General features: G+C 65.4%; 54 protein-coding genes, 1 tRNA gene and 1 CRISPR repeat array. Of the genes, 17 read left to right on the top strand and 38 right to left on the bottom strand.

What is annotated here, in order from left to right; all coding sequences use genetic code 11:
- Positions 1–143: 143 nt before the first annotated feature.
- The 18 genes from DK874_RS09630 to DK874_RS09715 all read right to left on the bottom strand — a co-directional run bounded on the left by DK874_RS09630 (position 144) and on the right by DK874_RS09715 (position 16,882).
- Positions 144–527: a hypothetical protein gene (locus DK874_RS09630; protein WP_114313811.1), complete on the bottom strand. Its 384-nt coding sequence runs from the start codon at positions 525–527 to the stop codon at positions 144–146.
- An 82-nt stretch (positions 528–609) separates the two neighbouring features.
- Positions 610–1,890 (bottom strand): NADH-quinone oxidoreductase subunit N, encoded by a 1,281-nt coding sequence (locus DK874_RS09635; RefSeq protein WP_114313812.1) that lies wholly within the window; start codon positions 1,888–1,890, stop codon positions 610–612.
- Positions 1,887–3,296, bottom strand: a complete 1,410-nt coding sequence (locus DK874_RS09640; protein WP_114313813.1) for a complex I subunit 4 family protein — start codon at positions 3,294–3,296, stop codon at positions 1,887–1,889. The genes DK874_RS09635 and DK874_RS09640 overlap by 4 nt, the downstream gene beginning before the upstream one ends.
- Complete coding sequence (gene nuoL, locus DK874_RS09645; RefSeq protein ID WP_114313814.1) at positions 3,290–5,107, bottom strand: NADH-quinone oxidoreductase subunit L; 1,818 nt, start codon at positions 5,105–5,107, stop codon at positions 3,290–3,292. Before nuoL ends, DK874_RS09640 begins: the two co-directional genes overlap by 7 nt.
- Before the next feature lie 2 nt (positions 5,108–5,109).
- Positions 5,110–5,397: an NADH-quinone oxidoreductase subunit NuoK gene (nuoK, locus tag DK874_RS09650; protein WP_114313815.1), complete on the bottom strand. Its 288-nt coding sequence runs from the start codon at positions 5,395–5,397 to the stop codon at positions 5,110–5,112.
- Positions 5,394–5,933 carry an NADH-quinone oxidoreductase subunit J family protein gene (locus DK874_RS09655; protein WP_114313816.1) on the bottom strand — a complete coding sequence of 180 codons (540 nt, stop codon included), beginning with the start codon at positions 5,931–5,933 and terminating at the stop codon, positions 5,394–5,396. The genes nuoK and DK874_RS09655 overlap by 4 nt, the downstream gene beginning before the upstream one ends.
- The gene (gene nuoI, locus DK874_RS09660) at positions 5,930–6,478 is read right to left on the bottom strand and encodes an NADH-quinone oxidoreductase subunit NuoI (protein ID WP_114313817.1); all 549 of its coding nucleotides are present in this window, start codon (positions 6,476–6,478) and stop codon (positions 5,930–5,932) included. Before nuoI ends, DK874_RS09655 begins: the two co-directional genes overlap by 4 nt.
- A complete protein-coding gene (gene nuoH / locus DK874_RS09665; RefSeq protein ID WP_114313818.1) occupies positions 6,475–7,569 on the bottom strand; it encodes an NADH-quinone oxidoreductase subunit NuoH in 1,095 nt (364 codons plus the stop codon). The genes nuoI and nuoH overlap by 4 nt, the downstream gene beginning before the upstream one ends.
- Complete coding sequence (nuoG, locus tag DK874_RS09670) at positions 7,566–9,914, bottom strand: NADH-quinone oxidoreductase subunit NuoG (protein WP_114313861.1); 2,349 nt, start codon at positions 9,912–9,914, stop codon at positions 7,566–7,568. Before nuoG ends, nuoH begins: the two co-directional genes overlap by 4 nt.
- Positions 9,915–9,916: 2 nt before the next feature.
- A complete protein-coding gene (nuoF, locus tag DK874_RS09675) occupies positions 9,917–11,230 on the bottom strand; it encodes an NADH-quinone oxidoreductase subunit NuoF (RefSeq protein WP_114313819.1) in 1,314 nt (437 codons plus the stop codon).
- The gene (gene nuoE / locus DK874_RS09680; RefSeq protein ID WP_114313820.1) at positions 11,227–11,772 is read right to left on the bottom strand and encodes an NADH-quinone oxidoreductase subunit NuoE; all 546 of its coding nucleotides are present in this window, start codon (positions 11,770–11,772) and stop codon (positions 11,227–11,229) included. The genes nuoF and nuoE overlap by 4 nt, the downstream gene beginning before the upstream one ends.
- A gap of 13 nt (positions 11,773–11,785) precedes the next feature.
- A complete protein-coding gene (nuoD, locus tag DK874_RS09685) occupies positions 11,786–13,006 on the bottom strand; it encodes an NADH dehydrogenase (quinone) subunit D (RefSeq protein WP_114313821.1) in 1,221 nt (406 codons plus the stop codon).
- Complete coding sequence (locus DK874_RS09690) at positions 13,003–13,623, bottom strand: NADH-quinone oxidoreductase subunit C (RefSeq protein ID WP_114313822.1); 621 nt, start codon at positions 13,621–13,623, stop codon at positions 13,003–13,005. Before DK874_RS09690 ends, nuoD begins: the two co-directional genes overlap by 4 nt.
- Positions 13,624–13,626: 3 nt before the next feature.
- Positions 13,627–14,172 (bottom strand): NuoB/complex I 20 kDa subunit family protein, encoded by a 546-nt coding sequence (locus DK874_RS09695; RefSeq protein ID WP_114313823.1) that lies wholly within the window; start codon positions 14,170–14,172, stop codon positions 13,627–13,629.
- Positions 14,163–14,522: an NADH-quinone oxidoreductase subunit A gene (locus DK874_RS09700; RefSeq protein WP_114313824.1), complete on the bottom strand. Its 360-nt coding sequence runs from the start codon at positions 14,520–14,522 to the stop codon at positions 14,163–14,165. The genes DK874_RS09695 and DK874_RS09700 overlap by 10 nt, the downstream gene beginning before the upstream one ends.
- Before the next feature lie 167 nt (positions 14,523–14,689).
- Positions 14,690–15,508, bottom strand: a complete 819-nt coding sequence (gene rsmA / locus DK874_RS09705) for a 16S rRNA (adenine(1518)-N(6)/adenine(1519)-N(6))-dimethyltransferase RsmA (RefSeq protein ID WP_114313825.1) — start codon at positions 15,506–15,508, stop codon at positions 14,690–14,692.
- On the bottom strand, positions 15,501–16,247 hold the full coding sequence (locus tag DK874_RS09710) for a metallophosphoesterase (RefSeq protein WP_114313826.1): 747 nt from the start codon (positions 16,245–16,247) through the stop codon (positions 15,501–15,503). Before DK874_RS09710 ends, rsmA begins: the two co-directional genes overlap by 8 nt.
- Positions 16,244–16,882, bottom strand: coding sequence for a Rad52/Rad22 family DNA repair protein (locus DK874_RS09715; protein WP_114313827.1), 639 nt, complete (start codon positions 16,880–16,882; stop codon positions 16,244–16,246). The genes DK874_RS09710 and DK874_RS09715 overlap by 4 nt, the downstream gene beginning before the upstream one ends.
- Before the next feature lie 62 nt (positions 16,883–16,944).
- Here DK874_RS09715 and DK874_RS09720 point away from each other — a divergent pair, with 62 nt between their 5' ends.
- Positions 16,945–17,307 carry a hypothetical protein gene (locus DK874_RS09720; protein WP_114313828.1) on the top strand — a complete coding sequence of 121 codons (363 nt, stop codon included), beginning with the start codon at positions 16,945–16,947 and terminating at the stop codon, positions 17,305–17,307.
- Positions 17,308–17,344: 37 nt separating this feature from the next.
- Positions 17,345–17,420 (top strand) — tRNA-Ala (locus DK874_RS09725).
- Positions 17,421–17,462: 42 nt separating this feature from the next.
- Here DK874_RS09725 and DK874_RS11905 read toward each other — a convergent pair.
- Genes DK874_RS11905 through DK874_RS09745 form a run of 4 tightly spaced genes read right to left on the bottom strand, consistent with a single transcriptional unit; the run spans position 17,463 to position 21,211 of the window.
- Positions 17,463–17,843, bottom strand: coding sequence for a hypothetical protein (locus tag DK874_RS11905; RefSeq protein WP_240307656.1), 381 nt, complete (start codon positions 17,841–17,843; stop codon positions 17,463–17,465).
- Positions 17,844–17,897: 54 nt separating this feature from the next.
- Entirely contained in the window at positions 17,898–19,793 is a 1,896-nt protein-coding gene (locus DK874_RS09735; RefSeq protein WP_114313829.1) for a tetratricopeptide repeat protein, read from the bottom strand.
- A gap of 9 nt (positions 19,794–19,802) precedes the next feature.
- Positions 19,803–20,507: a WecB/TagA/CpsF family glycosyltransferase gene (locus DK874_RS09740; protein WP_114313830.1), complete on the bottom strand. Its 705-nt coding sequence runs from the start codon at positions 20,505–20,507 to the stop codon at positions 19,803–19,805.
- Complete coding sequence (locus DK874_RS09745) at positions 20,495–21,211, bottom strand: 2-phosphosulfolactate phosphatase (RefSeq protein ID WP_114313831.1); 717 nt, start codon at positions 21,209–21,211, stop codon at positions 20,495–20,497. Before DK874_RS09745 ends, DK874_RS09740 begins: the two co-directional genes overlap by 13 nt.
- Positions 21,212–21,238: 27 nt before the next feature.
- Between DK874_RS09745 and DK874_RS09750 the strand changes: the two genes are divergently transcribed.
- Genes DK874_RS09750 through hisH form a run of 4 tightly spaced genes read left to right on the top strand, consistent with a single transcriptional unit; the run spans position 21,239 to position 24,434 of the window.
- A complete protein-coding gene (locus DK874_RS09750) occupies positions 21,239–22,174 on the top strand; it encodes a thiamine-phosphate kinase (RefSeq protein WP_114313832.1) in 936 nt (311 codons plus the stop codon).
- A gap of 39 nt (positions 22,175–22,213) precedes the next feature.
- Positions 22,214–23,257 carry a pyridoxal phosphate-dependent aminotransferase gene (locus DK874_RS09755; RefSeq protein WP_114313833.1) on the top strand — a complete coding sequence of 348 codons (1,044 nt, stop codon included), beginning with the start codon at positions 22,214–22,216 and terminating at the stop codon, positions 23,255–23,257.
- Complete coding sequence (gene hisB / locus DK874_RS09760; protein ID WP_114313834.1) at positions 23,250–23,834, top strand: imidazoleglycerol-phosphate dehydratase HisB; 585 nt, start codon at positions 23,250–23,252, stop codon at positions 23,832–23,834. The genes DK874_RS09755 and hisB overlap by 8 nt, the downstream gene beginning before the upstream one ends.
- Before the next feature lie 3 nt (positions 23,835–23,837).
- Positions 23,838–24,434 carry an imidazole glycerol phosphate synthase subunit HisH gene (gene hisH, locus DK874_RS09765; RefSeq protein WP_114313835.1) on the top strand — a complete coding sequence of 199 codons (597 nt, stop codon included), beginning with the start codon at positions 23,838–23,840 and terminating at the stop codon, positions 24,432–24,434.
- Here the strand turns inward: hisH and DK874_RS09770 are convergent.
- The 4 genes from DK874_RS09770 to purE form a co-directional block, all read right to left on the bottom strand.
- A complete protein-coding gene (locus tag DK874_RS09770; protein ID WP_114313836.1) occupies positions 24,405–25,325 on the bottom strand; it encodes a carbohydrate kinase family protein in 921 nt (306 codons plus the stop codon). The genes hisH and DK874_RS09770 overlap by 30 nt on opposite strands.
- A 255-nt stretch (positions 25,326–25,580) precedes the next feature.
- Entirely contained in the window at positions 25,581–26,717 is a 1,137-nt protein-coding gene (locus DK874_RS09775; RefSeq protein ID WP_114313837.1) for a phenylacetate--CoA ligase family protein, read from the bottom strand.
- A 37-nt stretch (positions 26,718–26,754) separates the two neighbouring features.
- On the bottom strand, positions 26,755–27,858 hold the full coding sequence (locus DK874_RS09780; protein ID WP_114313838.1) for a 5-(carboxyamino)imidazole ribonucleotide synthase: 1,104 nt from the start codon (positions 27,856–27,858) through the stop codon (positions 26,755–26,757).
- Entirely contained in the window at positions 27,855–28,349 is a 495-nt protein-coding gene (gene purE / locus DK874_RS09785) for a 5-(carboxyamino)imidazole ribonucleotide mutase (RefSeq protein ID WP_114313839.1), read from the bottom strand. Before purE ends, DK874_RS09780 begins: the two co-directional genes overlap by 4 nt.
- Positions 28,350–28,396: 47 nt before the next feature.
- Here purE and DK874_RS09790 point away from each other — a divergent pair, with 47 nt between their 5' ends.
- Positions 28,397–29,353, top strand: a complete 957-nt coding sequence (locus tag DK874_RS09790; protein WP_114313840.1) for a sodium-dependent bicarbonate transport family permease — start codon at positions 28,397–28,399, stop codon at positions 29,351–29,353.
- Between the two features lie 3 nt (positions 29,354–29,356).
- Complete coding sequence (locus DK874_RS09795) at positions 29,357–29,659, top strand: P-II family nitrogen regulator (protein WP_114313841.1); 303 nt, start codon at positions 29,357–29,359, stop codon at positions 29,657–29,659.
- Here DK874_RS09795 and DK874_RS09800 read toward each other — a convergent pair.
- Both DK874_RS09800 and DK874_RS09805 read right to left on the bottom strand, forming a co-directional pair.
- Positions 29,656–30,186 carry a DedA family protein gene (locus tag DK874_RS09800; RefSeq protein WP_114313842.1) on the bottom strand — a complete coding sequence of 177 codons (531 nt, stop codon included), beginning with the start codon at positions 30,184–30,186 and terminating at the stop codon, positions 29,656–29,658. The two genes, DK874_RS09795 and DK874_RS09800, sit on opposite strands and share 4 nt — an antisense overlap.
- Before the next feature lies 1 nt (position 30,187).
- A complete protein-coding gene (locus tag DK874_RS09805; RefSeq protein WP_114313863.1) occupies positions 30,188–30,883 on the bottom strand; it encodes a TerC family protein in 696 nt (231 codons plus the stop codon).
- A 216-nt stretch (positions 30,884–31,099) separates the two neighbouring features.
- Here DK874_RS09805 and DK874_RS09810 point away from each other — a divergent pair, with 216 nt between their 5' ends.
- From DK874_RS09810 to DK874_RS09820, 3 genes are all read left to right on the top strand, one after another.
- Entirely contained in the window at positions 31,100–31,474 is a 375-nt protein-coding gene (locus DK874_RS09810) for a metal-sulfur cluster assembly factor (protein WP_114313843.1), read from the top strand.
- A gap of 180 nt (positions 31,475–31,654) precedes the next feature.
- Positions 31,655–31,990: direct repeats of the CRISPR family, unit length 29 nt; unit sequence GTAGTCCCCACGCACGTGGGGATGGCCCG.
- Positions 31,991–32,004: 14 nt separating this feature from the next.
- Positions 32,005–33,150, top strand: a complete 1,146-nt coding sequence (locus DK874_RS09815) for a class I SAM-dependent rRNA methyltransferase (RefSeq protein ID WP_114313844.1) — start codon at positions 32,005–32,007, stop codon at positions 33,148–33,150.
- Between the two features lie 74 nt (positions 33,151–33,224).
- Positions 33,225–34,358 carry a citrate synthase/methylcitrate synthase gene (locus DK874_RS09820; RefSeq protein WP_114313864.1) on the top strand — a complete coding sequence of 378 codons (1,134 nt, stop codon included), beginning with the start codon at positions 33,225–33,227 and terminating at the stop codon, positions 34,356–34,358.
- Between the two features lie 167 nt (positions 34,359–34,525).
- Here the strand turns inward: DK874_RS09820 and DK874_RS09825 are convergent, their stop codons facing one another.
- From DK874_RS09825 to era, 3 genes are read right to left on the bottom strand one after another with little or no spacing between them, the layout of a single operon-like run.
- Positions 34,526–35,335, bottom strand: a complete 810-nt coding sequence (locus DK874_RS09825; protein WP_114313845.1) for a HesA/MoeB/ThiF family protein — start codon at positions 35,333–35,335, stop codon at positions 34,526–34,528.
- Positions 35,336–35,337: 2 nt separating this feature from the next.
- The gene (locus tag DK874_RS09830) at positions 35,338–36,219 is read right to left on the bottom strand and encodes an acyltransferase (RefSeq protein WP_114313846.1); all 882 of its coding nucleotides are present in this window, start codon (positions 36,217–36,219) and stop codon (positions 35,338–35,340) included.
- Between the two features lie 43 nt (positions 36,220–36,262).
- A complete protein-coding gene (gene era, locus DK874_RS09835; RefSeq protein ID WP_114313847.1) occupies positions 36,263–37,168 on the bottom strand; it encodes a GTPase Era in 906 nt (301 codons plus the stop codon).
- A gap of 138 nt (positions 37,169–37,306) precedes the next feature.
- Between era and dprA the strand changes: the two genes are divergently transcribed.
- The gene (gene dprA, locus DK874_RS09840; RefSeq protein ID WP_114313848.1) at positions 37,307–38,308 is read left to right on the top strand and encodes a DNA-processing protein DprA; all 1,002 of its coding nucleotides are present in this window, start codon (positions 37,307–37,309) and stop codon (positions 38,306–38,308) included.
- Between the two features lie 39 nt (positions 38,309–38,347).
- Here dprA and DK874_RS09845 read toward each other — a convergent pair whose 3' ends face one another.
- On the bottom strand, positions 38,348–39,256 hold the full coding sequence (locus tag DK874_RS09845) for a manganese catalase family protein (protein WP_114313849.1): 909 nt from the start codon (positions 39,254–39,256) through the stop codon (positions 38,348–38,350).
- 100 nt (positions 39,257–39,356) lie between these two features.
- Between DK874_RS09845 and DK874_RS09850 the strand changes: the two genes are divergently transcribed.
- Together DK874_RS09850 and DK874_RS09855 are read left to right on the top strand one after the other, a co-directional pair.
- The gene (locus DK874_RS09850; protein ID WP_114313850.1) at positions 39,357–40,253 is read left to right on the top strand and encodes a hydrogen peroxide-inducible genes activator; all 897 of its coding nucleotides are present in this window, start codon (positions 39,357–39,359) and stop codon (positions 40,251–40,253) included.
- A gap of 37 nt (positions 40,254–40,290) precedes the next feature.
- Positions 40,291–41,244: a branched-chain amino acid transaminase gene (locus DK874_RS09855; RefSeq protein WP_114313851.1), complete on the top strand. Its 954-nt coding sequence runs from the start codon at positions 40,291–40,293 to the stop codon at positions 41,242–41,244.
- Here the strand turns inward: DK874_RS09855 and trmH are convergent.
- From trmH to dcd, 5 genes are read right to left on the bottom strand one after another with little or no spacing between them, the layout of a single operon-like run.
- Positions 41,234–41,809 carry a tRNA (guanosine(18)-2'-O)-methyltransferase TrmH gene (gene trmH / locus DK874_RS09860; RefSeq protein ID WP_114313852.1) on the bottom strand — a complete coding sequence of 192 codons (576 nt, stop codon included), beginning with the start codon at positions 41,807–41,809 and terminating at the stop codon, positions 41,234–41,236. The two genes, DK874_RS09855 and trmH, sit on opposite strands and share 11 nt — an antisense overlap.
- Complete coding sequence (gene hisG / locus DK874_RS09865; RefSeq protein ID WP_114313853.1) at positions 41,793–42,416, bottom strand: ATP phosphoribosyltransferase; 624 nt, start codon at positions 42,414–42,416, stop codon at positions 41,793–41,795. Before hisG ends, trmH begins: the two co-directional genes overlap by 17 nt.
- A complete protein-coding gene (locus tag DK874_RS09870) occupies positions 42,413–43,498 on the bottom strand; it encodes an ATP phosphoribosyltransferase regulatory subunit (protein WP_114313854.1) in 1,086 nt (361 codons plus the stop codon). The genes hisG and DK874_RS09870 overlap by 4 nt, the downstream gene beginning before the upstream one ends.
- Positions 43,495–44,097: a peptidylprolyl isomerase gene (locus DK874_RS09875; protein WP_114313855.1), complete on the bottom strand. Its 603-nt coding sequence runs from the start codon at positions 44,095–44,097 to the stop codon at positions 43,495–43,497. The genes DK874_RS09870 and DK874_RS09875 overlap by 4 nt, the downstream gene beginning before the upstream one ends.
- Positions 44,098–44,100: 3 nt before the next feature.
- On the bottom strand, positions 44,101–44,646 hold the full coding sequence (dcd, locus tag DK874_RS09880; RefSeq protein ID WP_114313856.1) for a dCTP deaminase: 546 nt from the start codon (positions 44,644–44,646) through the stop codon (positions 44,101–44,103).
- A 30-nt stretch (positions 44,647–44,676) separates the two neighbouring features.
- On the opposite strand from dcd, the gene DK874_RS09885 reads away from it, so the two are divergent.
- Positions 44,677–45,579, top strand: coding sequence for a putative Ig domain-containing protein (locus tag DK874_RS09885; protein WP_114313857.1), 903 nt, complete (start codon positions 44,677–44,679; stop codon positions 45,577–45,579).
- 43 nt (positions 45,580–45,622) lie between these two features.
- Here the strand turns inward: DK874_RS09885 and DK874_RS09890 are convergent, their stop codons facing one another.
- The gene (locus DK874_RS09890; RefSeq protein WP_114313858.1) at positions 45,623–46,102 is read right to left on the bottom strand and encodes a macro domain-containing protein; all 480 of its coding nucleotides are present in this window, start codon (positions 46,100–46,102) and stop codon (positions 45,623–45,625) included.
- 28 nt (positions 46,103–46,130) lie between these two features.
- On the opposite strand from DK874_RS09890, the gene DK874_RS09895 reads away from it, so the two are divergent.
- Both DK874_RS09895 and nrdR read left to right on the top strand, forming a co-directional pair.
- On the top strand, positions 46,131–46,838 hold the full coding sequence (locus tag DK874_RS09895; protein ID WP_114313859.1) for an SDR family NAD(P)-dependent oxidoreductase: 708 nt from the start codon (positions 46,131–46,133) through the stop codon (positions 46,836–46,838).
- A complete protein-coding gene (nrdR, locus tag DK874_RS09900) occupies positions 46,835–47,296 on the top strand; it encodes a transcriptional regulator NrdR (RefSeq protein ID WP_114313860.1) in 462 nt (153 codons plus the stop codon). The genes DK874_RS09895 and nrdR overlap by 4 nt, the downstream gene beginning before the upstream one ends.
- The last annotated feature ends 155 nt before the right edge of the window (positions 47,297–47,451 follow it).

Genomic DNA, 47,451 nt, shown 5'->3' on the forward strand with positions numbered 1-47,451 from the left:
CTCATCCGCAGCTATGTCCTGCTGCAAATGGCTGGGGTGGAGCTTTAAGGTAGCAAACGAAGGTATTTATCACAGGAATGACCCGCAAACCGGTCTGGTCATGGAGCGCCAGGGGTTAGGGTGGCGGGTGGTGCGGCTGGTAGTTAACCCTTAACCCGGTTCCGCAGATACCGCCCCAGCCTCTGCCCGCCGTGGAAGGCCAGGGTGAGGCTTTCCCAGGGAGGTTCCTTTTTGCGGTGGAGGAGGGGGTCCAGGGCCTCCTTGGCCCACTGGCTCACCAGCACCGGGAAGTCCAGCCCCGTTTCCAGGAAGTACGCCTCCGCCTCCCGCCAGGCCCCCTCGCTCCGGCGGAAAAAGGCGGAAAGGTCCTTGGGTGGCGGGGCCTCCGGCCAGAGGAAGCCGCTTACCACCCCAAGGAGCCATGCCCCCCGGAGGTGCTTGGGCAAGGCCTGGGCCCCCCGGGCCACGTACCCCAGGGGATCCTTCTGCAAAAGCTCCCGCGGTAGATGGGCCAGGGGGTCCTCCATGCCTTGAGTGTAAACCGGGTGTGGGGAAAAATCCCGGGCCCCGGGATACCTCTACCCCAGGGCCCGAAAGAAGGCCACGGGCTTAGCCTGCGGCAAGGGCGGGGAGAACGGCTCCGGGGATGAGGCCTAGCAGGATGAGGATAAGCGCCACCCCCAGGGCCACGCTCCGGGCCAAGGGACGGGGGTGGGCCTCGGCCGCACCCTTCTGAAACACGGCCAAGCCCAAGGCCAGATAGTAGTAGGCGCTCACCGCGCTGGTGAGGAGGGCCAGCACCAATAGCCCCCACTGGCCTGCCTTGGCCGCTTCGCTGAAGACCAGGTACTTGCCCCAAAAGCCCGCCAGGGGGGGCAGGCCTAGGAGGGAGAGGGAGGACACAAAAAGGGCCAGGCCCAGGAGAGGGTCCTGGTGGAAGAGGCCCTTGATCCTCTCCAGGGGCACCCGGTCGGGGGAGACCTCCGAGAGCACGGCGAAGGCCAGCCCCGAGGCCAGCACATAGGTGAGGAGGTAAAAGCCCAGGGCTTGGGCGTTCCCCGTGTAAAGCGCCAAGGCCATGTACCCCGCATGGGCGATGGAACTGTAGGCCAAAAGCCGCTTGGCCTCCTTCTGGCCCAGGGCGGCCAGGTTCCCCAGGATCACGGAAAGGACGATGAGGAGGGTCAGGGCGTCGGGGACGCCCGGCGCGGCCACCCTCAGCAGGGCGGCAAAGGCGGCCGCCTTCACCCCCGTGGCCATGAAGAGCACCACCGGGGTGGGGCTACCCTGGTAGACGTCGGGGGTCCAGAAGTGGAAGGGAGCCAAGGCCACCTTGAAGCCCAGCCCCACCAGGAGGAGGCCCAGGGCCAGGGCGTAAAGGGGACCCTCCCCTGGGGTTCCCGCCAGGAGGCTTCCCGTGGCCCCGTAGTGGAGGGCGGTGCCGTAGAGGAAGAAGGCGGCCGCCAAGGCCCCCAGGAGGAAGTATTTCAGGGCCGCCTCGAGGCCCTCCCCCCGCCGCCAGGTGGCCAGGGCGTAGAGGGGGAGGGAGAGGGCCTCGAGGGCCACCAGCATCAGGATGAGGTTTTTGGTGGAGGCGAGAAGGTGCATCCCCAAGGCGGCGTAGAGGACCAGGAGGTAGAACTCAAACCGCCGGGTGCGCACCAGCCCCACGGTCCAGAGGGCTCCCAAAAGGGCGAGCAGGGTGAAGACCTGGGCGATGCCGTCCACCTGGTAGGGGCCAAGGGCGAAGGGCCTTCCCCAGGTGAGAAGGAGGGAAAGAAGGGCCAAGGAGAGCCCCAGGATGGTGAGGCGCTTGAAAAGGGGTACGGAAACGAAGAAGCCCAAAAGGGTAAGGGCCACGGAGAAGAGGGTGAGCACCAAAAGGGTCATGCGCCACCTCCAAGGATCTTGGCGAAGGCCTCCGCCAGAGGCTCAAGGCTCTTTACGAAGAACCCGGGGAAGACGCCCATGAGGACCAAGGCGGCCACCGCCAGGAAGGCGAAGGGCCATTCCGCTCCCTTAAGGTCCTCCGCTCCCCTTTGACCCTCCTCCCAGAAGACCTTCTGGAAGGCGGTGAGGGCGTAGGCGGCCCCGGCGATCACCGAGAGGAAGGCAAGGGCGGTGAGCCAGGGGCTGGCCTTGTAGGCCCCAAGGAGGGTCATAAGCTCTCCCGGAAAGCCGGAAAGCCCGGGAAGCCCCACCATGGCCAGGAAGAGGAAGAGGGCCAGGGCGCTCAGGCCGGGGGCGCTTTCCGCCAGGCCCCGGAAGCGCCCCAGCTCCAAGGTGTGAAGCCTTTCGTAAAGCCTGCCCGCCAGGAGGAAAAGCCCCCCCGTGTAGACGCCGCTCGCCGCCAGCAGGTAAAGCCCCCCCATGGCCCCTTCCGGGGTGCCGGAGAAGACCCCCAAGGCCGCTACCCCCATGTGGGAAACCCCGGCGTAGGCTAAAAGGGTCTTGAAGTCCTTGGCGGAGAAGGCCACCCAGGCCCCGTAGAGAGCGGAGATGGCCGCCAGGAAGAGGAGAAGCCCCTGAAGCTCCGCAAAGCCTTCCGGGGCTAAGGGGATGGCGAAGCGGAAGAAGGCGAAGACCCCCACCTTGTAGAGGGTGCCCAGGGCGTCGGCCAGCCCCGAGGGATGGTTTTCCTGGTGGAAGAGGGGAAGCCAGGCGTGCAGGGGGAAAAGGGGCGTCTTGATGGCAAAGGCCAGGGCGAAGCCCAAAAACACCCAGAAGGCGGCGCTTCCCCCCACCGGGTGGGCCAGGAGGTCCTCGAGGAGGAAGCTTTGGCTTTCCCCCAGGGCCTTCACCGCCAGGATGGCGGCCAGCATGGGCAAGGAGCCCGCCAGGGTGAAGAGGAGGAAGGTGTAGAGGGCCCTAAGCCGCCCCTCACCGCCATAGAAGAGGAGCATGAGGAGGGCGGGGATCAGGGCCGCTTCAAAGAACAGGTAGAAGACCAAAAGGTCCCGGGCGGCGAAAAGCCCCAGGAGAAGGCCGGACATGAGAAGGGCCAGGCCCAAAAACCGGCCTTCCACCTGGGCCACCAAAGCCCCCAGGAAAACGGTAAGGCCTATGGTGAGGAAGAATAGGGCGCTAAGCCCATCCAGCCCAAAGGCCCAGTAGACCCCGGCCCCGGGAAGAAGGGGAAGGGTTACCTCGTGGGCCATCCCGCCTGGGTGGGTGAGGAAGAGGTAGAGGTTCAGGAGGAAGCCCAATCCCGCTCCCCAAACCCCCAGGGTGCGGGGAAGGCCCAAAAGGAGGAGGCCGCCCAAGAGAATGGGTAAAAGAATCGCCAGGATTACCACCGCATCACCCCCAGTAGCACCAAAGCGCCCAGCACGAGAAGAAGGGCATAGACCCTTAGGTAGCCGGTCTGCAAGCGGGCGATCCCTTGGCCCAGGTTCCGCACCGCCCCGCCCAGGCCGAAGTAGCCGCGAAGGAGGCCGGTGTCCCCGTAGAAGAGGGCCTCCGCCAGGGCCTTCAAGGGGTTCACCAAAAGGGCGTTGTACACCCGGTCCGCATAGAAGCTTTCCCGGCTCCAGGCCTCAAAGGTGAGGTACCAGGCGGGGAAGGTTTTCCGTTGGAAGAAGGTGTAGCCCAGCCAGAGCCCCGCGAGGGCCACCACCCCCGAGAGGGCAATGAGGCCCCACTCCGCTCCCAAGGAGAGGTGGTGGGCCTCCAGCTCCGCCAGGGTGGGCTTCAAGAAGGGCTCGAGGAGGTTGGGTAAGGGATGGGGCAGGGCCAGGTACCCGGCCAGCACCGAGCCCAGGGCCAAAAGGTGGTTGGGCCAGAGCATCACCGGAGGGGCCTCGTGGGGGTGGTGGTGCCCCCGCTCCTCTCCCAGGAAGACCAGGACGAACCAACGCATGGCGTACATGGCGGTGAGGACCGCCACCGAAAGCGCTCCCAGGTAGAAGCCCAGGCCGCCGAAGGGGTAGGTGAGGGTGGCGGTGAGGATGGCGTCCTTGGACCAGAAGCCCGAGAGGAGGGGCAGGCCCCCTAAGGCTAGGGCCCCGATGAGCCCGTGCCAGCGGGTTAGGGGCAGGTGCTTCCAAAGGCCGCCCATCTTGCGCACATCCTGTTCCCCACCCAAGGCGTGGATCACGCTCCCCGAGGCCAGGAAGAGGAGGGCCTTAAAGAAGGCGTGGGTGAAGACGTGGAAGAGGGCCACCCAGTAGGCCCCTACCCCGGCGGCCAGGAACATGTACCCCAGCTGGCTGATGGTGGAGTAGGCCACGATCTTCTTGATATCGGTCTGGCCAAAGGCGGAAAGGGCCCCGTAAAGGGCGGTGATGAGGCCGATGACGGCGATGGTGTAGGAAACGTCGGGGAGGTTGGCGTAGAGGAAGGAGCTACGGGCGATGAGGTAGACCCCGGCGGTCACCATGGTGGCCGCGTGGATCAGGGCGGAAACCGGGGTGGGGCCGGCCATGGCGTCGGGAAGCCAGACCATGAGGGGCACCTGGGCGCTTTTCCCCACCGCCCCCAGGAAGAGAAGAAGGCCTGCCAGGGCCAGCAGGCTGGGGTTTTTCAGGGGGCCTTCCAGGGCTTCTTTGAGTTCGCTGATGGAAAGGGTGCCGTAAAGGGCCCACAGGATGGCCATGCCCAGCATGAAGCCCAGGTCGCCGATGCGGTTCACGATGAAGGCCTTGCGGGCGGAGTCCGCATACTGGGCGTTTTTATACCAGAAGCCGATGAGGAGGAAGCTGGCCAATCCCACCCCCTCCCAGCCGATGAACATCACCGGGTAGCTGTCGGCCAGGACCAGGGTGAGCATCATGGCGATGAAGAGGTTGAAGTAGGCGAAGAAGCGGCTGTAGCCGGGGTCCCCCCCCATGTAGCCGATGGCGTAGACGTGGATGAGAAACCCCACCCCGGTCACGATGAGGAGCATGAAGCCCGAGAGGTTGTCCAAAAGGAGGCTAAAGGGGATTCCCGGGAGCCACTCCGCCTCATACCGGGCCCCGCCCGAAAGGAGAAGGCCCACCCCCACCAGGAAGGAGGCCAGGACCAATAGGGAGGCCACCACCCCGGGTAGGGGTTCTTTCATCCGCTTGCCGAAAAGTCCCAAAAGGGCAAAGCCCAAGAGGGGAAGGAGGATGGTCAGGAGAAGCATCTTCACCCCCTAAGCTCCGAAAGGTCGTCCACCGCGGTGCTCTCCCGCTGGCGGAAGATGGCCACGATGAGGCCAAGGCCCACCGCCACCTCGGCGGCGGCGATGGCGATCACCATGAGGGCCGCCACCTGGCCCTCCAGGCCGTAGGCCCGGGCGAAGCCCACCAGGGAGAGGTTGGCGGCGTTCAGCATGAGCTCGATGGAGAGGAAGACCAGGATGGCGGTCCTACGGGTCAAGACCCCATAGACCCCCAAGGCGAAAAGGAGGGCGGAGGCCAATAGGTAACTCACCGCACCACCTCCTTTTCCTCTTTGCGCTCCTCAGGGCTTAGGGCATCCAAGGGCCTTTGCGGTTGCACCAGGGCCACCGCCACCACCGTGGCCGCCATGAGGAGGAAGCCCACCGCCAAAAGCACCAAGAGCCAGTCCCCGTAAAGGAGGGGCCCTAGGGCCTGGGGCAGGCCACCTTGGAGGTCCTTGGTGAAGGCCAGGTTCAGCCCCCAAAGCCCCGAAAGGAGGATCAGGGCCACCCCCAAGGAGAGGAGCAGGGCCAAGGGACGGCTTCGCACCAAGGGGTCAAACCCCACCTCCCCCTGGGCGGCGTAGAGGAGCATGATGACAAAGAGGAAGAGGACCACGATGGCCCCCGCGTAGACGATGATCTGGATGAAGCCCAGGAAGCGGGCCTCGAGGGCCACGTAAAGCCCAGCCAATAGGAGGAAGTTCCCGATGAGGGCCAAGGCGGCGTGGATGGCGTTTTTCAAGGTAACCACCAAGACCCCAAAGAAGAGGAGCAGGAGAAGGGCCAAGGCTTCCCAGGGGCTCATTTTCCGCCTCCTTTCGTGGGGGCCTTAAACCCCTCCAACTCGGGGCGGACATAGGGAACCACGTAGCCGGGTTTCACCGGCTTGCCGGTGATCTTGGCCTCCCGGCGCTGGGGCTTGGTGCCCACCACGTCCACCAGCATGTCCTCCTTGCCGTAGATGAGGTCCGAGTACTCGTAGTCGGCCATTTCAAAGTCGTAGCCCAGCACGATGGCCCCGGTGGGGCAGGCCTCCTCGCAAAGCCCGCAGAAGATGCACCTTAGCATGTTGATCTCGTAGACCTTGGCATAGCGCTCCCCTGCTGAGACCGGGTTTTCCGGATCGTTTTCCGCGGGCTCCACGTAGATGGCGTAGGCGGGGCAGGCCGCGGCGCACAAGGAGCAACCGATGCACTTTTCCAGGCCATTGGGGTGGCGGGTGAGCACGTGGCGGCCGTGGAAGCGGGGCTTGAGGGCCACGGGGGCGTCGGGATAGGGAACGGTCACCGGCTTGGAGAACAGGTACTTAAGGGTGATGCCGAGGCTCTGGGCCAGGGCCTTTAGGGTCATGCGCCACCTCCTTTGCGGGCGGGTTTGGGGCTATACATCACCGCTCCCAGAAGGACCAAGAAGGCGGCCAAGGAGAGGTAGAGGAGGTAGGAGCGGGGAAGGTCCAGGGCCACCACCAAAGCGGTCACCAGGAACCAGACCAGGGCCACCGGGAAGAGGAAGCCCCAGCCAAAGCGCAGAAGCTGATCGTAGCGCAACCGGAACCAGGTGGCCCGGATCCAGATGAAGAGGAAGAGGAAGAAGGCGATCTTGAGGAACATCCAGAGGTAGGGCACTTCCAGGAAGGGCATGGTCCAGCCCCCCAGGAAAAGGGTGGGGATAAGGGCGCTGGCGGTGATGAAGTGGATGTACTCGGTCATCTGGAAAAGGGCCCACTTGATGGAGCTGTACTCCGTGTGGTACCCCCCCACCAGCTCCTGCTCCGCCTCGGGCAGGTCAAAGGGGGTGCGGGCGGCTTCCGCCAAGGCGGCGATGCCGTAGATAAGGAAGGCGGGGAAGGCGTAAAGGGCCAGCCAACCGTGTTCCTTTTGCCAGTTCACGATGTCGTTGAGGTTGAGGCTTCCCACCAGGAGCACGGGGGAGAGGAGGGCGATACCCAGGCCCAGCTCGTAGGAGATCAGGCTGGCCGAGGAGCGCAAGGAGCCCAGGAGGCTATACTTGCTCCCTGAGGCCCAACCCGCCAGGAAGATGCCGTAGATGGCCATCTCGCTCACGGCGAAGAGGTAGAGGAGGCCCAGGTCCAGGTTCAAGACCCAGGGCTGGTAGCCGAAGAAGCTCCCAGGAGGGCCGAAGGGGATGGCCCCGAAGGCCAAGAGGGCAAAGACCACCCCGATCAAAGGAGCCAGGACAAACAGCACCTTGTCCGCCCGCTCCACCACCAGGTCTTCCTTGAAGATGCTCTTGATGGCATCGGCGATGGGCTGAAAGAGCCCCAAGGGCCCCACCCGGTTGGGGCCCAGGCGGATCTGGAAGCGGGCCAGGAGGCGGCGTTCGATCAGGGTCATGAAGGCGAAGGCGGTGAGAAGGCCCACCACCACCAAAAAGGCCTTTAGGGCCACCATCCAGTAGGGATCCAGGGGGTACGGGTTCATGCCTCACCTCCCGTGGGAACCAGTACCTTGGCCTCCACCCTGCGCCCCGCAAAGGGACCCATGGCGGAGAGATAAAGGAAGCCCTTAGCCAGGTCCTCCCGGTGGACCACCTGGGCCCGCACGCTTCCCAGCGGGGTTTCCACCTCCACCCAGGCCCCTTCCAAAAGGGCCTCGGCCTTGGCGGTTTCCGGGTGGACCCAAAGCTCGGGGCGCACGGCCTCCTTTACCTTGCCCACCAGCTGCCAGACCTTCCACATGGTGGGCCTGAGGTAAAGCCTTCCCTCCTGGGCCTTGGGCCGGAGTTCCCTGGTGCGGTGGGCAAGGAGGCCCAAAGGAGGGGGCACCTTGCCCTTAAGGGCCTTTTCCGCCTCGAGGCCAAGCCTGAAGGGGGGCCGCACCCCCAGGGCCTCGGAAAGAAGGGCCAGGGCCTGCAAGGCCCCTTCCGCCTCGCCGTTTTGGATGGGGGCGGGGTTTAAGGAAAGGACCCGGCCCTCCAGGTTCACCACCTGGCCCCGCTTCTCAAAGAAGGTGGGGGCGGGGAGGACCACGTCCGCATACCGCTCCGCCAGGGGGTGGAGGTGGCTTAGGTGCATCAGGAGGAAGCGCTTACCCCTTAGGGCCTCTTCCGGGGGCACATAGCCGTAGTAGGCGTAGGGGCTTCCGGGCTCGTCCCAGGCGGCCCCTCTTTCCCCAGGCCAGACCCCCAGGGCCTCCAGGCCCCGGGCATTCGCCGCCGGGGCCATGGCCAGCACCTTAGCCCCCTTGCGCTCGGAAAGGAGCCTGGCCCTTTCCGCCGCCACCGTATCCTGCAAGACCCCGGCCCCCAGGATGAGAACGGGGTTTTGGGCCTTCTCCCAGGCCTCCCTGGCCCGGGCCACGGCCTCCCCTCCCTCCTTATCCCCGAGCAGGGCCAGGAGGATTTCCCGCTCCTCCCCCGGGGCGTGGACCTGGGCGATGCCGGCCCACTTCATGAGGGGCACCCGGTAGGGGGCGAAGAGGGCCAGCTTGTCGGTGCGGCGGGGCATCCTCTCCTTGATGGCGAGGTCGGCGAAGGGGGTGCCGTGGGCCAACCTGGGGGCGGGCTTGAGGTCCCGCAGGAACTCGCTCAGGCGGAGGTGGAGGATGGGGGCTTCCTCCGTGGGGTCCCCCAGGACGAGGGCAAAGTCGGCCCTTAGGAGGTCCTCGAGGGTGGCGGGTACAAAGAGGCTTGCTGGGGCGGCGGTGCGGCCCTGGAAGTCCAGGTGGGGGGTGCCTAGCACCCGGGCCAGCTCCGCCGCCATGAGGCCCTCCTCGAGGGTGGCGTCGTGGGGCAGGTAAAGGCCCACCTCCTCCTTCCTGGCCCCCCTAAGGCCCTCCCGCATGGCGGCGAAGGCCTCCTCCCAGCTGGCCTCCACCAGCCTTCCCCCTTTGCGCACCAGCGGGTAGGGGATCCGGTTTTCGTCCGCCCACTCGTGCCCAAACCGGCCGGCATCGCAAAGCCAGATCTCGTTCACCTCGGGCACTTCCCGGGCCCGGACCCTGAGAAGTTCACCGCTTCGGGTGTCCGTGGTGATGCCACACCCCACGCTACACAGGGCGCAGTGGCTTTGGGTTTCCTCCATCTCCCAGTTGCGGGCCCGGAAGCGGGCGGTAAGGTCCAGAAGGGCCCCCACGGGGCAGATGTCGGTGATGTTCCCGGAAAACCCCGATGGAAGCCCAAAGTCCATGGTGCCGATGAAGGTGTGCATCCCCCGCTCGATGAAGTCCAGGACCTCATCCCCGGGAATCTCCTCAAAGTAGCGCACGCAGCGCTTGCAGTGGATGCACCGCTCCCGGTCCAGCACCACAAAGGGGGAGAGGGGGTGGTGTTTGTCCACGTGGCGGCGGGTGAACTCAAAGCGGGTATAGGTGGGTGGCGCCAGCGGGTCCTTTTGGTAATACTTCTCGTAAAGCCCGTACTCCACCGTGCGGTCCTGGAGCTCACAGGCCCCGCCCTTGTCGCAGGTGGGGCAGTCTAAGGGGTGGTTGAGGAGGGTGAACTCCACCATCCCCGCCTGGGCCTCCCGCACCACCTCCGAGAGGGTGTCCACCACCATCCCGTCCGCCACCGCGGTAACGCAGCTGGCCGCCAGTTTGGGCTGCCAGGCGATCTCGGGCTCGCCTTTGTCGTTCAGCACCGGCTTGCCATCCGGGCCCCTCTTGGGCAGGCCGATGCGCACCAGGCACATGCGGCAAGCCCCAATGGGGGAGAGGTGCTTTTCCGAGCAGAAGAGGGGCACGTCGTACCCCGCATGGAAGACCGCATCCATGACGCTGGTCCCCGGGGGCACCTCCACCATGCGGTCGTTGACCTTGACCTTAACCACCTTCACCTCCAGAGGTTCACCCTGGGCACAGGCCTCTTTTCCCGCACCAGGGCCAGGTACTGGTCCTTAAAGTGCTTCAGGGAGCCTTTCACCGGCCACACCGCCGCATCCGCCAGGGGGCAGAAGCTCCGGCCCTCGATGAGGGGCAGGAGGGCCTCCAGGTTTTCCACGTCCTTCTCCTCCCCTTCCCCGGAGCCGATCTTGGCGAAAAGGTTCACCATGAACCCCGCCACCCCTTCCCGGCAGGGGGTGCACTTGCCGCAGGACTCGTGGGCGTAAAAGCGGGTCACGTTCCACATGGCGTCCACCATGCTGACCCTTTCCGGTATGAGGATCACGCCCCCGGTGCCCAGCATGGAGCCCTTGGCCTGCAGGTGCTCGTAGCTCATGGGGGTGTCCAGCACCTCCTCGCTGAAGGGTAAAGGCGGGGTGGAGGACCCCCCGGGGATGAGGGCCTGGATGGGCTCCAAGGGCCCTCCCGCCCAATCGTAGATGAGCTCCCGGAAGGTGGTGCCCATGGGGAGTTCGTAAACCCCAGGCCGCCTCACGGGCCCGGAGATCTGGTAGAGCTTCACCCCCTTAGACCCCTCCGTGCCCATGCTGGCGAACCAGTCGGCGCCCCGCTCCAGGATGGGCACCACCGCGGCCAGGGTTTCCACGTTGTTGATGGTGGTGGGCTTGCCCCAAAGCCCCGACTGGGCGGGGAAGGGGGGCTTAAGGCGGGGGTTGGCCCTCAGGCCCTCCAGGGAGTTCATGAGGGCGGTTTCCTCCCCGCAGATGTAGGCCCCGGCTCCCCGGTGCACGTGCACGTTAAAGGAAAAATCCGTGCCGAAGAGGTTATCCCCCAGGTAGCCCCGGGCGCGGGCCTCCCGGATGGCGGCCTCCAGCCGGTCCGCCGCCTTGCGGTACTCTCCCCGCACGTAGATGTACCCCACCGTGGCCCTTATGGCGTAGCCCGCCAGGATCATGCCCTCGAGGAGCAGGTGGGGGACATCCTCCATGATGTACCGGTCCTTAAAGCTTCCCGGCTCGGACTCGTCGGCGTTGCAGATCAGGTAATGCTGCCTCCCATCCTTGGGCATGAAGCTCCACTTCACCCCCGTGGGGAAGCCTGCCCCGCCCCGGCCCCTAAGCCCAGAGCGCTTCACCTCCTCAATAACCTCCTCGGGTGTCTTCTCCTTAAGCACCCGCTTGGCGGTTTCGTACCCCCCGTGCTTCAGGTAGTAGTCCAGGGTCCAGCTTCCCTCCCGGCCCACGTGGGCGTAGAGGGTCCGTTCAAAGCGGGGGTCGCGTCCGGAAAGGATGGGCCCGGTCATACCTCCACCTCGTGCACGTGGTGCCCGCACCTGCCGGGAAGCGGGATTTCATCCAGGGGCTTGCCCGCTTTGAGCCCCTCGAGGAGGGCCTCGAGGCGGGCCCGGGTCACGCATTCCACGTAGGGCTCGTCGTTCACCTGCACCACAGGAGCCGTGTGGCAGCTTCCCAGGCACTCCACCTTCTGCACGCTAAAAAGGCCATCCGGGGTTACCTCCCCTGGTCCGATGCCTAAGGTTTCCGTGAGGTAGTCCCAAAGCTCGTCGGCCCCGGCCAGCTTGCAGCTCAAGGTGGCGCAGACCTGGAGGTGGTAGCGCCCCGTGGGCACAAACTGGTAGTAGGAGTAGAAGCTGGCCACCCCCATGACCTCCGTGGCCGTGGTGCCCACCAACTGAGCGATCTCCTCTATGCGCTCGGGACGGATCCAGCCCTCCTCCTGTTGCACCCGCCGTAAAAGGGGCATGATGGCGGAGCGGCGCCCTTCCGGCGGGTACTTGGCAAAGGTTTCCTCCAGGAAGTCCTGCTTGTCGTCAAAGAACCCCATCTTCCCTTCCCTCCTATCGGTCCACGTCGCCCATCACCGGGTCCAGGCTGGCGATGATGGCCACCATGTCGGGCACCTGCTCCCCTTTGCAGGCGTAGGGGAGGGCTTGCAGGTTCACGAAGCTGGGGGCCCGCACCTTGACCCGGTAGGGCATGCTGCCTCCGTCGGAAACGATGTAATACCCCAGCTCCCCCCGGGCGGACTCCGTGGGCACATACACCTCCCCCTTGGGGGGGTGGAAGCCCTCGGTGTAGTGCTTGAAGTGGTAGATGACCGCCTCCATGGAGGTTTCCAAAAGGTGCCTGGGGGGCGGGGTGATCTGGGGGTTCGGGTCCCGCACCGGCCCCGGCTCCAGCCTTTCCAGGGCTTGCTGGATGATCTTCACCGACTCCCGCATCTCCCGGATGCGGATGAGCATGCGGTCAAAGACGTCCCCGTGTTCCCCTAGGGGCACCTGGAACTGGTAGGTGTCGTAACCCCCATACGGGTAAGCCTTGCGCACATCGTAGTTGACCCCGCTGGCCCGTAGGGAGCCCCCGGTGAGGCCCAGGTTGATGGCCACCTCGGGGGGAATCACCCCCACCCCCCGGGCCCGTTCGTAAAAGATGGGGCTTTCTGCGAAAAGGGCCTCGTACTCGTCGATACGGTGGGGAAGGACCTGCAAAAGCTTTTTAAGCTCGGGCACGAACTCCTCGGGCAGGTCCTCCTTGACCCCGCCAATGCGGATGTAGTTGTGGTGGAAGCGCTGGCCCGTGACCCACTCAAAGAGGTCTAAGATGGTTTCCCGTTCGCGGAAGGCGTAGAAGAAGGGGGTAAGGGCTCCGAGGTCCAGCAGGCCCGTCCCCAGGAAGACCAGGTGGCTGGCCAGGCGGGAGAGCTCGTTCAGGATGATGCGGATGGTCTCGGCCCTTGGGGGCACCACCGCTCCCACCAGCTTCTCCACCGCCAGGGCGTAGGCCAGGTCGTGGGCGAAGGAGTGGAGGTAGTCCATCCGGGGCGTATACGTGATCACCTGCGTATACGTCCGGTTCTCCATGTTCTTCTCAAACCCGGTGTGGAGGTAACCGATGTGGGGAACCAGGTCCAGCACCTCTTCGCCCGAGAGGGTCACCACCACCCGCAAGACCCCGTGGGTGGAGGGGTGCTGGGGGCCCACGTTGAGGGTCATCACCTCGGTGCGGAGTTCTTTGGGCTCCTCCGTCACCCTTGGGTCCAGGTCCAGGTAGTCCTTCATTTGACCTCCTTGGCCTTGGTGAGATCGGCCCAAAGGGCCCGGTATCCCTTGCGGCTACCCCCCCGGTATAGGGTGAGGCCGGGGTTTTTCCCGGTGAGGGCGGCCCGGAACTCGCTGGGCACGATAAACCTCCCCTCGCGGAAGAGGGTGGGGGTTTCCCCCAGGGGGAAGTCCTTGCGCAGGGGGTGGCCCTCGAGGTCCTCCGGGGTCAGGATCTTGCGCAGGTCTGGGTGCCCCTCAAAGACGATGCCAAAGAGGTCATAAACCTCCCTTTCCAAAAAGTTTGCGCTTCCCCAAAGGTGGGTGACGGTGGGGAGGCGGGGGTCCTTTTCCGGCACGTAGACCCGGACGAAGAACCGGCTCCCATCCCCATCCTGCCACCCCGGCAGGGAAACCAGCTCGTAGACCACAGCAAAGCGCTCCGGGCGAGGGTCCGGGTATTCCAGGTAGTCCAGGCCCACGATGTCCGCCAGGTAGTTGAAGCCCAGGGCCTTGTAGTGGGCCATCTCCTCCTTGAAGGCCTCCCGGGGCACCACCACCCAGAGGTTGCCGAGGCCGTTGTCCTCCAGGGCATAGCCCTTGGCCCGGGCTTCTTCCAGCACCCTATCCAGCCTCATGCCTCACCCCCTGGTGCGCTTCCAGGCGGCCACAGGGGGCAGTTTCTCGCCCCTTTCGTTCACCGCCTGGCCGCGTACCCTTTTTTGGAGCTGCATCACCGCATAGATGAGGGCCTCGGGGCGCGGGGGGCAACCGGGTACGTAGACGTCCACCGGCACCACCGAGTCCACGTTTTGCACGATGGCGTAGTTGTTGAACATGCCCCCCGAGCTGGCGCAGGCCCCCATGGAGATCACCCACTTGGGGTCGGGCATCTGCTCCCAGACCCGGCGCATCACCGGGGCCATCTTCTTGGAAAGCCGGCCCGCCACGATCATCACGTCCGCCTGGCGGGGGCTTGCCCGGAAAACCTCGCTTCCGAAGCGGGCCAAGTCGTTCCTGGCATCGGTGGAGGCCATCATCTCGATGGCGCAGCAGGCCAGACCAAAGGTGGCGGGCCAAAGGGAGTTGGAGCGCCCCCAGGCCACCAGCTTCTCCAGGGTGGTGAAGAGGATGCCCTCCCGCTCCAGCTCCTGCACGTCCCGCTCAAAGAGGTCCTTCAGTGCCACCGCATCACCCCCTTCCACCACTCGTAGAGGAAGCCCACGAAGAGGAGCAGGCTAAAGCCCGCCACGCCCAAGAAGCCGTAAAGGCCAAGCCCCCCTGCGCTCACCGCATAGGGCCACAGGAAGGCCACCTCCACGTCAAAGAGGATGAAGAGCATGGCCACCACGTAGAAGTGCACGGGGAAGCGCTTGACCTCCCCCGCGGGGTCATTCCCTGACTCGTAGGGCATCAGCTTGGCCCGGCCTGGCTTCTTGGGACCGAGGAGAGCCCCCACCACCAGGGCCGCCACCCCGATGAAAAGGGCCACCCCCAGATAGATCAGGATGTTCACATACTCCGTTATTGGCGCCAAGGTCCCCTCCTTTCGTGCCTCTTGTCACGAGGAGGAAGCCCAAGACTCCCGGGCCCCCTCCTCATTTCCCGCCCATCTTATCACCCCCATCCCGGGACAAATGGGCCAGGCTACACCGCAGAAGGGGCTAATCGGTGTAGGACCTCTGGTTATCGGTCGGGAGCACCCTACACCCGTGTGTAAAGAGCCTCCCTAAGCCGCTGAAACTGGCCTAGGTCTAAGGCCTCGGCCCGTACCTCTGGGGGTAGGCCCAGGCTCCTGAGGGCCTCCTCTACCTTTTCCTTGGGGTAGCCTGCGGCAGAAAGGGCGTTTTTCAGGGTCTTGCGCCGTTTGGCGAAGGCGGCTTCCAGGAGCCGGAAGAGCTTTGGGTCATTGGGCACCTTTTTGGGCGTGAGGCGGACCAGGCTGCTTTGCACCTTGGGGGGCGGGAAGAAGGCCCCTGGGGGGAGGTCAAAGAGCTTTTCCGCCTGGGCATGGTAGGCCACCCGTAGGGAGAGGAGGCCATAGGCAGGGGTGTTGGGCCGGGCCACCATGCGCTCGGCCACCTCTTTTTGCACCAGGAAGACCAGGCGGGCGAAGCGCCCGCTTTGCAAGAGCCGGGTGATGAGGGGGGTGGCGATGTTGTAGGGGAGATTGGCCACCAGGAGGCTTCCTTCCGGTACCCCTTCCCAGGGGAACTCGAGGGCATCGGCGAAAACCAAGGTCACAGGTAGGCCCTTTAGGGTTTCCTCCAGCAGGGGCCTTAGCCGCAGGTCCTTCTCTATCGCCGTGACCTGGGCCCCCGCCTCCGCCAGGGCGCGGGTGAGGACCCCAAGGCCAGGCCCCACCTCGTAGACGGGCCCGGTGAAGGGCTTGGCCGCCTCCACGATGCGCCTTAGGTGGGCCTCCGAAACCAGGAAGTTTTGCCCCAGGCGCTTATCGGCGAAAAGCCCATGGCGCTGCAGCAACTCCCGCACCCCTTTGGGGGAAAGCAAGTCTTTAAGCATGGTTTAGGCGTTTCACCCGGGAGCGCAAGGGGTCTTCCTCTGGGAAGAGCTCCAGGTACTCCCCCAGGTCCAGGGCGTCAATGAGGGCGAAGCGTTCCTTGAGGAGGATGCCTTGCTTCATGGGCACGTGGCCGTACACGCCAAAGCGGTAGCCCATGCGCTCCACGTAGTCCGGGGTGCGGAACCACCAGGTCTTGGGCTCGCTTTGGGCATAGAAAAGCTCATCGTATTCCTGGAGCCAGGGCACGGGGCCCACGTGGGCGAAGTGCACCCCGTGGAAGACCACTTCCCGGGGGAAGCCCGCCATCCAGGCCCTTAGGGCCTCGGGGAGGGGGCGCCCCCCGTGCTCGGGGTGGAACTCCAGGTGCTTGAGGTGCCGGTTTCCCAGGATGGGCTCTCCCTTAAGCACCGCCTCGTCGTGGTTGCCTAGAAGGATGGTCACCTGGCCCTGGGCTGCCTCCTGAAAGGCCTTGATCCGGTAGAGTTCCCGGATCTGGGCCCCCGCTGCCAGGCGCAGGTGGCTGGGGTCTTGGGGGTCAAAGGGGCTAAGCCCCGTGAGGCGCTCGTAGCCCCTGGGGGTCTTGGGGTGGACCAGGTCCCCCAGGAGGACCAGGTGGGTTCTTCCCGAAACCAGTTCCTCCGTGGGCCTAAGGCCGGGGTCAGCTAACCCCTCCGCCTTCAGGATGCGCCAGAGGGCGGGGAAGTCGGCGTGAAGGTCCCCGACGGCGATGATCCTCATCCCTTAAGCAGGGCCCTAAGCTCCCCGTAGAGGCGCTTGGTTTCCTCGGGGGTTTTGCCGTAGCCCCCGTATTTGGTGACGATCTTGGCCGCCTCCTTGCCCAGCCCCTTTTCCTTAAGCCTTTCCAGAAGTTGATCTATGAGCCGGTAGGCTTCGGGCTTTCCTTCTTCTGGGGCTTCCTCGCCCGGGGGTTCGGGGAGCCGGGGCGGAGTAAAGCGTCCTTTTTCCGGGTCGTAGTCCACCCACTGCTTTTCCAGGCGGTAGAGGTACCGCCCCACCCCGAACTTCACCGCAGCCCGCTTTAGGGCATCGGAGAAGGCCGCCTTTAAGGAATCCCCCTCCCCCACGTCCTCCTTGGTCACCCCCAGGACCGTGAGGCGGCACTTCACCTCCACCAGGCGTTCGCGCCGCTCCCCCCGTTCGTCCTTTACCGTGCGCTCGGCATCGGCCAGGACCTCGTAGGCATCCTGCCACCCTTCAGGGCCCACCACCCGGTCCAGCCGGTCTAAGACGGTGCGGGCGTCCACGTAGGGAACCACCAGGGCCCTCTTTTTGTCCCGGGAGAGGGCTTCTATGCGCCACTGCACCTCGCCGGGGGGGAAGGGTTCGGAGAGTCTCTGCCAAACTTCGTCCATAGTTAAAGTGTACTTTAGGCTACCCTCAGGGGTTGGGGGGAAAGATGGGCTAGGCTAGGGGCATGCGCAGGATCCTGGGAATGCTACCCTTACTGCTTCTGGCCTGGGCCCTCGAGGTCGGCCCCACCCCCTCCTTGGAGCTTCGCATCGGCGCCAGCCTCTCCTTCAACCTCTTCCCTCAGGCGGTGGTGGTGGAGCGCCTTCCGGAGCCCCAAGGGATTGTGGTGGTCTACCGCTATTCCCAGGCGGAGGCCATCTTCCGCTACCACGATGAGGACCTTCGCCGCCGGGGCTGGGTGCGGGTGAAGTACGAGGTGAAGAAGGACGAGTGGAAGGCGGAGTACAAAAAGGGCAAGGCCAAGGCCAAGCTTTCCGTGAAGGACAAGAAGGGCCGGGTGGAGGTGCGGCTCAAGGAAGGGGACTAGACAAGGCCAAGGCCCCCGGCTACCATATAGGGCGCGTGGGGCCGTGGCGCAGCTGGGAGCGCGCCTGAATCGCACTCAGGAGGTCACGGGTTCGAGTCCCGTCGGCTCCACCAAAAAACCTCCCGCCTAGGCGGGAGGCTTGCCTTTTGCACCTTCTAGTAACCGGTGGCCGAGCCAGGGTTCAAGAGGGGGTGCAGGCTCTGGGGGGACACCGTGACCCGGGCGGGCTGGACCATGCCCAAGGGCAAGGGGGTGGCGTCAATGGTGGCCACGGCGGAGAGCACCATGGTGTTGGTGGAGTCGTAGTAGAGGGGGTAGTCGTTGGGCCCTGGCACCAGCACCGAGGAGCAGGCGATGGTCACATCGGTCATGCCCTGGGTGATCTGGTGGGGGCGCAAGGAGGCCTGGGGCAGGGTGTTGTAGCCGCAGTCCACCGCCTGGCCGGTGTTGGTCATGACGGCCCCCATCTTGCCCAGGAAGTCGTTTTCCAGGGTGATGGCGTCGTAGTAGCCCTGCCATTCCCCGATGAAGACCACCCGGCCGCCTTCGGAAGCGAAAACCCCAGGAGGCGTTACCGGAGCGTTAACGCGTCACTGGCCCTGGAGAAGCCAGGACACCAAGGCATTCACCACGTCGTTTTCCGCCAGGAGTTCGGGAGCCTCCAAGACGGCCTGGAAAAAGGCCTGCACCATCTCCGCTGGGGGGTTTTTCAAAAGGTCCTGCACGCTCTTCCCGGCGTAAGGTCCCTGGGCGAGGGGGGTGGTGAAGCGCTCTCCCGTGGCCAGGGGGGCGGCTTGCCTTAGGGCCTCCAGGGTCCTTTCCAAAAGGAAGCGGTCCCCTTCAGGTCCCAGGGCCTCCTTGGGGGTAAGGAGGAGGGCGCCATCCAGGTCCCGCACCTCCAGGCCCAGGGCGTAGAGCCTACGGGCTAGGCTTTCTGGCCCCACCTCCAAGGGGATCACCACCCGGGCTTCCCCATAGCGCACCTCCAGGGCATACCGCCCCGGCTCGGGCAGGGTGACGGCGGGGGCCACCTCTTCCAGCGCGGCGGTGAAGGGTGGGAAGCCCAAAGGCTTTTTCTCCTGGGCAAGGAGGGTTCCTTCCTGGTAGAGGAGGGTTTCCAGCTCCCCGCGCGGCAGGTAAGGGTGGGCGCTGAGCCGTACCTCGGGGAAAACGGCTTCCCCGGCGCGGAAGGGCCGGGCTTCCAGGTCCCCGGGGATCAGGGAAAGCTTCTTCACCTCCAAAACCAGCCCCCCTTCTTCCTGGTCCAAGGCCCTCTTTGCCGCCTGGGCCAGGGGATGCCGGGGGTGGGTTTCCACGAAGGCTTGGTACAGGGCTTTGGCCGGAAGCCCTGCCCGTTCCGACACGTAGGCCCGGAAGAAGAGGGCCAGGGGTTCCTGGCGCCCCTCCAGGTCCTTTAAGGCCTCGGGGAAGTCCTCCCCCTCGTCTAGCCGCAGGGCCCGGCCGTAGGCGGCCTTGGCCCCCAGGTAGTCCCCGTAGAGGGCCTTAAAGAGCCCCAGGTTGTAGTAGGCGGTGGCGTTGGGCCTTAAGGCCACCGCCCGCTTTGAGGCCAGGATAGCCCGGGGGAGGTCCCCGGTGAGGTAGTAGGCCCAGCCCAGGTTGGTCCAGTAAAGCCAGTAATCCGGCCTGAGCCTGAGGGCCTTCAGCAGGGCATCCCGGGCCTCCTCCCCCTTGCCCTCGGCGAAGGCGGCGAAGCTCACCTCCTCCCAGGCCAGGGGAAGCTCGGGGAAGGCCTGGGCTAGGCTGCGGGCCGACTCCTTCCAGCGCGGGTCCTCGAGGGCCCTAAGGACCAGGTGGGCGGCGGTCCGTTCCAGGACATCCCCCTGAAGCAGGGCCTCGGCCTGCTTCAGGGCCTCTTCCCGCTTCCCTTGGGAAAGGAGGAAAAAGGCCTGGTACGCTGGCGGCAGTTTCCCCTGCCAAAGGAGAAGGAGCCTTTCCGGCAAAAGCCCCTGCAAAAGCCCAGCCCCCCGCCCCTCCTTCAGGTCCAAGGCGGACTGGTGCAAGGGGTCTGGGTTCTGCCCTTGGGCTAGGGCCCTAAGGGCTTCCTCCGAAAGGGCAGGGCGGGGTAAGGAGCTAAACTTCTGGGCCAGGCCCTCCCTTTGGAGCCAGACCCAGGCGAGGCTCGGGGTGGCAAAAAGCCCCTCCTTGACCCCATCCTTGCGGGCTAGGAAAACCCGGAGGCCCCTTTCCTCCTCCTTGCCCAGGAGAACCCAGTCCGCCCCGGTGGCCGCCTGGGCCAATCGGGCCCCCGCCTTGGTGTAAAGCCCTCCGGCCAGGTGGTAGCTGCCTTGCCAGGGCAGGTCAGGAAGGAGGTGGGAGAGGAGGGTGGGGGGAGGAGCCCTAAGGCCCTCCGCAAAGGCCTGGGCCAGGCGGAGGCCCTCGGGAGCTTCAAAGGGCAGGACCAGTCCCTGGGCCAGGCTGAGCCCCAGGAGAAGGAAGAGGGCCAGGAAGCGCCTTGGGATCACCATGGGCGCATTTTAGCGCTTTTCCCTAAGAACCAGGTAAGCGAACCGGAGGAGCCTGGGGGCCCTTTTCCAGCGCTTCGGGTCCAGCCCCACCCGGAGGAGCCACTCCAGACCCAGCCTCTGGGCCCAGGCGGGGGGGCGCTTCGCCTCGCCGGCCAGGACGTCCAGGGTGCCCCCTACCCCCATGGCCACCTTGGCCCCCAGGTGGGGTTTGTGCCGGTGGATAAAGACCTCCTGCCTTTCCCCCATGCCCACCAGGAGGAGGTCGGGGGCCTTTTGCCGTATCTCCTCCACCACCCCTTCTTCCTCCTGGAAGTAGCCGTGGTGGAAACCCACCACCTCGGCCCCCAGCCGCCTGGCCTCGGCCGCGGCCCGCTCGGCTACCCCGGGTTTCCCCCCAAGGAGGTAGACGCGGATCCCAGGAAAGCGCCGCAAGAGGGCCAGGGTGAGGTCCACCCCAGTGACCCGCTCCTTAAGCTCCAGGCCCAAAAGCCTTTTGGCGGCCCAGAGAATGCCTATCCCGTCCGGGGTTACCAACTCCGCCTCGAGGATGGCCTGCCTGAGGGCAGGGTCCTCCTGGGCCCGCACGGAGATCTCCGGGTTCAAGGTGACCACCTGATGGGTGCCCTCCTCCCCCAGGAAGCCCCGGATCCGGGCCAAGGCTTCCTCCATCCCCACAGGGTCCAGGGGAAGGCCTAGGAGCTCTACCCGTTCCATGCCACAAACCTCTGGGCGTAGCGGTCTTGGGTCAGGCCGAACTCCCACTTGGGGAAGAAGCGCACCCCGGCCAGCCGGGGCACCACCGGGTCCACCCCGATGAGGCTGGCCCGGGCCAGTTCCTCCGTGCGCCCCTCCTTGTGGAGGGCCTGGCCCTCAGGGCTTTGGAAAAGGGCCTCCTGGGGGTCGGGGAAGGCCTTGAGCAGGGCGGAGGCCAGACCCAAAGGGGCATGGGGGGCCAGCTTTTTCTGCAGAAAACCCGCCGCCACCATCGCAGAAAGCAGGGGCTCGGGGGCTCCGGCAGGCCGGAGCACGAGGCCCTTTAGCGGGCGGAGGAGTTCCAAGGCGGCCTTGGCGTTACGGAAGCCCACCAGGTAAACCTCCTCTTCTCCCGGAAGAAGGCTGGCGTTCAGCATCGGGGCCACCAGGATGGCCCGTTTTCCCGTAAGGTCCAAGCCCTCCAGCTCCACCAGGGAAAGGCGGCCATGAAACCCTTCCAGGGGAAAGCCTTCCGCTTCCCCCAGCAAGAGGGTGTCGCTGCCCAGCTCCTCAGCGAGAAGGCGGGCCACCTTGGGCCCAGGAGCCACCCAGGCTTCCAAGGCCCCCTGGGCCAGGAGCTGGCTGAGGAGGCTTCCTGCGGGAAGGACCTCCACCAGCACCAAGGGTCCAGGGGCGGGCCTTAGGCAAAGGTCAACCCGGCACACCCCGCCATGATACCGTAGCCTGGGCCTATGCGGCTTAGGGACTTGGGAGAGCGGGCGCTTCTTGGGAAACTGGCCCCCATCGGTTATCCCCCGGGTGCCCCCCTGCCCCCAGGGGATGACGCCGGGGGGGTCTGGGTGGAGGGGGTGGCCTGGCTTTTGAAGACGGATGGCTTTCTCTACCGGGAAGTGGCCCTCCAGGGGATGGGGCCCTTTGCGGTGGGCTTTAGGGGGGTGGCGGCCACGGCCTCGGACCTGATCGCCAAGATGGGCAGGCCCTTGGGGTTTACCCTGGGCCTCTTCTTGCCGGAGGACCTCGAGGAGGCCTTCGCCCTGGAGCTGGTGGAAGGGGCCGCGGAGGCGGCGAGGCGGCTTGGGGCTTGCCTTCTGGGGGGGGATACCAATAGGGGCCAAGAGGTGGCCCTCACCGTTTCCGGCTTCGCCTACGCCGAGGCTCCCTTGCCCCGCCGGGCCTTGCCCGGGGACCGGGTCTATTTGGCCGGGGACCGCTGGGGTAGGACGGGGGCGGCCATTGCCGCCCACTACCAGGGCAGGGACCTCAAGGGTTTCCCCCTCATCCAAGAGGCCGCCTTTTACCCCCTGCCCCGGCTGGAGCTTTTAAGCCTTCAGGGCCTCCTGCGGGGAAGCCTGGACTCCTCCGATGGCCTGGCGGAAACCCTTTGGCAGCTTGCCGATCTGGGGGTGCGGGTGGACCTCGAGGCCCTGCCCCTATACCCCGACGTCTTGGCCTTTGCCGGAGGGGAGGAGGAGGCGTATGAGCTGGTCCTCTACGGGGGGGAGGAGTTTGAGGCGGTCCTGGTGGTGCCCAGGGAGAGGGAAGAGGAGGTCCTGCTCCGGGCGCAAGGGGCGGGGCTTCCCCTCTTCTTTGCCGGCCGTATAGGGGAAGGGAAGGGGGTGTACTTTGGGGCAAGGCCCGTGCCCCGGAAAGGGTACACCCACTTTTAGCCCGGATAGGGCTCCCTGACCTTTGGCTATACTTGACCCATGCGGGCCTTTAAGGCGCACCTCCTGGGCCTGGCCCCGTACCCCTACAAAAAGGTGGAGGCCCCGGTGAAGCTGGACCAGAACGAAAGCCCCTTTGACCTGCCCCTTCCTTTGAAGGAGGAGGCCCTAAGGCGCCTGGCCCGGCTTCCCTGGAACCGGTACCCAGAGATCCACGCCGAGGGCGTGCGCAAAAAGCTGGCCGCCCTCCTGGACTGGCCTGAGGAGGGCCTCGTCTTAGCCCCTGGCTCCAACCTCCTCATCCTGGCCCTGGCGGTGGCGGCGGAGGAGGTGCTGGACTTAAGCCCTTCCTTTCCCCACTATGCCCATGCGGCCCGGATGGCAGGGACGCCTTACCGGGCCGTGACCCTGGGGGAAGGGTTTTCCCTTCCCCTCGAGGCGGCCTTGGCCTCCTTCCAAGGCGGGGTCTTCTTCTTGCCCAACCCCCACGCCCCCACCGGGACCTTGTTTGCTGAGGAGGACCTAAGGGCCTTGGCGGAAAGGGCCAAAGAGGTGGGGGGGCTTTTGGTGGTGGACGAGGCCTACCGGGAGTTCGCCGGTACCGACTTCCGCCGCCTGGGCTGGGGAAACCCCCATGTGGCCCTCCTGCGCACCTTCTCCAAGGCCTTTTCCCTGGGAGGCATCCGGGCTGGGTACCTGCTTGCGGCTCCGGAGGTGGCCCAGGTGGTGCGGGAGGTGCTTCCTCCCTTCGTCCTACCCGCCCATACCGGGGCGATCCTAGAGGTGGTTCTGGAGAATCCGGGGTATGTTCAGGAAGTGGCGGAAAGGGTGCGCTCTGAGCGGGAGAGGGTGTATGGGAGGCTTCTTTCCCATCCCACCTGGCGGCCCTATAGGAGCCACACCAACTTCCTCCTGGTGCGCACCCCGGATGCCGCGGAGGCCTTTCGCCACCTGCTGGCCCAGGGGATCCTGGTGCGCCGGCAGGACCACTACCCCGGTCTTTCGGGGTGCATCCGGGTCACGGTGGGCCTCAAAGAGGAGATGGATGCCTTTTTGAAGGCGGCCTTTGAGGTGGCGTATGCGTGAGGCTACGGTGGAGCGGGCCACGGCGGAAACCTGGGTGCGGGTGCGCCTGGGCTTGGATGGGCCCCCAGGGGGCGAGATCGTCACGGGCCTTCCCTTCCTGGACCACATGCTTCTCCAGCTTCAGCGGCATGGCCGCTTCCTCCTGGAGGTGGAGGCCAAGGGGGACCTGGAGGTGGACGTGCACCACCTGGTGGAGGATGTGGGCATCACCTTGGGCCAGGCCCTGAAGGAGGCCCTGGGGGAGGGGGTGGGCCTGGAGCGCTACGCGGAGGCCTTCGCCCCCATGGACGAAACCCTGGTGCTTTGCGTCTTGGACCTATCGGGGAGGCCTCACCTGGAATACCGTCCCGAGGCCTGGCCTTTGGTGGGGGAGGCGGGGGGGGTGAACCATTACCACCTCCGGGAGTTTCTCCGGGGGCTTGTGAACCATGGCCGCCTTACCCTGCACCTGAGGCTCCTTTCCGGCAGGGAGGTGCACCACGTGCTGGAGGCCAGTTTCAAGGCCCTGGCCCGGGCCCTTCACCGGGCCACCCGGATCACGGGGGAGGGGCTTCCCAGCACCAAGGGGGTCCTTTAGGGCATGAAGGCGCTCCTCATTGACTACGGCTCGGGGAATCTCAGGAGTGCGGCCAAGGCCCTGGAGGTTGCCGGCTTCCAGGTGGCCGTTTCCTCGGACCCCCGGGCGCACCTCGAGGCCAGCCTCCTGGTCCTTCCCGGCCAGGGGCATTTCGGCCAGGTGATGCAGGCCTTCCGAAATAGCGGCTTCGTGGACCGGGTCTTGGCCCACCTGGAAAGGGGCCTTCCCTTTCTGGGCATCTGCGTGGGCATGCAGGTCCTGTACGGGGAAAGCGAGGAGGCCCCCGGGGTTAGGGGCCTGGGCCTGGTGGAAGGGGTGGTGAGGCGCTTTCCCCGGGGCCGGGTACCCCAGATGGGGTGGAACCGGGTGCGCTTTGCCGGGGCCTTCCAGGAGCTCTCGGGACGCCACTTCTACTTCGCCAACTCCTACTATGGCTCCCTGACCCCCTATTCCCTGGGCCAGGGGGAGTACGAGGGCACACCCTTCACCGCCCTTCTGGCCAAGGAAAACCTTCTGGCCCCCCAGTTCCACCCGGAGAAAAGCGGCAGGGCGGGCCTGGCCTTCTTGGCCCTAGCCCACCGCTACTTCCAGGTCCTCTAGGCGGATAAGCCGGCCCTGGGCGCCGATGGCGGTGGCGGCCAGGGCCCCGGCCAGGTTGGCCAGCCTGCCCGCCTCCAAGGGGCTTTTCCCGCTCAGGATGGCGTGGGCGAAGGCGGCGGTGTAGGCATCCCCGGCCCCCGTGGAGTCCACGATGTCCTCCACGGGAAAGGGCTCAATGAGCTCCTCCCCTTCCGGGGTGACCACGATGGACCCCATGGCCCCCACCTTGATGGCCAGGCGGTGGAAACCCTCTTCCCGGAGGCGGGCTACCCCCTCGGAAAGGGAGGAAGCCTGGGTCAGGGCCAGAAGCTCCGTCTGGTTCATGAGGAGCCAGCTTACCCCCCGGAGGTAACGCAAAAGCTCCTTACCCGCTACCCGCACCGCCCCCGTCCCCAAATCGGCGAAGATGGGCATCTCCCGCTTGCGGGCGGCCTCGAGGACCTCCACCGCGTAGCTGCGGCTGGGCCCTCCCACCAGGGCGTAGGCGGAGAGGACCACGGCGTCCGCCTGGTCTAGGAAGCGGGGCTTGAAGAGGGCCGGGTCCAGGTACCGGCTTGCCCCCTCGGCGCTCACCATGGCCCTTTCCCCCCCGGGCACCAGGAGGATCAGCACGGAGCTGGTGGTGTGGTCGGGATCCTCCTGAAGGTGCCTGAGGTCCACCCCCACCTCCCGCACCCGGGAAAGGGCCAGCTCCGCAAAGGGGTCCTGTCCCACCCGGCCCGCCAGGTAGACCCGATGGCCCAGGCTGGAAAGCTGCACCGCCAAGGTGGCCCCAGCGCCTCCCGGTTTCATCAGGGCACGGCGGGAAGGAACCTCCTCCCCCGGCTCCGGTATGCGCTCCACGAAGAAGAGCAGGTCCACGGAAACGTCGCCCACCACGAAAAACCGCATCTTGCCTCCTTCCCACAAGGCACAGGGTTTGCCCCTACTATAGCGCAAGGGCCCCGTTGCTTTGGGGGGAGTATACCCCGGGGTTATGAGAAGAATGTAACAAGTGGCCCCAAAAGGGCGCTTGGCACTACCGGGGCCCCCACCTTGGCGAAAGCCAAGGTGGGGTGGGATTGCCGGGGCCCCCACCTTGGCGAAAGCCAAGGTGGGGTGGGATTGCCGGGGCCCCACCTTGGCGAAAGCCGAGGTGGGGTAGCATTAGAAGCGCCGATCCACCACCAGGCCGCCTTCCAGCTCCCCCGAAAGCTCCACCTCGTCCACCCTTAGGCCCGTGGCCTTGGCGATGGCCTCCAATAGCCCTGGCGGTACCTTCTCCGCCTTAAGGCGCAGGACCAGCTTGTCGGTGCCCTCCAGCTTTCTCTCCACCACCACCTGGTAGCCCCTGGGGTCCAGGCCAAACCCGCCCAGGATGGGGGCGAGCTCCGTGGGGTAGAACTTTACCCCTTTCACCTTCACCATCTGGTCGGTGCGGCCGAAGACCCCCCGGGGTAGGACGGTAAGCCCTTCCCGTCTCTCGGCGATGGCCAAGTCCCCGGTGCGGAAGCGCACCATGGGCATGAGGGTGCGGCTTAGGGCGGTGACCACCAGCTCCCCCTTTTCCCCGTCGGGAACGGGTTTCAGGGTCTCTGGGTCTAGGACCTCCAGCACCGCCATCTCGGGGATCTCCCAAAGGCCATCCTTGGCGAGCCGCTCCCCGGCCACGATCCCCAGCTCGCTGGTGCCATAGGCATCCAGGGCGGTGCACCCCAAAAGGGCCTCCACCTTTTCCCGGAAACCGGGGACGGAGGTGAAGGGCTCGCCCCCTGCCAGAAGGAGGGCGAACCGCCCCCCCGCCTGGCCCACCTTCAGGGCGAAGGAGGGGTTGGTGACCAGCACGTCAAAGCCGTAGGCCTGGCCGATCTCGGCGATGCGGCTGGCCTCCCCGGGCCCATGGGGGAAGACCAGGTTTCCGGCACGCCAAAGGGCCTGGTGGAAGAGCCATCCCCCGGCGTACACGTGGTAGCTGAAGGCCACCAGCACCTTTTTCCCCGTAAGGCCAAGCCGGCGGTAGTGCTCCGCCAGGGCCTCGGTCTGGTAACGGAGGTCCTCCTGGGAGAGGTACTCGGGCATCCAGCCCATGAGGGGGCTTGGGGTCAGGTGCATGAGGCTTGCCCCTGTGGGCGGCCTGGGGTTTTCCTTAAGGTAGGCCACCCATTCCTCCCGGGTGGTGAGGGGAAGCTCCCCGAGGTTTTCCAGGGTGACCTCCTCCGGGTGGATTCCCTTAAGCTTCTCCCGGTAGACGGGGTGTTCCTTGGCCGCGCGCACCACCTCTTTGAGCCGAGCGTTCCGGTCCATAGATCGCCTCCTACCGCTCCCGCAGGGAACACGGGGATTATACCGGCTCGGGAGCCTGGGCCAGGGTGAGGAGATGGGGAAGGTCCTGGGCTAGGCTTTCCCAGGTGTCCCGCCGCAAGGTGATGTGCCCCACCTTCCGCCCTGGGCGCACCGCTTTGCCGTACCAGTGGAGGTGGGCCCCAGGAAGGGCGAGGACCTGGGCGAAGTCGGGCCTCACCCCAATAAGGTTGGCCATGGCGCTATGGCCCCTCGAGGCCGTGCTCCCCAAGGGAAGGCCCAAGAGGGCCCGCAGGTGGTTTTCAAACTGGCCCGTTTCCGCCCCCTCTATGGTCCAGTGGCCGGAGTTGTGGACCCGGGGGGCCACCTCGTTGAAGAGGAGCTCCTCCCCCACCTGGAAGAGTTCCAGGGCCAGCACCCCCACGTATCCCAAAGCCTCCATGGCCTTCCTGGCGTGGGCCTCGGCCTTTTCCTGGAGGGCCTGGGAGGTCCCGGGAGCGGGGGCCAGGGAGAGGCGCAGGATGCCCCCCTGGTGGCGGTTTTCCACCAGGGGGTAGAAGGCCACCTCCCCGGTTCGGCTCCGCACCCCCAGGAGGGAGAGCTCCCGGTCAAAGGGGATATGCCCCTCGAGGATCAGCCCCCTTCCCCCCAGGGCCTGGAAGGCCTTGGGCGCCTCCTCCCAAGAGCCGATCCGCACCTGTCCTTTGCCGTCGTACCCGCCCCGGCGGGTCTTGAGGAGGGCGGGAAAGCCCAGGGCCCTCAGGCCTTCCTCCAGCTCCTTAAGGCTATCCACCGGGTGGAAGGGAGGGGTGGGTACCCCCAGGCCTTGCATAAAGGCCTTTTCCGCCAGGCGGTCCTGGGCCACCTCCAGGGCCTTGGGGGGAGGGAATACGGGAAGCCTCTTGGCCAAGAAGCGGGCCGCCTCCACGGGGACGTTCTCAAACTCGTAGGTGACCAGATCAAGCCCCTCGGCAAACCGCCCGAGAACCCTTTCGTCCAGAAAATCCCCCACCAAGAGCTCCCCCACTTGCCCGGCGCAGGCCTCGGGGGAGGGGTCCAGGAAGCGGAAGGAAAGGCCTAAGGGATAGCCCGCCAGGGCCAGCATCCTCCCCAGCTGCCCCCCGCCCAGGATGCCCAGCCTCATCCTTCCTCCCGGGGGTCGGGGTGGGCCAAGACGGCTTCGGTCTGGGCCCTCCGGTAGGCCTCGAGGCGCTCCATCACCTCAGGGTGGGAAAGCCCCACGATGCTGGCGGCGAGAAGGGCGGCGTTCACCGCTCCCGCCCTTCCGATGGCCAGGGTGCCCACGGGGATGCCTGCAGGCATCTGCACCATGGAAAGGAGGGAATCCAGGCCCTTTAAGGCCTGGCTTTCCACCGGCACCCCCAGCACGGGCAAGGGGGTGTGGGCGGCGGTCATCCCCGGGAGGTGGGCGGCTCCTCCAGCCCCAGCGATGATCACCAAAAGACCACGCTCCCTGGCGGTTTTGGCGTACTCCGCCATGAGGTCCGGGGTGCGGTGGGCGGAGACCACCCGCACCTCATAGGGGACGCCCAGGGCCTCCAGGGTCTCCGCCGCATGGCGCAGGGTTTCCCAGTCAGACTTAGAACCCATGATCACGCCCACCAAAGGCCGCATCGTACCGGATTGTACCAAGCCTTCCCCCTCGTGGTAAAAGGCAGGCCATGGATGCCTTGGAACTCCTTCGCCTCAACCTCCTTTCCCCCATGGTGCTGGCCTTCGCCCTGGGGGTGGCGGCCCGGCTTCTCAAAAGCGACCTGGCCTTCCCCGAGGCCCTGTACACGGCCTTATCCATTTACCTGCTCTTCGCCATCGGCTTCAAAGGGGGGGTGGAGCTTTCCAAAACGCCCCTGGCCACGGTGCTTCTTCCCGCCCTCGCCACCTTGGGCCTGGGGCTTTTCCGACCCCTTTCCAGTTACGCTCTGGCCCGCCGTCTTCTGGCCCTGGGCCGGGTGGATGCGGGCGCTTTAGCCGCCCACTACGGCTCCGTTTCCGCGGTGACCTTTCTGGCGGCCCTCACCTTTGCCCAAGGGGTGGGCCACAGGCCCGAGGGGTTCTTGCCCACCTTGGTGGCCCTTTTGGAGGTGCCGGGTATCGTGGTGGCCCTGCTCTTGGCCAAGCGGGGGGGTGGGAACCTGTGTGAAGCCCTTCGGGAGGTCCTCACCGGGAGGAGCGTGGTCCTCCTGGTGGGGGGGCTTCTCATCGGGGCCCTTTCCGGGGAGGGGGGGATGGACCGGGTAAAACCCTTCTTTGTGGATCCCTTCTATGGGGTCCTCACCCTTTTCCTGCTGGATCTGGGGATGGTGGCGGCCTCGAGGTTCGCCACCTTAAGGCAGGTGGGCTTCCGCCTGGTGCTCTACGGAACCCTCCTTCCCCTCTTCCATGGGGCCATAGGGGTCTATCTGGGCCACCTGGTGGGATTTTCTGCGGGCGGGGCTACCGTCTTGGGGGCTATGGCGGCCAGCAGCAGCTACATCGCCGCCCCCGCCGCCGTGCGCATCGCCTTGCCGGAGGCCAACCCCAGCCTGTATCTGGCGGCAAGCCTGGCGGTGACCTTTCCCTTTAACCTGGTCTTGGGCATTCCCATCTACCATGCCTTGGCCCAATGGATGGGAGGGTGAAGCATGGACCTGGTGCCTTTGAAGCTGGTGACCATCGTGGCGGAAAGCATCCTGGAGAAGAAGCTGGTGGAGGAGGTGAAGCGCCTGGGGGCCAAGGGGTACACCATCGTGCCCGCCAGGGGAGAGGGTTCCCGGGGCATGCGCAGCCTGGATTGGGAAGGGCAGAACATCCGCCTGGAAACCATCGTCCCCGAGGAGGTGGCTCTGAGAATCCTGGCCCGTTTGCAGGAGGCTTACTTTCCCCATTACGCCGTGATTGCCTACGTGGAGAACGTCTGGGTGGTACGGGGGGAGAAGTACATCTAGGCTTTGGGTCCTCGGCGCAGAAGGGGAAGAAGGGCGAGGAGGAGCAGTACGGACCAGAGGAGCCAGGCGGGGAGCCTTTCTCCCAGGAAATAGGCGAAGAGGACGAGCCCCTGGGTCCAGAGGAGGCTTCCCGAGGCGGCCAGCAGGAGGTAGGGCAGCCAGGGAAAGCCCACGGTCCCAAGCAAGAATGGCACCGCCGTGCGTAGGCCCGGCACAAAGGGGGCAAGGAGGAGGGCCGAAGGGCCGAAGCGGTTTAGGAACCTGGCGGCTCGCTGCCTTAAGCTCTCGGGAAAGCGCCCCAGCAGCTTGGGACCCAGGATACGCCCCAGCCCGTACCCCACCCCATGCCCTAGGTAGCTCCCAAGAAATAGGAGCGGAAGTAGGGGAAAGAGGCTTAGCCTTCCCTCCCCCGCAAGGGCTCCCAGGGCCAGCAGGAGGGTGTCCCCTCCGGGCACAAAGACGCCGAAGGGAAACCCCACTTCCAAAACGAGGAGAAGGGCCAGCAGAAAATAGGTCCAGAGGCTCATTCTACGAAGGTTGGACCGCCGGCTTACGTAGGGCCCAGAGGCTTCCCAGAAGGAGCACCCCCAGGATGAGGAGGCTGAAGGCCTCCTTGTCCAGTCCCACGGCCAGCTCGGGGCGGTGGAGGACCTCCTTCATCAGCTTGTCCCAGCCGCCCAGGAGGAGCTTAACCCCGGCGAGCCCCACCACCCCATAGGCCAGGTGCTTGAACCGGGGATAGCGGTCCAGGAGGGAGACCACCAGGCTGGCCAGCACCCTGAGGGCCAGGATGCCCAGGAAGACCCCGGTGTAGATGACCCAAAGCTTGTCGGAGAGGGCCACGGCCACCAGCACCGAGTCCACGGCGAAGGCTAGGTCCATGAGCTCCACCTGGGCCACCGTTTTCCAAAACTGGGCGGCGCTCACCTCCAGGGGGGGTGGGGCGTGGGCTTCCTGGGGCCTGAGGAAGTGCTTCAGGGCCACGTAAAGCAGATAGGCAGCTCCCAGCACCTGGACCCACCAGAGCTTGATGACCAAGGCGGCGAAGAAAAGGGCCAGGCCCCGAAGCACGTAGGCCCCCAGGATGCCGTAGAAGAGGGCTTTCCGCCTCAGGTGAACGGGTAGCTTCTGGACGATGACCCCCAGGATCAGGGCGTTATCGGCGGAGAGGATCACCTCGAGGGCCACCAGGATGAGGATCACCGAGAGAACGCCACCTTCCATGCGCACCTCCCAAAAAATAAAGACCACCGCGATCGCAGTGGTCTCGCCCGGGCTTTCCGCCCCCAGCCTCCCGGGGCTTAAGCCCGTCTTGACGGGAGGCTGGCCTTGGGGCTACTCCCCAACCGAAGAACATTGTGGCACATCCAGCCTCCTTTATCCAGGGGGAAGGTGAGCCCGGCTAGGCAAAGGGCGGGAAGGCGGGGTATCCTTGGGGGTATGGACGAGCGTCAAGAGGCCTTGCCCGAAGGGGAAAAGCCAGCTGGGGCGGGGGAGGGTTTGCCCACCAAGGAGCAGGTCCTCGAGGCCCTGAAGGTGGTCTATGACCCCGAGATTCCCGTGAACATCGTGGACCTGGGTCTGGTCTACGACGTGGAGGTGCACGAAAACGGCCTGGTGGACGTCACCATGACCCTCACCGCCATCGGCTGCCCGGCCCAGGACATGGTGAAGGCCGATGCGGAGATGGCGGTGATGCGCCTGCCCGGGGTACAGGGGGTGAACGTGGAGTTCGTCTGGACCCCCCCCTGGACCCCTGCCCGCATGACCGAGGAGGGCAAGCGCATGATGCGGATGTTTGGGTTCAACGTGTAGGGCCGAGTGGGGTGGTATAGTGGGGCTCGAGGTGCGAGGGAGGCAGGTGGGCCCATAGGTGTCTTGATGGATGCGCACCCAGCCTTACGCACGGGGATCTTGGCAGCCAATCCTTAGACTGATTCCCTTTACATACACATAGAGGGGGGTCAGCGGGGGTTTTTGCCGTCTGGGTCAAGTGTAGTCCCCACGCACGTGGGGATGGCCCGGATCTCGTTGAGGGTGAACCTCACGAACTGCAGTAGTCCCCACGCACGTGGGGATGGCCCGTAAGGAGGTGACCATGCCCTGGACGGAGAACAGTAGTCCCCACGCACGTGGGGATGGCCCGTGGTTAAGGGGCAAAGTGGAGGTGTCCACCGGCGTAGTCCCCACGCACGTGGGGATGGCCCGTGTCCAGGCCAGGCCCCGACCGCAAAAAATCCGTAGTCCCCACGCACGTGGGGATGGCCCGCCCCTGTCGGTGTTCTGTGGGCGGTAGGGCGCAGTAGTCCCCACGCACGTGGGGATGGCCCGGGTATGCTGAGCCTGTGCTTAGGGTGGTGGTCAAGCCGGGAAAGGAGAGGAAGGTCCGCAACTTCTACCCCAACCTCTACCGGGATGAGCTGGAGGAGATGCCTTCCCAGGCAGGGGTGGCGGAGGCTGTGGCTACCGATGGAAGTTTTCTAGCGGTGGGCTACCTGGACCCCGATTCCCGCATCCCCTTCCGGGCTTACCGCTTTGACCCCGGCCCGCTGGATCGGACCTTTTTTCTAGCCCGCTTTCAGCGGGCCCTCTTTAGGAGGGAAGGGATGGGCCAGAGCTACCGCCTGGTGCACGGGGAGGCGGATGGCCTTCCCGGTCTGGTGGTGGATCGCTTCGGGGAGGTCTTGGTGCTCCAGGTCCGTACCCGGGGGATGGAGGCCTTAAGGGAGGTGTGGTTTCCGGCCCTTCTGGAGGTGGTATCCCCCAAGGGAGTCTATGAGCGAAGCGATGTGGAGGCCAGGAGGCAGGAAGGCCTTCCCGAGAGGGTAGGGGTGGTCTATGGAGAGGTGCCTGGGGTTTTGGAGGTGGAGGAGGATGGCCTCCTTTTTCCCATTCCCCTGGCCCTGGCCCAGAAGACGGGGTTTTACCTGGACCAGCGGGAAAACCGCCGCCTCTTTGAGGGCTTGGTTCGCCCGGGGGAGAGGGTCTTGGATGTCTTTAGCTATGTGGGGGGCTTCGCCTTGCGGGCGGCGCGCAAGGGAGCCTATGCCCTGGCGGTGGACAAGGACCTCGAGGCCCTCTCCGTCCTGGACCGGGCGGCTATGCGGCTGGGCCTTAGGGTGGATATCCGCCACGGGGAAGCCCTGGAGGTGCTGAGGGGACTTCAAGGGCGTTTCCACCACATCCTCTTGGACCCGCCCACCCTGGTGAAGCGTCCGGATGAGGTTTCCCCCATGAAAAGGCACCTGGTGGACCTCCTCAGGGAGGCCTTGCGCCTCTTGGCCTCCGAGGGGTACCTCTGGCTTTCCACCTGTAGCTATTACCTCAAGGCGGAGGACCTTTTGGAGGTGGCGCGAAGGGCGGCCGCCGACCGGGGGATGCGCCTTAGGGTGCACGGCCTCACCTACCAGCCCAAGGACCATCCCTGGAGCCTGCACGTGCCGGAAAGCCTTTACCTGAAGACCCTGATCCTGCAAGAGGATGCCCTTTGAGCCTCGGGGAAGGCGGGTTGAACCCTGGTATGATGGGCGGGAAGCACCCTTCGGGTGCGGAAAAGGAGGAGCCTATGGAAGTGGCAAGGGGTTTAGAAGGCGTGCTCTTTACGGAAAGCCGGATGTGCTTCATTGACGGGGAGGCGGGCCGCCTCTACTACTACGGCATCCCCATCCAGGAGCTGGCGGAGAAGAGCACCTTTGAGGAAACCACCTTTCTTCTGCTACACGGGAGACTTCCCAAACGGGAGGAACTTCAGGCCTTCAAAGGGGAGCTGGCTAGGCGGCGGGCCTTGCCTGGCCACCTCTTGGAATCCTTCCGCCGTTATCCCCTCTCGGCCCATCCCATGAGCTTCCTGCGCACGGCGGTTTCCGAGCTGGGGATGCTGGATCCCACCGAGGGGGACATCTCCCAAGAGGCCCTCTACGGTAAGGGGCTTGACCTCATCGCCAAGTTCGCCACCATCGTGGCGGCCAACAAGCGCTTGCGGGAGGGCAAGGAACCCCTCCCTCCCCGGGAGGACCTTTCCCACGCCGCCAACTTTTTGTATATGGCCAACGGGGTGGAGCCCTCCAAGGAGCAGGAGCGCCTCATGGACGCTGCCCTTATCCTGCACGCGGAGCACGGCTTTAACGCCAGCACCTTTACCGCCATCGCCGCCTTTTCCACGGAAACCGACCTCTACTCGGCCATCACCGCCGCCGTGGCCTCCCTCAAGGGCCCCAGGCATGGCGGGGCCAACGAGGCGGTGATGAAGATGATCCGGGAGATCGGCACCCCGGAAAGGGCCCGGGATTGGGTGCGGGAGAAGCTGGCCAAGAAGGAACGCATCATGGGCATGGGCCACCGGGTCTACAAGGCCTTTGACCCTAGGGCCGGGGTCCTGGAGCGCCTGGCCCGCATCGTGGCGGAAACCCACGGGCATTCCACCGAGTATCAGATCCTGAAGATCGTGGAGGAGGAGGCGGGGAAGGTTCTGAACCCCAGGGGCATCTACCCCAACGTGGACTTCTACTCCGGGGTGGTTTACTCGGACCTGGGCTTTGGCCTGGAGTTCTTTACCCCCATCTTCGCCGTGGCCCGCGTCTCCGGCTGGGTGGGGCACATCTTGGAGTACAAGGCTCTGGATAACCGCCTTCTCAGGCCGGATGCCAAGTATATCGGCGAGTTGGACGTGCCCTACGTGCCCTTGGAGGCCCGGGCCTAGGAGGACGTTGGGGCAAGCCGGGGGCAAGACCCCCGGCTTTTCTCTCGAGGACCTCGCCCTGCCCCTTTCCCTCTTTTCCGTCTCCTACGTTAGACCCTTCCGCGATAGGTCCTACAAAAGGGCTTCTCCGGGGCCCCCACCCTGGCGCAAGCCAGGGTGGGGTGGTATTAGAGGCCGCAAAAGGCCTCGTAGTCTATGAGCTCCCGCTGGGTGGGGTGGTCCCCGCAGACCGGGCAGGCGGGGTTGCGGCGTAGGGATAGCTTACGGAACTGGCCTTCCAGGGCGTCGTAGAGGAGCAGGGACCCAGCCAGGGGCTTTCCGATCCCCAGGAGCACCTTGAGGGCCTCCGCGGCCATGAGGCTTCCCACCACCGCCGGCAAAACCCCAAAAACCCCCGCCTCCGCACAGGAGGGAACGCTTCCCGGAGGGGGAGGCTTGGGGAAGAGGCAGCGGTAGCAGGGGCCCACCTCCCCTTCGGGGGTGGGGTGGTGGAAGACCGCCACCTGGCCGTCAAACTGGTAGATGGCCCCGTAGACCAAGGGTTTTCCTAGAAAAACGCAAGCGTCGTTGACCAGGTAGCGGGTGGGGAAGTTGTCGGAGGCGTCCACCACCAGATGGTAAGGCCCAAGGATCTCCAGGGCGTTTTCCGAGGTGAGGCGCACGGGGTAGGGGTCTATGTGCACCAAGGGGTTTAGGGCAAGCAGGCGCTCCTTGGCGACCAGGGCCTTGGGCTTGCCCACGTCCTCCGTGGTGTAGAGCACCTGGCGGTGGAGGTTGGAAAGCTCCACCCGGTCCATCTCCACGATGCCAATCCGGCCCACGCCGGCGGCGGTGAGGTACTGGAGGACGGGAACCCCAAGCCCTCCTGCCCCCACCACCACCACGGAGGAGTCCTTCAGCCTCTCCTGGCCCTCAGGCCCCACCTGGGGCAGGATCATCTGGCGGTGGTACCGGTCCAGCTCCTCCTTGGTCCACATGCCTAGGCCTCCCGGGTGCCGAAGCCGGGGGGCAGGAAATCGGGGTAGTCGGGGTTGCCCTTGCGGTCGGGGGCCTTGGGGATGAGGTCCGAGGGATGGGGCTCCCCCTTGCGGCAGTAGGGGCAGTCGTGGCGGACCTTGTAGCGCACGGGCCGGGCGGGGATCCCCAAGGCGATGGCGTGGGGGGGCACATCCTTGGTGACGATGGCCCCGGTGCCCACCATGGCGTCATCCCCGATGCGCACCCCGGCCAGGACGGTGGCGTGGTAGGTGATGCGCACCCCGCTGCCGATAATGGTTTCCTTGAGGGTGACGTCGGGGGAGGCCAGGACGTGGTGGGTGTGGCTGTAGACGTTCACGTAGTCGGAAAGGGAGGTGCGGTCCCCGATTTTTATGCCCCCAATATCGTCCAGGAGTACGTAGCGGTGGACCACCACGTCATCGCCCAGCTCCAGGTTGTATCCCACGGAAAACTCCACGTTCTGGAAGAACTTGGGGTTTTTCCCCACCCGTTTGAAGATGAAGGGGGCCAAGGCCCGGCGGATGGCCACCCCGGAATGCACGGACTGGCCGATGGGGGTGAGGTCCAAAACCTTCCAGAACCAGAGGAGGGGCTTCACCTTTTGGAACTTATCCTGGTCGGTGGCGGCGTAGTACTCGGCCTCAAAGGTGATGCCCTCGGGGTCTAGCCCCATGGCCGCCAGGGGGCTTAGCTCCAAGAGTTCCGCATAGGACCGGCCATAGAGGAGGCGGGCAAGCTCCTCCCGCACCAGGGCGTTCCGGTCCACGCTGGGGTCGGAAAGCCTTTCCACCAGACCCCCAAGGAAACGCTCCAGGGCCTTTTCGTGAAGGGGGGCGATACCTTTGGGCAGGAGCCAGGGCATAGGGTTATGGTAACCGGAAAAGGCTAAAGGGGGAATGCCGGCCTCACCCGAGGGTGGATCGGTAGCCCAACTCCCTTAGGGCCTCGGGGTCCTTGCGCCAGTCGGGGTAGACCTTGACCTCGAGGTCCAGGTACACATGCCGGTTCAAGAAGACCTCCAGCTGCTTCCTGGCCCCCTGGCCGATCTCCTTGATCTTCCTACCGCCTTCCCCGATGACGATGGCCTTCTGGGAGGGTCGTTCCACGTAAAGGATGGCCTTGATGTAGAGGACGCCGTTTTCCCTTTCCGCCACCTCCTCGGTCTTCACCGCCACCGCATAGGGAACCTCGTGCCAAAGGCGCTTCATGGCCTCCTCCCGAACGATCTCCGCCACCCACTCCCCGAAGTCCTGGTCGCTCTTGGCGAAGTCTTCAGGGTAGAAGAAGGGGCCTTCGGGGAGTAGGGCCAGGAGTTCCGCCCTTAGCTCGGCCACCTGGCGCTCGTCCAAGGCGGAGAGCGCCCGGGTTTCCGCCTCGGGAAGGAGGGCATGGTAGGCCTTCAGGGCTTCCTCGGGGTACCTGGCGGCGTCCAGCTTGTTGCCCACCAGCAGGATGGGCACCTTGCCCACCAGGGGCCTTAGGGCCTTGGCCACCAGTTCGTCCTCTGGGGTGGGGGGGTGGCGGAGGTCCACCACCCAGACCACGGCGTTCACGTCGGCCAGGGCCTCATACACCTCTTGGTCCATGAACTCCCCCAGGGCGTCCATGGGCTGGTGGAGGCCTGGGGTGTCCACGAAGACGATCTGGCGGTTGCCCTCGGTGAGGATGCCCCTTAGGCGCTTGCGGGTGGTCTGGGGCTTGGGGCTGATGGGGGCTACCTTCACCCCCAGGAGGTTGTTGAGGAGGGTGGACTTGCCCACGTTGGGCTTGCCCACAATGGCCACAAATCCGGAGTAGGTTTTTTCTTCCATGGTCCTTAGGTCATCCCGGCCCCCGGGGATTGGCCTCGAGGCCTAGGGCCGGACCTTCCAGCTACGGGCCTAGCCCGCAACCCAGGGCGGAATACGGGCTCTGCCCGTGGCCCAGGTTTTTCAGTATACTCCTAAGCCGTGGATCCCTTAGCCCTGGCCCTGCTTCCCGGCATCGGGCCCAAGCGGCTTCTGGAGCTTTTGGCAGAGGAAAACCCGGTTCTTTCCTTGGAAGAGCGCTTTCCCCAGGCGGCGATAGGGCTTCCCCAGGCGGAAAAGCAGGCCGGGAGGGAAAGGGAGCGGGCAGCGGCCTTAGGGGTGCGCATCCTGGGCCTGTGGGAGGAGGAATTCCCCGAGGGGCTTAGAAGGCTTCCCCAGCCTCCCACCCACCTTTACCTAAAAGGGGAACTCCCGCAGGAAGGGAAGGCGGTGGCCATCGTGGGTACCCGCAAGGCCTCCTCCTGGGCGCTTTCCTTTACCCGAAGGCTGGCCCGGGAACTGGCCGAGGCGGGGGTTTGGGTGCTTTCCGGTCTGGCCCGGGGCATTGACCGGGAGGCGCACCTGGGGGCCTTGGAGGGGGGAGGGCGGACCCTGGGGGTTTTGGGGAGTGCCTTGGACCGCATCTATCCCCCTGAGCACCGGGAGTTGGCCCATAGGATGGACCTGGTTTCCGAGTTTCCCTTAGGCACCGGTCCCAAGCCGGAGTTTTTTCCCCGAAGAAACCGCATCATCGCCGGGCTTGCCCGGGCGGTGATCGTGGTGGAGGCCCCATTGGAGTCCGGGGCCCTCATCACCGCCCGCTATGCCCTGGAGCTGGGCAAGGAGGTCTTGGCGGTGCCGGGCCGGCCCACGGACGAAAACTCCCTGGGGGCCAACCGCCTCATCCAGGACGGGGCCTATCCGGTGCTTTCCGCGGAGGACGCCCTCTCCTACCTGGGGCTTTCCGGAAAGCCCAGGAAGGCGCTGGAGCTTTCCCCGGAGGAGGAAGGGCTTTACGCCCTTCTGCGGCAGGGGGAGGCCTTGCCCGAGGACCTGGCCCAAGCCTTGGGGTTGCCCCCAGAGCGGGTGCTCTCCCTCCTCACCCTCCTGGAGCTGAAGGGCCTGGCCCAGGCCCTGCCGGGGGGGAGGTATGGGGCGCTTTAGCTCCGGCCGGGCCAAGGGGCCCGGCCGGGAAGAGGCCACCTACTTGGCTTTCTCGTAAAGCTTCCTGGCGATTTCGTAGAGCTCGCCCGGGTGGAACTCGGGGGCGAACTCGGCGGCGTCGTGGCCGGGGTCAAAGACCGGGCCGCCTTCGGGGGGGCCGTCTACCACCCTCACTTGGCTGCCGTCCTCCGGGGAGGGGCCGGTCCAGATGAGCCCCAGGTCCTGGTAGTCGGAGGGGCTAAAGCGGTAGAGGTTCTTGTGGAAGCCCAGGTCCATGTACTTCTTGGCCTCGGGGATCTTGCTGTTGTCGATGCGGGGGATGGGGAGCATCTTGGTCATCTCCACCCCGGTGAGGCTCTCCAGGGCCTTGCCGTAGGCGGCGGCGTGCACCCCGCCCCGCACCAGGAGGTAGCCGATCATCTCCCGGGCCACGGGGTTATCCGTCATCTCGTAGACCCGGAGCTTGTGGGTACGGGCGGCCACCTCCAGGAAAAAGTTATGGAGAAGATCTAGGATAAGGTTGCCGCTGGTGAAGACGTACTCCCCGTGCCAGTGCTCCCCCATGGCCCCCATCACCAGGCTATTGGCCCCGCCGGCGATGAAGTGGGCGGCGTTGCGGGCGTCCTTGGCAAAGCCCAGGGGGGCGGCCACGGGGTCCACGCCTTCCTCGAGGTCCTGCCCCGGGTTTTTGGCCAGAAGGCTGTTGATGGTGGCGGCCACCAGCTCTATGTGGCCCAGCTCCTCCGTGGCGATGTTGGCGATGAGGTCGTAGTAGGGCTTAAGGGCCTTCTTCCCCCGGAAGTTGAAGGACTGGTACATATAGTTCATCAGGGTGGACATCTCCCCGAAGCGCCCCCCCAAAAGGGCCTGGACTGCGGCGGCAGCGTTAGGGTCCTGTTCCTTGGGCATGGGCAGTTCTATCTGCAGGCGGTCTATTCTCAGAAACATCCTACACCTCCTGCCCGGCAAGGCCAGGCATCTCCCACCTTAGGTAGCCCCTTGGGATAAGTCCAATAGATTTACCTCGCATCTAAAATAAACTAAAGTTATGACCCTGGATCGGTTGCGCTACCTGGTGGCTTTAATGGAGGAGAAAAGTTTCACCCGGGCAGCGGAGCGGGTCTACCTGACCCAGCCCGCCCTCAGCGTGCAGATCCGCAAGCTGGAGGAGGAGTTGGGGGTAAGCCTCTTTGACCGCAGGCAGGGGAGGCCCACGGAAATGGGGGAAAAGGTGGCAGCCCAGGCCCGCCGGGTGCTGGAGGAGGTGGCCAGGATCAAGGCCCTGGCCCGGGGAGAGGAAGGGGTATTTCAAGGTCCTTTCCGAATAGGGGTCATCCCCACCTTGGCCCCCTATCTGCTTCCCAAGCTTCTACCCCGGATTTCCCAAAGGTACCCGGCCTTGGAGGTTTCGGTGCAGGAGGAGCTGACCCCAGGTATCCTCCAAGGGCTTCAAGAGGGTCGCTTGGACGCTGGGCTGGTGGGTACGGAGGAGCGGGTACCCGGCGTGCAAAGCCTTCCCCTTTTCACCGAAGGGTTTCTGGCCTATGTGTCCCCTGGCCACCCCCTCTACGCCAGGGAGAGCCTCCATCCCCTGGAGATCCCCCTCGAGGACACCTGGATTCTTTCGGAGGGCCACTGTTTCCGGGACCAGGTCCTTTCCGTCTGCCGCCCCAGCCGGGAGAGGCGCAAGGTGGAGTTTCAAAGCGGGGATCTGGAAACCTTGATCTTGCTGGTGGAGGAGGTGGGGGGGCTTACCCTTCTGCCCGAGGTGGCCCTGTGGACCCTGCCTCGGACTAAGCGCCTCCATCTCCGGCCCCTAAGCTCCCCAGGGGCAGGGCGGACCATCTATCTTTTGGTGCGGGTGGGTAGCCTTAAGGCACCCGTGGCCCGGGCCTTGGAGGAGGAGGCCAAAGGGGTTTTCCACGAGCTACGGTTAAAGGGCTAGGAGCGAAAAAGCGTTATGATGAGGGCGGAGGTTCGCCATGATCAAGCCCGAGGCCAAAGGTGGGGATGTGCATATCAAAGCCGGTCTCATCTGGATGAACGGGGCCTTGGTGCCCCAGGAGGAGGCCAAGACCAGCGTCCTGAGCCACGCCCTTCACTATGGGACCAGCGTCTTTGAGGGGATACGGGCCTACGAGACCCCTAGGGGCCCGGCCATCTTCCGCCTTAAGGAACACGTGCGGCGCCTTTTCAACTCCGCCAAGGTGTTGCGCATGGAGATTCCCTTCACTCCGGAGGAGATAGAGGAAGCCATCAAAGAGGTGGTGCGGAAAAACGGCTACAAAAGCTGCTACATCCGCCCCCTGGCCTGGATGGGGGCCAAGGCCTTGGGGGTGAACCCCCTGCCCAACAACCCCGCGGAGGTGATGGTGGCCGCCTGGGAGTGGGGGGCTTATCTGGGGGAGGAGGCGGTGCGTAAGGGGGCCAAGCTCATCACCAGCTCCTGGGCCCGCTTCCCCGCCAACGTGATGCCGGGAAAGGCCAAGGTGGGGGGGAACTACGTGAACTCGGCCTTGGCCAAGATGGAGGCGGTGGCGGCGGGGGCGGACGAGGCGCTTTTGCTGGACGAGGAAGGGTATGTGGCCGAGGGCAGCGGGGAGAACGTGTTTTTCGTGCGGGATGGGGTGATCTACGCCCTCGAGCACTCGGTGAACCTGGAGGGGATCACCCGCGACTCCGTGATCCGCATCGCCAGGGACCTGGGGTACGAGGTCCAGGTGGTGCGGGCCACCCGGGACCAGCTCTACATGGCGGACGAGGTCTTCATCACCGGCACCGCCGCCGAGGTGACCCCGGTTTCCCTGATCGACTGGCGGCCCATCGGTTCGGGGAGTGCCGGGCCCATCACCCTTAGGATCCGGGAGGTCTACCTGGAGGCGGTGCGGGGCCTGAGGCCCGAGTACGAGGGCTGGCTCACCTACGTCACTTCCTGAGCCAGTCCTCGAGGACCTTCTGGTATAGCGCAGGGTCCAGGCGGGGGTTTCCGTAAAGCCCCGCTTCCAGCCTTTGCCTTTGGGCCTCAAAGAGGATCACCGCCGCCGCCACGCTCACGTTGAGGCTCTGCACCATGCCCAGCATGGGGATCTTTATGGCCCCATGGGAAAGGGCCAAAGCCTCCTGGGAAACCCCCCATTTCTCCGCCCCCAGGAGAATGGCGGTGGGCTTGGTGTAGTCCACTTCCCGGAAGTCTTGGGCATCCTCCCTTAGGGCGGTGGCGTAGACCCTAAAGCCCCTCTCCTTCAGGAAGGAGATGGCCTCTTGGATGCTGGGGTGCACCCGCAGGTAGACCCACTTGTGGCTTCCCCCGCTGGTCTCGTTGAAGGTGGGCACCCCACCGGTGGGGTTCACCGCATGGGCCTCGAGGACCCCCACGGCGTCGCAACTGCGGAGTATGGCCGAGAGGTTGTGGGGCTTGTGCACGTTCTCCAGCAAAACGGTAAGGTCGGGCTGGCGCCTCCTTAGGACCTCCTCTATGCGGCGTCTACGGGCCTCGGTCACGGTTTCTCAGCTTAGCGATCAGGGGCTTTAAAAGCGAGCGCTTCAGCTTCAGGGCCTGCCGGTTCACGATGAGGCGGGCGGTGGAGTGGGCCAGGACCTCCACCTCCACGAGGCCCGCCGCCTTGAGGGTGGCCCCGGTCTGGACCACGTCCACCACCGCATCCGCCAGGCCCGTAACCGCCGCCAGCTCAATGTTGCCGGATAACTCCACCACGTCCGCCACCCAGCCCCGTTCCTTCAGAAGCCTGGTGGTGAAAAGGGGGTACTTGGTGGCAATGCGGCGGATGGGGGAGGTGTCGCCAGGGCGCCTTATGAGGGAAAGCCGGCAGGCGCCGAAGCCCAGGTCCACGGGCTCATAGAGGTCCCGGCCCGAGTCCAAAAGGATATCCTTGCCCACCACCCCCACCTCGGCGATCCCCAGGTCCACATAGACGGGCACATCCTTGTTGCGAAGCTCCAGGAGGGCGATTCCCCCTTCCTTGCCGTGGAGGAGGGCTCGTTCGTTCTCTATGGCGGGAAGTTCCAGCCCCGCTTCCCTTAAGGCCTCGTAGGCTTCCCGGAACATCCTTCCCTTGGGCAGGGCGAGGGTGAGGGCAAAGCGCTTCATGCCTCCTCCACCTTAAAGATGCGCTCCCCCTGGGCCAGGTAGCGGATGCCCCGGGCCTTGGCGTAGGCCACGGGGTCCTCCCCGTGGAAGAGCTCCACCCGCATCTCCCGGGCAAAGCGGCGGAGGGCCTTAAGGTCCAGGGCTAAGACCTCGGGAGATTCCTCCGCCTGGGGGGGCTTCAGGGCCTCCAGGGCCCGCTCCACCCCTAGGGCGAAGCCCGCCGCCACCGGGAGGAGGGCCCCGTCGTACCGGCCGCCCCCCAGAAGGGGCAGGCCGAACCCTGGGGCGTAGGCGCGGAAGAAAATCCCCGAGTAGTACTCGTAGCGCCGGGCCATGCCCAGGTCCAGGAGCACGGGCCTTTCCAAAAGCTCCAGGGTCCTTTCCAGATCCTCCAGGGCCTTCCTGGCCCGCTCGGGGAGGGGCAGGCGCTTGGCCTCGGCGAGCACCTCCACCTCCCCGTAGAGGTCGGGGAGGGCCAGGAGGGTACGCCTGGCCTCGGGGGATACGGGGTGGCGGGAGAGGAGCTCGCTGAGCTCGGGGAGGTTCTTGCGGTGAATGGCCTTTTGCGCCTCCTTCCGGGCCTCTTCCGGCAGGCCCGAGGCCTTGAGCACCTCCCCCACCAGGCTGGGAAGGCCCACCTCCACCTCCCCTTCCAGGCCCAAGGCCTCGAGGCCGGCGAAGGCCAAGGAGAGGATCTCCGCATCTGCCAAGGGCCCCGTGGCCCCGATGAGTTCCAGCCCCACCTGGGTGTACTCCCGGTAGCGCCCAAGCTCCGCATCCCCTTCCCTAAGCCAAAGGGGCCCCGCGTACTGGAAGCGGGTTACCCCTTCCCCCAGGTGGGGCCTTAAGAGCTTGGCCAAAAGGGTGGTGAACTCGCTTCTTAGGGCCAGGACCTCCCCCGTTTTGTCCACCAGCTTGAAGGCCCGTTCCGCCAGGGGGTGGGCGGGGTCATAGACCTCCAGGGCCGGAAGCTCCACGGGCTCATACCCGTGGCGGAGGAACAGGTCCCGAAGCCGGCCAATAAGCTCGGCCTTGAGCCGGGCCTCCGGGGGGAGGAGAAAGCGGGTGCCTTCGGGGATCATTCCTTGACCAGGATCTCCACCCTGAGGATCTTGTCCCGCTCCCCCCGGGCCCCGGGGCCCTCCGTGGGGGCGAGGCGCCTTACCACCTCCATCCCCTCCACCACCTTTGCGAAGAGGGTGTACTGCCCGGTGAGGTGGGGGGTGGGGGCCAGGGTGATAAAAAACTGGCTACCGTTGGAGTTGGGGTCCTGGGTGCGGGCCATGCCCACCATGCCCTCCCGGTCAAAGGCCAAACCCGGGGCGATCTCCAGGCCGAAGCTGTACCCGGGCCCGCCCCGGCCCGTGCCCGTGGGGTCCCCCGTCTGGGCCACGAAGCCGGGGATCACCCGGTGCCACACCACCCCCTCAAAGAAGCGGTGGAGGGCCAGGAAGACGAAGGAGTTCACCGTGTTGGGGGCCTCCTTTTCCAGGAGGTCCAGGAGGATATCCCCTTGGGTGGTCCTGATGCGGGCATAGTAGTCCTTGCCGTCTTCTAGCACCTTTTGGGGTGCCGTGAAGGAGCGGACCGGCGTTTCCGAAAGGTAGGGAATGGGTCGCATGCTCTCACCCTTGCAGGCGCCCAGGAGGAGGAGAAAGCCGAGGAGAAGGCGCACCCTCATAGCCTACACCCGGGGCAGGGTGATGCCCCTTTGGCCCTGGTACTTGCCCTGGCGGTCCTTGTAGGTGGTCTCGGGCCTTGGGCCCTCTAGGAAAAGGATCTGGACAATGCCCTCGTTGGCGTACACCTTGGCCGGCAGGGGGGTGGTGTTGGAGATCTCCAGGGTGACGTGCCCCTCCCAGCCGGGTTCCAGGGGCGTCACGTTGGCCACGATGCCGCACCGGGCATAGGTGCTTTTGCCCAGGGCGATGGCGATCACATTCTCCGGCATGCGGATGTACTCCACGCTCCGGGTAAGGGCGAAGGAGTTGGGGGGGATGATGACCTCTTCCCCCTCGTACTCCACGAAGCTTTTGGGGTCAAAGCCCTTGGGGTCCACCACCGTGGAAAAGACGTTGGTGAAGATCTTCCATTCCGGGGCGGCGCGGAGGTCGTAACCGAAGCTGGAAAGCCCATAGCTGATAACTCCTTCCCGCACCAGCCTTTCCTCAAAGGGTTCGATCATGCCTTTTCTGGCCATCTCCCGGATCCACCAGTCCGGCTTAATCATGCCTTCAACTATACCCGCTAGACTGGACCTATGCGAAAGCTCTGGCCCCTCTTCCTCCTCCTGGCCGCCTGCGGCACCCAAGACCCCACGGGGGTGGGGATGGAACCTTTGCGCCTCACCAGCACCACCCTGCCCCCCGCCTACCTAGGGGAGGCCTATACGGCCACCTTCAGCGCGGAAGGGGGGGTGCGGCCCTATACCTTTAGCCTCGAGGGCCAACTCCCCCAGGGCCTCACCTTCCAGGGGGGGCGGATCACGGGAACCCCCAAGGAGAAGGGCCAGTTTTCCCTTACCCTCACCGTGGAGGACGGGGCCAAGAATAGCCGGGTGCAGCGGCTTACCCTCACCGTCTCCGATCCGCCCCCGCCCCGGCTCACCCTGGTGGCCCCGCCCGCCCAGGTGGAGGGTCCCTTTTTGCTCCTGGGGCGGGTGGAGGTGCGGGAGGCCCTGGGGTTCCAGCTGGAACTGCCCTTGAGGGACCTGGTGCCGGACCTTGCCAGCTTGAAGACCTCAAGCCCTGTCTACCTGGTGGACCATGACCCCGAAACGGGGCTTTTGCGCCTGGACATGGCCTTTTCCCGACCGGTGAAGGACCAGGAGGCCTTCCGCCTCCTCCTCACCCCGCAGAAACCCCTTACCCCGAGGCTGGCCCCCCGGGTGGTCTTCTACGACAAGGAGGGAAAACCCCTGGGGGAGACCTTGAAGCGGGGTAAGCCCTTTGCTGAACTCCTAACCCTGGCCCAGAACTGGGGCAAGGAGGGGAAGGAGCTCAAAGGGGACCTGAACGGGGACGGTAAGGTGGAAGCCGCCGACCTCCAGGCCCTGGGCCAGGGCTACTTCCCCAAGGTTACCGCCCCGGTGCCCCCTGGGGGCGCCCCTCCGGCTGGACAGGAAGAGGCCCCCCCTCCACCCCAGGAGCAAGGCTCCCCCTGAGGGGCTTGCACGAGGGTTTTGGGCCAGGCAAGGTGGGGTGGCGTCACAGGGCCTTGCGGATGGCCTCGGCGTCCTCCTTGCGGTAGCCGTAGAGGGTGACCTCGAGGGTATCCGGAGCCTTCTTGATCTCCTCCAGCATCACCTGGGCCACCCTGTCCACGGGAAGCCCTCCCACCCCGGTGCCCAAAAGGGGGAAGGCCACGGTCCTTAGCCCCAGCTCCACCGCCTTTTCCAGGGCGCTTCGGGTGGCCTGACGCACGGTTTCCAGGCTGGCGGGCTCGTCGCCTAAGACGGCGGCATGGATCACGTAGCGCACCCCCAGGTTCCCCGCTCCCGTCACCGCCGCTTCCCCCACCTGGATCTTCCCGATCCGGTCGCACTCCTCCTGGATGGAGGGGCCCCCTTTCCTTAGGATGGCCCCCGCCACCCCAGCGCCCAGCTTCAGGTAGTTGTTGGCGGCGTTGACGATGGCATCCCCCCGGAACTCGGTGATGTCCCCTTCTTGGACACGGATGCGGGCCATGCTCCCATTTTCCCGTACAATGGGCCTGATGTCACGGGATATCTTGGGCCTCGAGGGGCGGATCGTTATGGTGACCGGGGCCGGCAAGGGCTTCGGCCGGGCCATTGCCCACGGCTACGGGCGCAATGGGGCCACGGTTATCGCCGTGGACCCCGACGTGGAGATGGCCACCGGCGTGGCCTCGGAGGTGGAGGCCCTGGGGGCCACGGCCATCCCCATCCGGGGGGATATGAGCGTGGTGTTGGACGTGACCAGCACCTTTGAAAAGGTGGAGGAACTCTTTGGCCTACTGGATGGCATCGTCCACGTGACCACCGCCGAGAGCAAGACCCCCTTCGTGGAGCTTCTGGAGGGGGAGTGGTACGACCTCATGAGCCAGGATGTGAAGTCCAGCCTGTACGTGCTCCAGCAGGGGTTGCGCCACCTGGCCGGGGGCGGGTTTGTCACCCTGGTGCTGCCGCCGGCGGTGCGCCTCGAGCCCCATACCCTTTCCGTGCGCCGGGCGGTGGAAGGGCTCATCGAGGGGGTTACCCGGACCTTCCCCGGGGTGCGGGTCAACGGGGTGGTGCCCTCCAGGGACCCGGTTTCCGAAGTCTACGACCAGGCCTTGGTCCGGGCGGCCTTGGGCCTGGGCTCCATGGTCTCCGAGGGGGTTCGCGGGGTGGTGCTGGAGGTGGAGCTTCCCGAGCCTCCCCCATCCCCCGAGATCTACGAGCTTCTTAGGGAAGTGCCATGAAGTGCCCTTACTGCGGCCATCCCGACACCCGGGTGGTGGACTCCCGGCCCTCCGATGAGGGGGCGGCCATCCGCCGCCGGCGGGAATGCCCGGCCTGCGGCCGCCGCTTCACCACCTACGAGCGCACCCAGCTGGAGCCCCTGATGGTCATCAAGCGGGATGGGCGCAAGGAGCCTTTTAACCCAGATAAGCTCCTGAGGGGGCTCCTCCTGGCCTGCGAAAAGCGCCCCGTGGATCCCGAGGCGCTCCGCCGCTTTGCCTACGCCTTTGAGGACCAGGTGACGGGTCCGGAGATCACCTCGGAGGAGATCGGCCTCAAGGCCATGGCCTTCCTAAGGGATCTGGACCACGTGGCCTACATCCGCTTCGCCTCCGTATACCGGGAGTTTGATACCGTGGAGCGCTTCATCGAGGAGATCCGCCGCCTGGGGGGTGTTGACAAGAAGGAGGGGGCTTGATAGCATAGCTTTTGCTGCGCGGGCGAAAGCCCAAGCAGGGGGATCTTGAAAAGGGGAGAGCAGAGGCCAACACCAAGCCAATAACGCCTTTTGGCGTTTTTTATTGGAGAGTTTGATCCTGGCTCAGGGTGAACGCTGGCGGCGTGCCTAAGACA

Source organism: Thermus caldifontis (genome assembly GCF_003336745.1).
GTDB lineage: Bacteria > Deinococcota > Deinococci > Deinococcales > Thermaceae > Thermus > Thermus caldifontis.

Excerpts from the sequence above, each read along its gene's own strand:
- DK874_RS09630 (WP_114313811.1), bottom strand. The coding sequence starts at position 527 with ATGGAGGACCCCCTGGCCCATCTACCGCGGGAGCTTTTGCAGAAGGAT.
- DK874_RS09635 (WP_114313812.1), bottom strand. The coding sequence starts at position 1,890 with ATGACCCTTTTGGTGCTCACCCTCTTCTCCGTGGCCCTTACCCTTTTG.
- nuoL (WP_114313814.1), bottom strand. The coding sequence starts at position 5,107 with ATGCTTCTCCTGACCATCCTCCTTCCCCTCTTGGGCTTTGCCCTTTTG.
- DK874_RS09655 (WP_114313816.1), bottom strand. The coding sequence starts at position 5,933 with ATGAGCCCCTGGGAAGCCTTGGCCCTTCTCCTGCTCCTCTTCTTTGGG.
- nuoI (WP_114313817.1), bottom strand. The coding sequence starts at position 6,478 with ATGACCCTAAAGGCCCTGGCCCAGAGCCTCGGCATCACCCTTAAGTAC.
- nuoH (WP_114313818.1), bottom strand. The coding sequence starts at position 7,569 with ATGAACCCGTACCCCCTGGATCCCTACTGGATGGTGGCCCTAAAGGCC.
- nuoF (WP_114313819.1), bottom strand. The coding sequence starts at position 11,230 with ATGACCGGGCCCATCCTTTCCGGACGCGACCCCCGCTTTGAACGGACC.
- nuoE (WP_114313820.1), bottom strand. The coding sequence starts at position 11,772 with ATGGGGTTCTTTGACGACAAGCAGGACTTCCTGGAGGAAACCTTTGCC.
- nuoD (WP_114313821.1), bottom strand. The coding sequence starts at position 13,006 with ATGAAGGACTACCTGGACCTGGACCCAAGGGTGACGGAGGAGCCCAAA.
- DK874_RS09690 (WP_114313822.1), bottom strand. The coding sequence starts at position 13,623 with ATGAGGCTGGATAGGGTGCTGGAAGAAGCCCGGGCCAAGGGCTATGCC.
- rsmA (WP_114313825.1), bottom strand. The coding sequence starts at position 15,508 with ATGCTTAAAGACTTGCTTTCCCCCAAAGGGGTGCGGGAGTTGCTGCAG.
- DK874_RS09710 (WP_114313826.1), bottom strand. The coding sequence starts at position 16,247 with ATGAGGATCATCGCCGTCGGGGACCTTCACGCCGACTTCCCCGCCCTC.
- DK874_RS09715 (WP_114313827.1), bottom strand. The coding sequence starts at position 16,882 with ATGGACGAAGTTTGGCAGAGACTCTCCGAACCCTTCCCCCCCGGCGAG.
- DK874_RS09720 (WP_114313828.1), top strand. The coding sequence starts at position 16,945 with ATGCGCAGGATCCTGGGAATGCTACCCTTACTGCTTCTGGCCTGGGCC.
- DK874_RS09735 (WP_114313829.1), bottom strand. The coding sequence starts at position 19,793 with ATGGTGATCCCAAGGCGCTTCCTGGCCCTCTTCCTTCTCCTGGGGCTC.
- DK874_RS09740 (WP_114313830.1), bottom strand. The coding sequence starts at position 20,507 with ATGGAACGGGTAGAGCTCCTAGGCCTTCCCCTGGACCCTGTGGGGATG.
- DK874_RS09750 (WP_114313832.1), top strand. The coding sequence starts at position 21,239 with ATGCGGCTTAGGGACTTGGGAGAGCGGGCGCTTCTTGGGAAACTGGCC.
- DK874_RS09755 (WP_114313833.1), top strand. The coding sequence starts at position 22,214 with ATGCGGGCCTTTAAGGCGCACCTCCTGGGCCTGGCCCCGTACCCCTAC.
- hisB (WP_114313834.1), top strand. The coding sequence starts at position 23,250 with ATGCGTGAGGCTACGGTGGAGCGGGCCACGGCGGAAACCTGGGTGCGG.
- hisH (WP_114313835.1), top strand. The coding sequence starts at position 23,838 with ATGAAGGCGCTCCTCATTGACTACGGCTCGGGGAATCTCAGGAGTGCG.
- DK874_RS09770 (WP_114313836.1), bottom strand. The coding sequence starts at position 25,325 with ATGCGGTTTTTCGTGGTGGGCGACGTTTCCGTGGACCTGCTCTTCTTC.
- DK874_RS09775 (WP_114313837.1), bottom strand. The coding sequence starts at position 26,717 with ATGGACCGGAACGCTCGGCTCAAAGAGGTGGTGCGCGCGGCCAAGGAA.
- DK874_RS09780 (WP_114313838.1), bottom strand. The coding sequence starts at position 27,858 with ATGAGGCTGGGCATCCTGGGCGGGGGGCAGCTGGGGAGGATGCTGGCC.
- purE (WP_114313839.1), bottom strand. The coding sequence starts at position 28,349 with ATGCGGCCTTTGGTGGGCGTGATCATGGGTTCTAAGTCTGACTGGGAA.
- DK874_RS09790 (WP_114313840.1), top strand. The coding sequence starts at position 28,397 with ATGGATGCCTTGGAACTCCTTCGCCTCAACCTCCTTTCCCCCATGGTG.
- DK874_RS09795 (WP_114313841.1), top strand. The coding sequence starts at position 29,357 with ATGGACCTGGTGCCTTTGAAGCTGGTGACCATCGTGGCGGAAAGCATC.
- DK874_RS09800 (WP_114313842.1), bottom strand. The coding sequence starts at position 30,186 with ATGAGCCTCTGGACCTATTTTCTGCTGGCCCTTCTCCTCGTTTTGGAA.
- DK874_RS09805 (WP_114313863.1), bottom strand. The coding sequence starts at position 30,883 with ATGGAAGGTGGCGTTCTCTCGGTGATCCTCATCCTGGTGGCCCTCGAG.
- DK874_RS09810 (WP_114313843.1), top strand. The coding sequence starts at position 31,100 with ATGGACGAGCGTCAAGAGGCCTTGCCCGAAGGGGAAAAGCCAGCTGGG.
- DK874_RS09820 (WP_114313864.1), top strand. The coding sequence starts at position 33,225 with ATGGAAGTGGCAAGGGGTTTAGAAGGCGTGCTCTTTACGGAAAGCCGG.
- DK874_RS09825 (WP_114313845.1), bottom strand. The coding sequence starts at position 35,335 with ATGTGGACCAAGGAGGAGCTGGACCGGTACCACCGCCAGATGATCCTG.
- DK874_RS09830 (WP_114313846.1), bottom strand. The coding sequence starts at position 36,219 with ATGCCCTGGCTCCTGCCCAAAGGTATCGCCCCCCTTCACGAAAAGGCC.
- era (WP_114313847.1), bottom strand. The coding sequence starts at position 37,168 with ATGGAAGAAAAAACCTACTCCGGATTTGTGGCCATTGTGGGCAAGCCC.
- DK874_RS09845 (WP_114313849.1), bottom strand. The coding sequence starts at position 39,256 with ATGTTTCTGAGAATAGACCGCCTGCAGATAGAACTGCCCATGCCCAAG.
- DK874_RS09850 (WP_114313850.1), top strand. The coding sequence starts at position 39,357 with ATGACCCTGGATCGGTTGCGCTACCTGGTGGCTTTAATGGAGGAGAAA.
- DK874_RS09855 (WP_114313851.1), top strand. The coding sequence starts at position 40,291 with ATGATCAAGCCCGAGGCCAAAGGTGGGGATGTGCATATCAAAGCCGGT.
- hisG (WP_114313853.1), bottom strand. The coding sequence starts at position 42,416 with ATGAAGCGCTTTGCCCTCACCCTCGCCCTGCCCAAGGGAAGGATGTTC.
- DK874_RS09870 (WP_114313854.1), bottom strand. The coding sequence starts at position 43,498 with ATGATCCCCGAAGGCACCCGCTTTCTCCTCCCCCCGGAGGCCCGGCTC.
- DK874_RS09875 (WP_114313855.1), bottom strand. The coding sequence starts at position 44,097 with ATGAGGGTGCGCCTTCTCCTCGGCTTTCTCCTCCTCCTGGGCGCCTGC.
- dcd (WP_114313856.1), bottom strand. The coding sequence starts at position 44,646 with ATGATTAAGCCGGACTGGTGGATCCGGGAGATGGCCAGAAAAGGCATG.
- DK874_RS09885 (WP_114313857.1), top strand. The coding sequence starts at position 44,677 with ATGCGAAAGCTCTGGCCCCTCTTCCTCCTCCTGGCCGCCTGCGGCACC.
- DK874_RS09890 (WP_114313858.1), bottom strand. The coding sequence starts at position 46,102 with ATGGCCCGCATCCGTGTCCAAGAAGGGGACATCACCGAGTTCCGGGGG.
- DK874_RS09895 (WP_114313859.1), top strand. The coding sequence starts at position 46,131 with ATGTCACGGGATATCTTGGGCCTCGAGGGGCGGATCGTTATGGTGACC.
- nrdR (WP_114313860.1), top strand. The coding sequence starts at position 46,835 with ATGAAGTGCCCTTACTGCGGCCATCCCGACACCCGGGTGGTGGACTCC.